We start from the raw sequence: 53386 nt of genomic DNA on the forward strand, positions 1-53386 counted from the left end.
TAGTCCGGCAGACTATAGGGCAAATAAGTTCACCCTGCCTTTTAATAACGTTCTCCACAAAGTTTTTAGTTCTTAACCCCCCTTGGAACCCCCATTTCAACAATAACAATAATCTTAAAAAACTATTGATAAGACCAAAGGCAGGGCAAAGGCCTGTGCGGCAAAGAAGCCTAAAAAGAAAAAAGCATTTTTGTTACTTTTGTTGCGACAAAAGTAAAAGGCCCCGCGGCCATAGCGGTATTGAACTGTTTTAAAGTATCCATATTTTGACACCCAGTCAATTCCCCATCCCTGCAAAATTCCTATCTTTGCGGCAACATAAATCACCATCTATGCTTAAAGGATTTTTTAATGTTCCGCCACCGCAAAACGAGCCGGTTTTAAACTATGGCCCGCGCAGTTTGGAACGTGTAGCGCTTAAGGCTGCTTTAGACGAAGCCCGCGCTCAACAACTGGATATACCTATGTACATCGGCGACAAAGAAGTACGTACCGGCAATAAGCTGGAGATCCGTCCGCCACATGATCATAAACATTTACTGGCCACTTTTTCTGAAGGTGATGCCAGTCATGTTACCGCTGCCATTGATGCAGCTTTAGCAGCCAAAGCCAACTGGGAAAATTTACCCTGGGAGCAACGTGCCGCCATATTTTTAAAAGCAGCCGATTTGCTTGCGGGTCCGTACCGTGCCAAAGTGAACGCGGCTACTATGCTTGGTCAATCAAAAAACGCGTACCAGGCCGAGATCGATTCGGCTTGTGAGCTGATTGACTTTTTGCGCTTCAACGTGCAATATATGACCGAAATTTACCAGCAACAACCCCCAATATCGGGCAAAGGTGTTTGGAACCGTGTGGAACAACGCCCGCTGGAAGGATTTATATTTGCCTTAACACCATTTAACTTTACCGCTATTGCGGGTAATCTGCCAACATCTGCTGCTATGATGGGCAATGTGGTTGTATGGAAACCAGCCTACACGCAAATATTTGCTGCCAATGTGCTAATGCAGGTATTTAAAGAAGCAGGCGTACCTGATGGAGTAATCAACCTGATATACGTTGATGGCCCCGTTGCCGGCGAGGTAATATTTAATCACCCTGATTTTGCAGGGATCCATTTTACCGGATCAACCAAAGTGTTCCAGAACATTTGGCAAACTATTGGTACCAACATCCATAAATTTAAAACCTATCCGCGCATTGTTGGCGAAACAGGGGGTAAGGATTTTGTACTGGCCCACCCAAGCGCTAATGCCGATGTGGTAAGTACCGCGCTTGTTCGCGGCGCTTTTGAATACCAGGGACAAAAATGCTCGGCTGCCTCAAGGGCTTATGTGCCGGCATCGTTATGGCCTGCGGTAAAGGCCAATATGCAGCGTGATATCACGTCGTTTAAAATTGGTCCGGTTGAGGATTTTGAGAATTTTATCAATGCCGTGATCAGTGAAATATCGTTTGATAAACTGGCTAAATATATTGATGCTGCCAAAGCCGACGAAGGTGTTGAAGTTGTTGCCGGTGGCAACTATGATAAAACCAAGGGCTGGTTTGTAGAGCCTACCGTGTTAAAAGTTGATGATCCATACTACGTAACCATGTGCGAAGAGCTTTTTGGCCCCGTATTAACCATTTACGTGTACGAGGATGCTCAATTTGATGAGGTGCTTAACATTGTAGATAAAACATCCATCTACGCGCTTACAGGCTCTATTATATCGCAGGACAGGTATGCTATTGCCGAGGCAACTTACCGTTTACGCAACGCGGCCGGAAATTTTTATATTAATGATAAGCCAACAGGTGCAGTAGTAGGTCAGCAGCCATTTGGCGGCGCCCGGGGATCAGGTACAAATGATAAGGCCGGTTCTATGATCAACCTGTTACGCTGGGTATCGCCCCGCACCATTAAAGAAACCTTTGATCCGCCGAAGGATTACAGGTACCCGTTTTTGGGTAAGGAAATTTAAAGCCCCCCGGCCCCCTAAAGGGGGAGGGTAAAACATGACCTTCTCAAACCCTTTCTTGAATGATGGGGGGTAAAATAAAAAAGCGATGAATATTATTTATTCATCGCTTTTTATTTAAAGTCTCCCCTTTCAGGGGGAGATTTAGAGGGGGCTGGGCTTCTACTTAAACCTAAACACGTTATCCATGTTTTCGTTGTTATAGGTACTTACGTTCATATCACCTATAATACCGGTACTGAGGCTGTAAACCCAGCCGTGTACACCTAATTCCTGTCCGTTTGCCCAGGCATTTTGCACGATAGATGTTTTGCAAAGGTTATAAACGTTTTCAACCACGTTTAACTCAACCAGGCGGTCGGTACGTTTTTGAGCATCCTCCATGGCGTCCAGTTCATCGGCGTGCAGGCGGTATACATCCTTTATATGGCGCAGCCAGTTATCTATCAGGCCATATTGTTGGTTGCTCATAGCTGCTATAACACCACCACAGCCATAATGTCCCGTTACAATTACATGTTTTACCTTTAACACGTTTACGGCATAATCCAGTACCGACAGCATGTTCATGTCAGAGTGGATAACCATGTTAGCAATATTGCGGTGAACAAATATTTCGCCCGGTGCCGTATTGGTGATCTGGTTGGCTGGCACCCGGCTATCGGCGCAGCCAATCCATAATACAGGTGGTTTTTGGCCGTTGGCCAGCTTTTCAAAATAATGAGGGTCTAATTTTAGGGTATCCTCAATAAATTGCTTGTTACCTTCCAGCAAACTTTCATAAGTTATATGGCTGGTATCGTGAATGTCTTTTTTAGCGCACATAGGTATATTTAATATTGTTAGATGTTTTAAACCGATCCGCTTTTGCCCGCCCAAAATATCCGGGATATTTTATGCAGCGCAACAGGCGAAAGATCATAATATAAAATGGTAAGCAAAATTAATGGTATAAAATAAAAAATGGCAAAATCATACAGGTTAAAAAAATAACCACCCATAATTCCGCCTAAAAAGTAAAAGGAAAGCACCGTAAGGCGCACATATATCTTATTCCTGATAGTATCTGTTTTTGCTACATTGGGGTGCAGCCATTCAGATACATCACCGCCAAGATCAGTAAACAAACCGGTTAAATGGGTTGATTTGATCAATCCGCCCGAAATGGTTGATACCAGGCTATTCTGTAATCCCATCGAAAAAATGATCACCCCAATAACTATTTCACGTTCCGTTTGGGTTTCCTTGTAAAAGTTATGCCCGTAAATGGCAACAAACAGCAGCAGCAATATTTCAATAATAATAGGGATAGAGTGCGCCCGGTAACGGCTTTTATGCTCCAGCGATTTAATAATAAAGTTTGATATAAAAGCCCCTGCAAAAAACATCAGCAGCCAAATAACAAATACTACTATCTCGCCAAAATTTTGCTCCACTATATGTTTAGCCAGGGTAGCCACATGGCCGGTAATGTTGGAGGTAAAGGCCAAAAAGGCAATCATGCCCGCCACGTTGGTTACGCCCGATACAAATGCGGTTGATGATGCCAGCAATAAGTTTTCTTTTAGGGTACGTGCTTCTTTTGATTGTCTCAGCATAAAATATCCTTGCTTATTTGCAGCAGGATAAAAATAGAATAAAATTTGTAGGATTAGGTATTAAGTGTATAATTTGATTAAATGATAAAATAAAGTCATCCCGAATTTATTTCGGGATCCCACATGCAAGGTATATCGTATACCGGTTTAACTGTCCTGTGGGATGCTGAAACAAGTTCAGCACGACTGCTTTTATTACAACAAAAAACCCCGGCCATTTTCACGAACCGGGGCAAACCAAACATAAACCTCTCTATACACAGGTATGGAGAGGGTCTGGGATTTTATATATACAACTTAATGTTGGGCTACAGATTCAATACTGTCCAGCGCATATACATAACCTAAATTATGCGGACTGCTGCTGCTTACTTTCAAATCCTTGATCAGGCCTGTGCCTAAGTCAATCACCCAGCCATGAACTTCCAGGTCATGACGCTCCATCCAGGCATTCTGAACTATGGAGGTTTTGCAAAGGTTATATACCTGCTCGCTCACATTAAGCTCAACCAAACGGTTTTGTTTCTGTGTTTCGTCGGTAATACGGTCAAGTTCGTGACTGTGCAGGCGGTAAACATCTTTAATATGCCTCAACCAGTTATCTATCAGTCCGAATTGTTTATTGCTCAGGGCCGCTGCAACACCGCCACAACCGTAGTGGCCTGCTACTATCACATGTTTTACTTTAAGCACATTAACAGCATAATCAAGCACGCTCAGCATGTTCATGTCTGAGTGTACAACTACGTTGGCAATGTTGCGGTGTACAAACACTTCGCCTGGCTTGGTGCCGGTTACTTCGTTGGCAGGCACACGGCTGTCTGAGCAGCCTATCCATAATATTTGTGGGCATTGGCCTTTTGCCAGGGTTTTAAAATATTCTGAGTCTTCTTTTAATTTGAGTTCAACCCATTGGCTATTACCACGTAACAACGCGTTGTAGCTATCGGTTTGGGCCAGTTTTAAATTACTGGTGTCAATGGCGGGTTTGCCATTCTTTTTTTCTTCTATAAGAGCCATGTTTTCTTTTAGTTAGGGTTATACATTAATTCTTTTAAAGGAGGTACATCGTACTGTTCCTTTATTTCATGTAATTGCACAATGATGCCTTTAGTGTAGGCATTGTGCTTGTAATTGTGGATGATCTCCAGTACATCCGGGTCAATATACCGCGAATTGGAACCATCAATGATCACGTCTGAGCCTTTGGGCAAACTGGTCAGCGTGACTTGTATAGCGGCTTTATTTAAAAATGAAACCTCTTCGGCAAGTCTTATCCTGATCACATTTTTATCGCCGTTTTTAACTATCTGGTAAAAATAAGGGTTACGCAAATTGGTACGCAGTATATAAAATACACCTACCAGCATACCTATACCTACACCTATCAGCAGATCGGTTAATACCACAGCCACAATAGTTACCACAAACGGAATAAACTGGCTGAGACCCATATGCCACATGTGTTTAAATAAGCTAATGCGGGTTAGTTTATACCCTGTCATGAGCAGTATAGCTGCCAGGCATGATAGCGGGATAAGGTTAATCAGCACAGGGATAAACAGCAATGATATCAATAATAGTCCGCCATGTGCCACGGTGCTCATTTTGGTACGTCCGCCGGCGTTAACATTGGCCGATGAACGTACAATTACAGCTGTCATGGGCAAGCCGCCTAATAAACCGCTGGTAATGTTGCCAATTCCCTGGGCTACCAGTTCGCGGTTGGTGGGTGATATACGCTTTATCGGGTCAATCTTATCAACAGCTTCCAAACTAAGCAAGGTTTCTAAACTGGCTACTATTGCTATGGTGAATGCGGTTATCCAAACCTGTTTATTACCTATAGCACTAAAATCGGCCGATTTGAACAGGGCAAAAAACTCGCTGCTGCTGTTTACTATGGGTATGCGCACAAATTGTTTATCAAGCAACTCAAAACCGGTGCCGGCAAATACCGTGCTTAAACCTATGCCCGCCAAAACAACCAATAACGGCGCTGGCACAACGGCCAGCTTTTTAAACTTCGGCCAGTAGATCATCAGCAGTAAAGAAACTGCGGCTATTATAACAGCGCCGTAATTGATCTTGGAAAATGCCTGCATTATACCCGAAAAAGTATTGTGCTCATCTATTTGGCTAAAGCGTTCGTCGCCTTCAAAATTGGCATCATAACCAACGGCATGAGGAAATTGCTTCATGATGAGGATGATACCGATAGCGGCAAGCATACCTTCAATAACCGATGAGGGGAAATAGTTGGCTATAGTCCCCGCTTTTAATATACCCAGTAACATTTGGAAAATACCGGCCAGTACAAGCGCAAGCAAAAATGTTTCGTATGTCCCAAGGCTTGTTATGGCGTTTAACACAATAACGGTTAAACCGGCTGCCGGCCCGGCTACACTAAGCTGCGAACCGCTTAACGCACCAACCACAATACCTCCAATAATACCTGTTAACACACCGGCAAACAACGGCGCGCCTGATGCCAGTGCAATGCCTAAACATAACGGCAATGCTACCAGGAATACAACAATACTTGATGGAAGGTCTCTTTTTAAGTTTTTGGGTAAAAAATATTTTTTTAGGTTGAGATTGCCCACGGCAAAGCCACCTTGCTTAATTTGCATAAGATCGATAATTTGAATGAAAATTTAAATGAATTGTAAAGCGTTACGATCCGGATAGGGAAGTATCCGGTTAATCATTTAAACGTTGGGCGGGGGCGTGGGCACTACCGGGTGATATGCCTGTTTGTATAAACAATGTTCCCGGTTATGGAGTACATTGGTTTCTACAACAAATGTAATAAAGGCTATACTGTGCAGATCATAGGCATCAAAACCTTTTTTTTCCTTAAAAGTATCCTTATCAGGTGTGTCTTTTTCGGTTTTGCTTTCCTGCTCAAGCTGCAGAATAACCGCGCTTACGGTTTTATTATCAAGATATAAAAATACAGGCGCAAGTGATATGGCCATCTTTAATATAAAGACACCCATGAACATTGCCACTATCAGTATTTTGAAATTCCTGATCTTCATTATTACAAATATATAAAAAAGCGTTCCAAAAATGTATCACAATGCAGTTTTAAAGTAATCTTACAATTTAATTACTATTTTTAACCTATTACAAACAACCTGAATTGTGAATAAAAAGCTCGGATTATTAAGAGAAAAACGCCAGAAGGCGTTTGAAGGTGGCGGCACGTTACGTATTGAAAGTCAGCATAAAAAAGGGAAACTTACCGCGCGGGAGCGCTTACATTTTTTGATGGATGATGGGTCGTTCCAGGAAATAGGGATGCTGGTTGCCCATCGCTCAACCGATTTTGGGATGGAGAAGGAAAAGTACCCCGGCGATGGTGTAATAACCGGTTACGGTACTATAAACGGGCGTTTGGTTTACGTTTTTTCGCAGGATTTTACCGTTTTTGGCGGATCGCTGTCAGAAACCCACGCCGAAAAGATCTGCAAGATCATGGATCTGGCTATCAAAAACGGTGCGCCGGTAGTAGGCCTCAATGATTCGGGTGGGGCGCGCATTCAGGAAGGTGTGGTATCTTTAGGGGGCTACGCGGATATTTTTTATCGCAATACCATGGCATCAGGTGTGGTGCCGCAAATATCAGCCATTATGGGGCCCTGCGCTGGTGGCGCGGTGTATTCGCCTGCCATAACCGATTTTATTTTGATGGTGGAGAATACTTCCTACATGTTTGTTACCGGACCAAATGTGGTAAAAACGGTTACCCACGAGGTTGTAACTTCCGAAGAACTGGGTGGTGCAACTACTCATGCCACTAAATCGGGCGTTACACATTTTGCCTGTGCCAATGAAATTACAGCCATCCAAAACATAAAAGCGCTGCTAAGCTATATGCCCCAGAACTGTGAAGACAGGGCGCCGGCTTTACCCTACGAGATACAAAATGAATTTAGACCCGAGCTTAATACGCTGCTGCCCGAAATAGCCTCAACACCTTATGACATCCGCGAGATCATTGACCATGTAATTGATACCGGATCATTCCTGGAGGTACATAAGGATTTTGCTGAAAATATTGTGGTAGGCTTTGCCAGGCTTGCCGGCCGGAGCATTGGTATTGTTGCCAACCAACCCTCATTTTTGGCGGGCGTGCTTGATATTCATTCATCAATTAAGGCAGCGCGCTTTGTGCGCTTTTGCGATAGCTTTAATATACCGCTGCTGGTATTTGAGGATGTGCCCGGATTTTTGCCCGGTACCGACCAGGAATGGAACGCTATTATAACCAATGGAGCCAAACTACTGTATGCTTTTTGCGAAGCTACGGTGCCCCGCATTACGGTGATCACCCGCAAGGCTTATGGGGGCGCTTATGACGTGATGAACTCTAAACACATAGGCGCTGATATGAATTTTGCCTGGCCGTCGGCAGAGATAGCCGTAATGGGCGCTAAAGGTGCTGCCGAAATTATTTTTAAGCGTGAGATAAGCACGGCCGAGGATAAAGAAGCCAAGTGGAGGGAAATGGAGCAACTGTATTCAGACACTTTTGCTAACCCATACCGTGCCGCGGAGCGCGGTTTTATTGACGAAGTGATAGAACCTGCGGAAACGCGTATAAAACTGATACAGGCTTTCAAAATGCTGGAAAATAAGGTTGTGAACAACCCCAGGAAAAAACACGGAAATATGCCTTTGTAGGAGAGAAAGATAAAGGATAGATAGACAAAAGATAAAGGACAGGCTGAAAGAATAAAGATTATGACCATAGAAATCATTCAAACCATTTGCATGCAGCTACCCGGCGTAACTGAGGATCTTAAGCTTGGCGATCATTTGTGTTTTAATGTGGGTGGCAAAACATTTTTGTTTACCGGCCCCGATAGCGTACCGGCGACGGCATCCGTAAAGGTTCCGGATGAGGATTTTGAAGAAACCTTGCAAAAGGAATGTTTTTCGCCCCAGGCTTATATAGGGCGTTATAAATGGGTGCATATTGCTGATATCGGCTGTTTAACCCATCACGAATGGGAGTTTTATATCAAACAATCATACCGCCTGATTGCAGAGAAGCTGCCGGGGAAAATAAAAAAGGAAATAGGGTTATAGATGTTATGCGGCAAGCTGTCTTGATTTACCCTTAATTTGTCGTTTTTACACCTCATCGCTTTTTGTTAATGGCAGTATGTTTGTATCAGACATTTAAATAATAAACATCTAATATTAAAACATCATGGCAACTCAAATTTTTGTAAACCTACCAGTTAAAGACCTTAACAAATCGATCGAATTTTTTACCAGTCTTGGTTATAGCTTCAATCCCCAGTTCACCAACGAGCAGGGTGCATCGTTGGTTATTAGCGATAACATATTTTTTATGCTGCTGACCGAACCTTTCTTTAAATCATTCATTAAAAAAGAGATCGCTGATGCTACCAAAGTAGCCGAAACCATCAATTGTATTTCGGCGGATAGCCGGGAAGAAGTTGATGAGATAGTGCGTAAGGCTGTGGCAGCAGGTGCCACTGTACCAAACGATAAACAGGATTATGGCTGGATGTACGGGCATGGTTTCCAGGATCTTGACGGTCACCTGTGGGAATTTGCATATATGGATATGAGCGCAGTACCTCAGCAAATGTAAGGCCCCCCAGCCCCCTAAAGGGGGAGTTTAGAATACCTGTTTTTTGTTATTCTGAGCGGAGTGAAGAATCTGTTAACCAATATGTTTGTATAAAACTGGTTTATTACTGCTGATATTAAAAAGTAACATTGACTCACTGGGCAATGTTACTTTTTATAGTTTATACTAAAAACGGAAAAAAGTATATTTACTAAAAAATCAGCATGAAAAAACTTTTTTTTCTTATCTGCGGCTTGCTGCCAATGGTGTTAATGGCACAGCAAACTTTTAACATTAATGGTACTGTAAAAGGTTTAAAGAATGGAGATAAAGTGTATCTGTTTTACCAGTTGGATGATCAAACAAAGAGTGACTCTGCCAATGTACAGAGTGGTAAATTCCATTTTACCGGCGTTTTAGCCCACCCTTCACAGGCATCCCTGTACCTTAACAAAAATCCTTTAGTGAGTAAAGCTGTTCGGGGCGAGAATCTGGACATATTTCGCTTTTATGTTGAAGCCGGTAAAATATACCTTAACGGTACAGATTCCCTTAAACACATTGTTGTTAGCGGGTCGCTCATAAATAAAGAATACACGGAATGGAAAGCTTTGCGTAAGCCCGTTGAAGATAGGCTGGATGCTTTAGACAAAGAATTTGCTGCGCTAACAGACTCGCAAAAAGGCGATGGCCACACCGTTCAAACGATGATAGGCAAAGAAAAGCAATACATGGAGGATTTAAATATGGTAGGAGCAGAATTTGCAAAAACTCATCCTAATTCATACCTGAGCCTCTTAACTATAAAACAGGCAGCAGCAGGGGCCAAAACAACGGAAGCAGCTGCCCAGGCGTATCAAAATCTTTCGGCCCAATTAAAAAATACGGAGATTGGGAAAAGTATCCCCGTTTTATTGGCTTCATCTTCAAGAACCAAGATTGGCAACCCTGCAATTGACTTTACGCAAACTACTCCCGAGGGAAAAGCTGTAAAGTTATCTGATTTTAAAGGTAAATATGTATTGGTTGATTTTTGGGCAAGCTGGTGCAGCCCGTGTCGTGAGGAAAACCCTAATTTAGTTGCCGCTTATAACAAGTATAAAGACAAAGGCTTTACGGTATTAGGCGTATCACTTGATAATCCCGGCAAAAAGGACGCCTGGATGAAGGCCATAGCAGACGACAAGCTTACATGGACACAGGTGTCGGATTTGAAGGGCTGGGATAACGTAGTAGCGCTGCAATATGGGGTTCGTAGCGTCCCTTTCAATTTCCTGATAGACCCTGCCGGAAAAATCGTTGCCAAGGACCTGAGGAGCGAAGGCCTGAACAGTAAACTGGCTGAGTTATTTGACGCACCAACAAAGTAAAACTTAGGTTTTGAGTGAGACTTACGAAGTTTTTAAAACTTCGTAAGTCTTTACCTCCACGCGTCCATTGCGAGGCACGAAGCAAGAAGCCTCACCCAACCCTCTCCAAAGGAGAGGGCTTTTAAATACTTTTTAAAGTCTCCCCCCTTGGGGGAGATTTAGAGAGAGGGGGCTTCTTGCTTCGTGCCTCGCAATGACGCGTGGAGAGAGGGAACTGATTCAAACAAAAAAAGACCATCCGTTATCGGATGGTCTTTTTTTTATGTTGTCCCACACCTTTCAGTGGGCCGGGCGTCTATCAAACTTTGATTTCCACTTCAACTCCACTTGGCAATTCAAGTTTCATCAGGGCATCTACAGTTTTTGAATTCGAGCTGTAAATGTCTAATAAACGCTTGTATGAGCATAATTGAAATTGCTCACGTGCCTTTTTGTTTACGTGTGGTGAACGTAATACAGTGAAAATTTTCTTTTCGGTTGGTAACGGAAGTGGTCCGCTAACTACAGCGCCTGTTGGCTTTACTGTTTTTACGATCTTCTCGGCAGATTTATCTACCAGGTTATAATCGTAAGATTTTAATTTGATCCTGATTCTTTGGCTCATGTTAATTTGTTTTTAAATCACCCTAAGAGCTATTTATTAGGGTAATTGATTTTTATTTATTGAATTAATGAATTAGCGAATTAGTGATTTTATTTATTCGATAAATCACTAACTCACTAATTCAAAATTATTTACGCGTTAGCAGCAGCTTTTTTGCCTTTTACTTTGGCAACTACTTCTTCCTGTACGTTACGTGGTGCTTCAGCATAGTGATCAAACTCCATGGTTGAAGTAGCACGACCTGAAGTGATGGTACGTAACTGAGTTACATAACCAAACATTTCTGAAAGTGGTACAGTTGCTTTAATAACCTGTGCACCTGCACGTGAATCCATACCTAAAAGCTGGCCACGACGACGGTTCATGTCACCGATTACATCACCCATGTTTTCTTCAGGGGTAAGGATCTCAATTTTCATGATCGGCTCAAGCAATACCGGTTTACATTTTGGCAATGCTTCACGGTAAGCCATTTTTGCAGCTAACTCGAAAGATAACGCATCTGAATCGACCGCGTGGAATGAACCATCAATTAACCTTACTTTTAAGCTGGTTAAAGGAAAGCCTGCTAATACACCATTATCCATAGAAGCTTTAAAGCCTTTTTCAACAGATGGAATAAACTCACGAGGGATTGAACCACCGCTAATTTCATTCACAAACTGTAAGCCTTCCTTACCTTCATCGTTTGGCGAAAGTATAACCTGGATATCGGCAAATTTACCACGACCACCGGTTTGTTTCTTGTAAGTTTCGCGGTGCTGAATGGTGCCTGTGATCGCTTCTTTGTAAGCAACTTGTGGCGCGCCCTGGTTAACTTCTACTTTAAACYCACGTTTCAAACGGTCCATGATGATATCAAGGTGAAGCTCGCCCATACCTGAAATTACAGTTTGGCCGGTTTCTTCGTCTGATTTTACGTGGAAGGTAGGATCCTCTTCAGATAATTTACCTAAAGCTATACCTAATTTATCTACGTCGGCCTGTGTTTTAGGCTCAATAKCTAAACCGATAACCGGCTCAGGGAAATTCATTGACTCAAGAATGATCGGGTGTTTCTCATCACAAAGAGTATCACCTGTTTTAATATCTTTAAAGCCTACTACCGCTGCAATATCACCTGCACCTACGTTAGGTATAGGGTTTTGCTTGTTAGCATGCATCTGGAATATACGTGAAATACGCTCTTTATTATCTGAACGCATGTTATGTACATATGAACCAGCTTCCAAATTACCTGAGTATACACGGATAAAGCACAAACGACCTACGAAAGGATCGGTTGCAATTTTAAACGCTAATGCTGCAAATGGTTCTTTTTCTGATGGCTTACGCAAAATTGCTTCGCCTGTATCAGGGTGGTGGCCTACAATACCTTCAACATCCATTGGCGAAGGCAATAATTCCATCACGTAATCAAGCATGGTTTGTACACCTTTGTTTTTGAAAGATGAACCGCAAACCATAGGAACAATTTTAGCATCTAAAACAGCTTTACGTAAAGCATCAAGTACTTCGCGCTCAGTGATTGTTTCAGGAGCATCAAAAAATTTCTCCATCAGGCTTTCGTCATAATCAGCTACTGATTCCAATAATTTCTCTCTCCACTCGGTAGCTTCCTCGATCATATCCTCAGGGATAGGCACTTCGGTAAAGGTCATACCTTTATCATGCTCATTCCAAACAATACCTTTCCAGTTAATTAAATCAACAACACCTTTAAAATGCTCTTCAGCACCAATAGGTAATTGAAGTGGTACAGCGTTGCTGCCTAACATGCTTTTTACCTGTTTTACAACATTTAAAAAGTCGGCACCTGAACGGTCCATTTTATTAACGAAACCTATACGGGCAACGTTATAATTATTTGCAAGTCTCCAGTTGGTTTCTGATTGTGGCTCAACACCATCAACTGCCGAAAATAAGAATACCAAACCATCTAATACACGCAGGGAGCGGTTTACCTCAACGGTAAAATCCACGTGTCCCGGAGTATCAATAATGTTGATATGGTAGTTATGACCTCTGTATTTCCAGTTTACTGTTGTAGCAGCAGATGTAATGGTGATACCACGTTCCTGCTCCTGCGCCATCCAGTCCATTGTTGCAGCACCTTCGTGCACTTCACCAATTTTGTGGCTCACGCCCGAGTAATAAAGGATACGCTCGGTAGTGGTAGTTTTACCGGCATCAATGTGAGCGGCAATACCTATGTTTCTTGTATATCTTAGATCTCTTGACATTCTTTGTTGGTTTTGATTCCTCTGATTATTTAATAATTGTACCGATGATGCAATCATAGCAAAATCGGTACAATCTTATATTAAATCGGTGTAATCCTTTTATTAGAATCTAAAGTGTGAGAACGCTTTGTTGGCTTCAGCCATTTTATGCGTATCTTCTTTTTTCTTCACTGCTGCACCTTCACCTTTAGCTGCTGATATGATCTCGCCGGCTAATTTCTCCATCATGGTTTTTTCACCACGACGACGGGCATAGCTGATCAGCCATTTCATACCCAAAGCAATTTTACGCTCCGGACGAACTTCTGTTGGCACCTGGAAGTTAGCACCACCTACACGGCGTGATTTAACTTCAACCGCAGGCATTACATTGTTTAAAGCCTTTTTCCAGGTTTCTAAACCGCTTTCGCTGGTTTTCTTTTCAACAATTTCAACTGCGTTGTAAAATATAGCGTATGCGGTTGATTTTTTACCATCATACATCATGTTATTTACGAACCTTGTTACCAAAGTATCATTGAACTTTGGATCAGGAAGGATAATTCTCTTTTTTGGTTTTGACTTTCTCATTGCTATCTATCCTCCTTTAATTATTTCTTTTTACCTTTTGCTGGCGCTGCTGCTACCTGACCTGGTTTAGGACGTTTAGTTCCGTATTTTGAACGGCGTTGGTTACGGCCTGCTACACCTGATGTATCTAATGCACCACGGATGATGTGGTAACGTACACCTGGTAAATCCTTAACACGACCACCGCGGATCAAAACGATAGAGTGCTCCTGTAAGTTGTGACCTTCACCTGGGATATAAGCATTCACTTCTTTTCCGTTGGTTAAGCGCACACGGGCAACTTTACGCATTGCTGAGTTTGGTTTTTTAGGGGTAGTGGTATACACGCGTGTGCATACTCCTCTTCGCTGTGGACAGCTGTCCAACGCTGGCGACTTACTCTTGTCAACCAGAGCTACTCTACCTTTTCTAACTAATTGTTGAATAGTAGGCATTTTTCCTTTTTTGTATTTACAGTTTTATCCTTATTTTAAGGACTGCAAAGGTAGGGACTATTTTTTGATTTTCAAGGGGTTGAGTGAAAAAGTTTTTTGTAATTGGTTGGTTAGGTGGGAGGAGAGGGGACTTTTGGCAGAAAATCGGTTAATCAACTATATGCCACAAAGATATATAATATAGCAGGATACGCTAAAAACAAAAAAGAGCGCCGATCGGTCGGCGCCCTTTTCATCATTTATCAAATCAACTCACTTATAAAAATTAGTAACCACGATCATGGTCATGATGGCCACGATCATAGCCATTATCATTATATCCGTTATGGTATCTGTCATGATGGTACCTGCGGTTTCCGTATCCTTCGCGTACCACGCAACCCGAGGTTACTGATACTATAGCTGCTAATAAAAATGCATATGCAAGAAATCTCTTTTTCATGGTGATAATTTTAATGGTACAGCCAACTAAAGGATGTACACATGTTTGACTTGGTTAAGATGAAAAGGATTAATTGGGGGGATTTATCAGGATTTAATTATCATGCTGAACTTGTTTCAGCATCTCACATGCTATTGCTGTACGACATGGTGATTACCTATCCTGTGGGATCCCGAAATAAATTCGGGATGACTTGTGGAGATGGCTACACCAACCCCATACTCACCCTATACTCCTGCTGAATAACCAGCAGGCAGTTGGCGCACAGGCATCCTTCGTAGAGCTCGCTTACGTATTGCACCTCGTTAAGGCTGAGCTGCACGGTACTGCACTGGCACTTGGTGAATGAATTGGCTTTACATTCAAAAGGGGCCTCACAGCGTTCGCAACGGATGATCTCGTGTTTGGTCATTTGTTAGTCCATGGACGATGGTCAATAGACCATCGTATTTGTTTATTTCGAAATTAGATAAAGTTGGATAGAATACTGAAATATGAGTGTCATTAATAAAAAAAGTCCATGAACTATAGTTTTTGAGGCTATGGTCCATGGACTATCGTCTATCGACTTATAAAACTTATGCCGAGCAGGTTACGCAACCTTCTTCCATTGAGCATGATGGGCCTTCAGGTAATCCGTCAACTACAGCATCAACTACTGCAGGTATTACAGGCTCCATGTTTGAACCGCCCTGGTTTTCAACGGTAAACTTAACAGCTTGCGATGCAGCTTGCGTACGCAGGTAGTACATGCCGGTTTTTAAACCTTTTTTCCATGCGTAGAAGTGCATTGAAGTTAGTTTGGATGCGTTTGGCGAATTGATGAACAGGTTTAATGATTGCGATTGGCAAACATAAGCGCCCCTGTCAGCAGCCATGTCAATAATGTTACGCATTTTTATTTCCCAAACTGTTTTGTATAGTTCTTTTATCTCTGCAGGTATTTCGGCAATATCCTGGATAGATCCGTTCGCAGTGATGATCTTATCTTTCATAGCAGGGGTCCACAAGCCAAGATTAACCAGATCGCGCAGTAAATATTTGTTTACTACAATGAACTCTCCGCTTAATACGCGGCGGGTGTAAATGTTGGAGGTATATGGCTCAAAACACTCGTTGTTACCCAATATTTGTGAGGTTGACGCAGTTGGCATTGGTGCAACTAACAGCGAGTTACGTACACCATGGTTCATTACATCCAGGCGCAGGTTTTCCCAATCCCAACGGGTACTGGCAGGCGATACATTCCAAAGATCAAACTGGAATTTACCTTTTGACAACGGCGAACCTTTAAATGTTTCATAAGGACCTTCGGCAATGGCCAGATCTTTTGAAGCCGTCATGGCAGCAAAGTAAATGGTTTCAAATATTTCTTTATTCAGTTGTTTTGCCTCATCGCTTTCAAATGGCAGGCGCAGTTGGATAAAAGCATCTGCCAAACCTTGTACACCTAAACCAATAGGGCGGTGCCTTAAGTTTGAGTATTCGGCTTCGGCAACCGGGTAGTAGTTACCATCAATAATACGGTTAAGGTTAATGGTAGCCTGGTAAGTTACATCATATAATTTCTGATGATCAAAAGCGCCATCAATAACGTAACGTGGCAATGCTAACGAAGCCAGGTTACAAACTGCTATCTCATTGGCATCGGTGTATTCCATAATTTCGGTACAAAGGTTTGAGCTTTTTATGGTACCTAAATTTTGCTGGTTCGATTTGCTGTTGGCCGCATCCTTATATAAAAGGTACGGTGTACCGGTTTCAACCTGGGCATCCAATACCGCAAACCAAAGATCCTGTGCTTTGATCACTTTACGTGCACGGCCTTCTTTTTCGTACCTGGTATATAAGGCAACAAATTCGGCACCGAAGCAATCGGCTAATCCCGGTGCTTCATGCGGACAGAACAAGCTCCAATCTTCGTTGGCTTCAACACGCTCCATGAACAAGTCTGACACCCAAAGAGCGTAGAACAAGTCGCGGGCACGCATTTCTTCTTTACCGTGATTTTTACGCAGATCTAAAAATTCAAATATATCTGCATGCCATGGCTCCAGGTAAATAGCGAAGGCGCCTTTACGTTTGCCACCACCCTGATCAACATAACGGGCGGTATCATTAAACACACGCAACATTGGGATAATACCATTGCTGGTACCGTTTGTGCCACTGATGTAGGAGCCTGTAGCCCTTACATTGTGTATGCTTAAACCAATGCCACCTGCACTTTGCGATATTTTGGCGGTTTGCTTTAAAGTATCATAAATACCGTCAATACTGTCATCCTTCATGGTTAACAAAAAGCACGACGACATTTGTGGTTTTGGTGTACCGGCGTTAAACAGGKTAGGCGTAGCATGTGTAAACCAGCGTTCGCTCATTAAATGGTATGTTTTAATGGCGCTTTCAATATCATGTTTGTGGATACCAACCGATACACGCATAAACAGGTGCTGCGGACGCTCGGCTATTTTACCGTTAATTTTTAGCAGGTATGATTTTTCAAGGGTTTTAAAACCAAAGTAATCAAAGCCAAAATCGCGGTCGTAAATAATGGTGCTGTCTAAAAGCTCGGCGTTTGTTTGAATAACTTCCCATACATCATCTGCAATAAGCGATGCATCCTTACCGGTTTTAGGGTCAATATATTCATGCAGTAAACGCATGGTTTCTGAAAACGATTTGATGGTGTTTTTGTGCAGGTTTGATACTGCTATGCGCGAAGCCAGCAAAGCATAGTCAGGGTGCTTTGTTGTTAACGAAGCCGCAGTTTCGGCAGCAAGATTATCCAGCTCAGAGGTGGTTACACCATCAAACAAGCCTTCAATTACCTTTTTGGCCACATCAATAGGGTCAACTAAATTAAACCCATAGCACAGTTTTTCAATACGTGCTGTGATCTTGTCGAATTTTACGGATTCTTTTCTACCGTCTCTTTTTACTACGAGCATATTATTATGTATTAAGTAGTTAGTATCAAATTGCCAGGCTCTTTACTAACTGGTGAGTGTCTGTTAAAGTATTTGGTTTTAGTATCAAGTAGTTAGTATCAAGTATCAAGACTTTTTACTAACTGTTATTATTTAGTATCCGGTAATTAGTAGTAGGTATCAAAATTGCTTTTTTGTCTTGATACTAGATACTAACTACTTGATACTCGCCTAAAAATCCTCATCCAATGAAAACGCTTTGCTTTCGGCGTTATTAAGCACACCGCTTTTCTGGTAGTCGCCTACACGTTTTTCAAAGAAATTGGTTTTACCCTGTAATGATATCATTTCCATAAAATCAAATGGGTTGCTGGCGCCATAGTGCTTTTCATAACCCAGCTCGCCAAGCCATCTGTCGGCCACAAATTCAATGTACTGGCTCATCATTTTGGCATTCATACCAATCAGGTTAACCGGCAAGGCATCGGTAACAAATTCTTTTTCAATCTCCACCGCGTCGGTAATGATCTTGGTAACTTGCTCGGCAGGTAACCTGGTTTGCAGCATTTTGTACAGCAAGCAGGCAAATTCACAGTGTGAGCCTTCATCGCGCGATATCAGCTCATTGCTAAAGGTAAGCCCCGGCATCAGACCGCGTTTTTTAAGCCAGAATATAGAGCAAAAACTGCCCGAAAAGAAAATGCCTTCAACAGCAGCAAAAGCCACCAGTCGCTCGGCAAAGTTACCTTCATTTATCCAGCGCATGGCCCATTCCGCTTTTTTACCAACACATGGTACGGTCTCAATGGCATGGAACAGGCGGTCTTTTTCGGCTGGATCTTTTATATAAGTATCTATTAACAAAGCATAAGTTTCAGAGTGGATGTTCTCCATCATGATCTGGAAACCGTAAAAACAGCGTGCCTCAGGTAACTGAACCTCGCTCATGAAGTTTACTGCCAGGTTTTCGTTCACAATACCATCACTTGCAGCAAAAAATGCAAGGATATGCGAAATAAAGTGCTTCTCGCCCGGATTCAGGTTTTCCCAGTGCTTCATATCGTCCGAGAGGTCGATTTCCTCGGCCGTCCAAAAGCTGGCCTCAGCTTTTTTATACATTTCCCAGATAGCGGGATACTTGATAGGCAGTATCACAAACCTGTCCTTGTTCTCTCTCAGTAATATTTCGTCTTCCTGTTTCATAGATACCTGTTTTTATATCGTTATTTCCTTTACTTAGCGCCACCAGACACGAAAGCCAGCCTTATTTAAAATAAAGCTTTGTTGTTTTTGCGATTAGCTTGACCAATCACAGTTTTTATTTTGTAACTTACTGACAGACAAGTTTTTGAATGTTGGATGATGAATACATCCCGCTGTCTTTCGAATACCTTGTACAACAAAGTTAATGTTTGAAACACTATAATTTTAATGATAGTTTTACACAAATGCCCAAGTTATTAACACTTTGTGAATTCAATTTGTATGCACCTTTACAACTTTTAAAATTTAATATACTTATAGCCAACTCATTAAAATAATGATAAAAGTTGCGTTTAAAAAGATATCAGGAAAAACTACCCATCATCAAAATTTAATACTTTACTTAACAACGACAAAAGACATGTCACTCGTACTTGCTCGTAATTTTACCCCGAAAGTTAAAAACGGAGCCATCAATACCTGAAAATAAAATATCCCCAAACAGCCTTTGCCGCCGGGGATACTTTTAAAATTTCAAAGTATTACTTTATATCACCGGCCGACACAAATTTCATCGATACCGAATTAACACAATGGCGGGTGTTTTTAGGGGTCAGATATTCCCCTTCGAACACATGGCCTAAATGCGCGCCGCAATTGGCGCATACAATTTCTACACGGCGTCCGTCGGCGTCAGGTACTCTTTTTACCGCACCAGGTATTTCGTCATCAAAACTGGGCCAACCGCAATGCGAGTTAAATTTCGATTCAGAAGTATATAAGGGAGTATCACAACGCTTACACACGTATAAACCCTCCGCCTTATTATCTAACAGAGCTCCGGTAAACGGTCTTTCGGTTCCTTTATATAATATTACCCGTTCTTCTTCGGGCGTTAATTGATTGTATTCCATTATTAATTATTGAGTTATTGAATTAGCGAATTATTGATTGAAGATCATCCTTCATTTACAATTATTGAGTTATTGAATTAACGAATTATTGATTGAAGATCATCCTTCATTTACTTAAATATACGACAATTAGCTGGTACGGATTGTTTTAAAAGGGGATGTTTACATTGGTTTGACGTAGGGTTTTTGGGATGTACAGATTACGATGTGCCGATTACTTTAAAGAGATTTGTCATCCTGAGCGGTAGCGAAGGATCTATTATTGAACTATGCATGCGGGTGAATAGATGCTTCACTATGTTCAGCATGACAATAGAAAGAAACAAAAAAATCCCGGTCAACAGACCAGGATTTTAATATATCATTTGCTTAAAAAGCTTTCAGCCTTGGGCTTTCAGCTTTAAGCTAACTTTGCTAATTCCTCTGCCATGGCAGCGCCAATTTCGGCAGGTGATTCAACCACGCGGATACCGCACTCGGCCATGATCTTCATTTTTGCAGCTGCAGTATCATCGGCACCGCCAACAATAGCACCTGCGTGGCCCATACGACGTCCCGGAGGCGCTGTTTGGCCGGCTATGAAACCAACTACCGGTTTAGTGCCGTTTTCTTTGATCCAGCGTGCAGCTTCAGCTTCCATGTTTCCACCAATTTCGCCTATCATAATGATGCCGTGTGTGTCAGGATCATTCATCAATAGTTCAACGGCTTCTTTGGTAGGTGTACCGATGATAGGGTCGCCACCAATGCCTATGGCAGTAGTGATGCCTAAACCGGCTTTAACCACCTGGTCAACAGCTTCGTAGGTTAAGGTGCCTGATTTTGAAACCACACCCACATTACCCTTTTTAAAGATAAAGCCCGGCATAATGCCAATCTTGCTTTCATCGGCAGTAATAATACCAGGGCAGTTAGGGCCAATAAGACGTGCATCCTTATCAGTTAAGTATTCTTTTACCAGTATCATATCCTTAGTAGGGATACCCTCAGTAATACAAACAATAACTTTTATACCAGCCTCGGCAGCTTCCATAATGGCATCAGCCGCGAAAGCAGGAGGTACAAATATGATAGATACATCGGCGCCTGTTTCGGTAACCGCGTCTTTAACGGTATTAAAAACTGGTTTGTTCAAATGCTTCTGACCGCCTTTACCTGGTGTAACACCACCAACCAACTGGGTTCCGTACTCAATCATTTGTGTAGCGTGGTAAGTACCTTCGTTACCTGTAAAACCCTGTACAATAACTTTAGAATCTTTATTTACGAGAACACTCATTGGCTTTTTTCGTTTAGTACGGCAAAGCTAAAGTTATTGCCAATAAAGTCAAATTAAATTTATACCTGTGGCATTCTTTTTACAAAATCCCCCAACCCCTGAAGGGGGGAGCTTTTTATTGGCAGCGTTTAGTTGACCGGGCTCTTAGATAACTGTCGAAGATTTCTCGTTATCGCTTGAAATTACATGCCTTTTTGTTTTAGCTATGAAAGAACGCTTTTTATATCCAAAAGATGTGTACATATGGGGGAGTAAAAGTCCTATTTTTAATATCATTTTAATTAATTTAGCATCACACTACATACCTGTTATATGAAAAACAAAAACCTTATTTTATGGCTCATAGCCTTGCTGTTTTGTACCCATGCACAAGCCCAGTTTGGCGGTTTAGGAAAAAAACTTTTGGATAAAGGCAGCGAAATGGCATCGGGCGGAGGCTTGAACAAGATCCTGAAACAACCCCAGGCCATTACCACCAATTTTAAAGATGTAGATAAAACCGGTTCGAAACCGCCATCGTTTATGGAAGGGCAGGTACCTGAACCACTATATCTTTTACCAAAAACTCCCGAAGGCAGCTATAAGCTTTGCGCCGGCTTTTACGAAATGACCAACAAAAGCTATTGTCTGCACGCCGGAACCCGCGGCCCCAGCACTGGCGACGGCTATATGCTTGCGCCTGTTTTAGGCCCCAAGCGCGATGTAGTGATACTGATATTAAAACATGCCGAAACACATCCCGAAGTAAACCAGCGCAGCATACAGGTATTATTATGGGCGATAATTGCCCGTACCAAATTTGCCGATTTTGGCACCGATATTAAACTAACAGCTACCAGGCTGCTGTCACCAAATGAACTGCTGATGCTGGAAGGCGGTGCCCTTGGCGTATTGCCGGCCAGTTTGATGGCCAAGGCCAAAGATCAATTACCGCCTGCGGCGCAAAGTGTTTTTGAAGCCGAAAATAACATCCGTCAGCTGGCCGCTTCGGGCAATGCATCATACGAGGAAATGGAAAAATATGCGATGATAGCCGGTCTTGCACCCCAACCTGATCCCGAGGTACCGTCGGGCATATGGTCGTTACATCCCGATGGTTATTATATCCGTTTTATTCCGCATGGCTATTCACAAACCACCACCCAAATTTATGTACCAAAAGAACTGGTAGATTCTAAACCGGGTTTAATTTATGATGGGCCCAATGGTATTGCCTGTCCTGCCAACGTAGGCGCTCAGCGTCTGGCCCAAACCAACGAACCGCTGAATCCGGATAGAACGAAGAAATTGAAAACGATTTGCCCCCCAGCCCCCTGAAGGGGGAGCTTTTGATTAGCGCGTTGGTAACAAAAAAATAAAAAGCGCAGTCGCTCGGCTGGCGGTTAAGCGGGTAATAGCTGCTTATACCTTAATAAATTGAAAGCGGTGACAGTATTTTGTCAGTAGTATTAAATATGTAAATATTTGATTATTAAGTGTTTGTTGCCGTTCACGAGCGTTCACGGTGCACATATGAACACTATACGGTTTCCGTTAGTTCTAAGATTTTTCCGTTTCAGCGCTATAAATGACAAATTTTTTATAAAAATTCAATCTTCCGAACACTTATGGGCTGGAGCTGGGCGACGACGGGGGAGCGTGGGTATGTGCGATTCCTTCCCTCGGGAAGGAGGAGGAAGGGGTTTCGTAAACATGGCAAATTTATACTGCTCGTATAAACCCCTCCCTGCCTCTGCGCAAGAAGCAACCGCACCCATCCCAAAGGAAGAAATTAAAAAAAGCAAAGTAAATCTCGCTAATTCAAAAGCTCCCCCTTCAGGGGGCCGGGGGGCTTAAACTCTTTCTCACTCTTGGCAATAACAATGGTTGCAACCCCATTACCAATCACGTTGGTGATGGCCCGGGCTTCGGACATAAACCTGTCTACCCCTAATAGTATCGCCACACCCTCCACCGGGATCACTTTAATGGCTGCCAGGGTGCTGGTCAATACAATAAAACCGCTGCCCGTTACACCTGCCGCGCCTTTGGAGGTGATCATCAAAATACCGATAATAGTAAGCTCCTGAAATAATGATAGCGGGATATGAAACACTTGTGCCAGAAATATAACCGACATGGACAAGTATATCGTGGTGCCATCCAAATTAAAAGAGTACCCGGTAGGGATCACCAAACCAACAACCGATTTGGAACAGCCGAACTTCTCCAGCTTATCCATCATCCCCGGTAGGGCCGATTCTGACGAGGAGGTTCCCAGCACAATCAGTATTTCTTCTTTAATATGTACAAGGTATTGCCACAAGCTAAACTTAAACAGGTAGCAAATGATATTCAGCACCACAAAAATAAACATGAACATGGTGAGGTAAACCGATCCCATGAGCATGGCTAAAGGCTGTAATGTTTTGATACCATACTTACTAATGGTAAAGGCCATCCCGCCGAATGCGCCAATAGGGGCCACTTTCATCACAATTTTCATGATGTTGAAGAACACTTTAGACAGCTTATCAAACAACTGGATCACGGGCTGGCCAGTTTCGCCCATTTTGCTCAGTCCAAAACCAAACAGTATGGCAAAAAACAGGATCTGCAAAATATCGCCTTTGGCAAAAGCTTCAAATGCATTACCCGGTATAATGTGCGCGAAAAAATCGCCCCAGTGCATTTCTTCGGCGGCTTTTTGGTAAACGGCAAGCTTGCTGGTATCAACAGCGGTATGGTTTACAAAACCTTCGCCGGGTTTTAGGAGGTTGGCAACGGTAACACCAATAACCAGCGCGAAGGTGGTAACTATTTCAAAGTAAAGCAGGGCCTTACCGCCTACGCGGCCTACCTTCTTCATATCGCTCATGCCGGCAATACCCAGCACTATGGTGAAAAATATGATTGGGGCTATCAGCATGGTGATCAGACTGATAAACATTTTGCTGATCATCTCGGCTGTTGGTCCAAATCCCTTAAAATTCAGCCCGACGATTACGCCCAAAGCAATGGCAACAAGAACCTGGAAGGTTAGGTTAGATAGAATTTTCTTCATTATCCAATAATACGATTTTAGGTTTAGGATACAAAGGGCCCGCACAAATCGCTCTCTTTTGGGCAAACATTTTATACTTTTTATAATAAATTGCCGTTATTTGCAGCAGTGAAAGTAACAGCGCTCTTTTTAGTTATCTGCATGGTCCTTGTTTCTGTTTTTACAGTAAGGGCTAATGGGGCGCATATGTCCGCTGTTAAAAGCTGCTGCCACAAAATGATGAAAAGCCAGCCATGCCAGCATCAGCCAAAAAATGATTGCGGGCAGGGGATGTGTGTAAACATGTTGTCCTGCAATAGCTGCGGCTTTTTAAAAGTCGACCCGGTAGGTGTTGCGTCAATTATCCCTACACTAAAGGAAACAGCTGTTCCTGCATACCAGTTGGGTAGCTTGTCTGCTTATTCACTTTCCTCCTGGCGTCCGCCAAAAGTTTAATAATAATATCATCTGCCTGCACCTTATCCGTTTAGGTCTTTTTATTATTAAACACATTTAAAAATTAAATCATGAAAAAGTTTCTTTTCATCACTATGGTGATGCTATTCTCTATATGCGCTATATCTTTTGCAAATACCCCATGCTGCAACAGCAAAATGAACCACTGTACAAAATGTTCAAAATCGTGCGATAAGTCAAGCTGTATGAATAATTGCAGTAAGGATTGCAAATCCTCGGGCGAATGCGCCAAGACTTGCAAATAATAAGAAAAAGCCGGGCATTGCCCGGCTTTCTTGTTGAATTATAAATTCGGTAAAAATGTTCACCCCTAATTTTCTACCATTCACCGAGTATTTCCTAAGCTTGGTCAAAAAGGTTTGTTAACTATGCAGCCTGCACAGCAATTTTGAAGAAAAACAACATTGCTATGAAAACTCTATTTACTCCAATCATATCATTAATAGTTTACTTACAAGAGCATTCGCCCTTATTTACACAGCTGATAGGTAACCTGGTTACTTAAATGGCGTGCTGCTGGATTTGTAAAACAACCAACTAAAAGCAGACTCATTTCATCGGTATTTTTCGGCTGTTTACCGGAAGTTTAGCTTGGTTCGCCTAAAAACATTACACAAAAACCCATTCTGTTAGCACATTTGAAGTATAAAATCACAAACACCATGAAAACTTTACTTGCAATACAAATTATCCACCTGCTGATGAAAGCTGCCGAACAAGCAGAATCAATATGGCATTCCATCGGTCACCTGATAAAATAACACTATTTAAAAACAAATTATCATGCGGTATCTCCTTTTAATATCTGTACATCAAACCTATTTTATCATAAAAAATGGAGATACCGTTAGCTGGAATCAGGAAAAGACAGCAGCCGAAGAAAAAATGGTTAAGGAGCATCAAAAGCATGTTACTAAAACATCAAAGGCTTAAGATGAAAAATCTTGGTCGCTTGTAAAAATTCTGCGATACCAAAAAAACTCATGGTTAATTCATTAATCTACCGCATTTTTACTGTATGACAAAACAACCCATTATCACTGTAACCGACCTGGTAAAAAACTATGGCGATTTTACAGCCGTAAAAGGCATTAGTTTTGAAGTGTATGAGGGAGAAATTTTCGGTTTGCTTGGTCCTAACGGAGCCGGTAAAACCACCACCCTCGAGATCATTGAAACCCTGCGTCAAAAAACATCCGGCCGCATCACTGTTGATGGTTTTGATATTGAAACCGATGCCGATGACATTAAAAAACGTATCGGGGTGCAACTACAGGCAGCAGGCTATTACCCAAACCTTAACCTGTCTGAATTGATCGTGCTGTTTTCGGGTTTGTATGGGATTGATAAAAGCCCAATGGAAATGCTGGAAAAAGTGGCATTAACAGATAAGGCTAAAGCCAAATACAAAGATCTTTCGGGCGGGCAAAAGCAACGTTTTTCAATTGCTACCACGCTCATTAATAACCCGAGGATCATTTTTTTGGATGAACCTACTACCGGCCTCGATCCGCAGGCCCGCCGTAACCTTTGGGACCTGATCCGTGAGATTCGCGACCAGGGGACTACGGTTGTAATTACCACCCATTATATGGACGAAGCCGAAGTGCTGTGCGACCGTGTGGCCTTTGTTGATGGCGGCCACATTATTGGTATTGACACCCCTGATCATTTTATCGATCAGCTGGTGGCAACAGGCTTTGAACGCAAAAAGCAGGTAAAACTGGCCAATCTGGAAGATGTATTTATTAACCTGACCGGTAAGGAATGGCGGGAAGGGTAGAGCCGAGCCCCCCGGCCCCCTGAAGGGGGAGCGAATATGCAGTTGGCAGTTTTGGTTTGCAGTAAAAGATAACTTAATAACGCCAAATGCGAATGACTCAATGGCACCAACGGTAAATGACCTAATGACTAAATTGAACTAATGAACCCAAAACCTTACAGCAATACAAGAGCAACACTGGCCATTGCCAAAGCCAGTTTCCGGTCTATACTACGCAGCCCTTCGGCGGTGGTATTTACATTGGCTTTCCCTTTAATATTCATTATTGTTTTTGCCAATATTGGCGGCGGCGGTGTTACCGTTGATGTGGGCGTAGCTAAAACCTGCGATACCATTAGTCCGGTTTACCAGGCTTTAAAAAATATTAAGGTGGTGCGCCTGATACAGGATCAAACCGCCGAAGAAATGAATGCCAACCTGTCAAAGGGTAGCATTGATGCTATTATCAATGTACAAAAAAATAGCAGCAAGCCACCATTCACTATTAATGTGCAATACACTAAAGCCTCTGTCGAAAAAGGGAACATCCTGCGGTCGGTACTGAGTAATATTTATTACAATATTAATAACAGCGCCCAGGTGGGAGCACCACCGGTTGCCGAAATCAGGGAAACCACCATACAGGGCCGCGAATATAAATACATTGATTTTATACTCCCTGGGCAGCTGGGTTTCTCCTTATTAAGTAGCGGGGTTTTTGGTACGGCTTTCGTGTTTTTGAGTTTGCGTTTAACCCTGGTTATTAAACGTTTTTTTGCCACACCGGTTAAGCGCTACAGCATAGTATTAGGCGAGGCTTTAGCGAGGCTCACGTTTTCGTTGTTGGGGTCGTTGTTTATTATCATGGTTGGGCATTATATGTTTGGCTTTACTTTGGTACATGGCGTAACCACGGTGCTTAATATGCTGGTGCTCTCGGCCATAGGGCTTATTATTTTTATGGGCTTTGGCTTTACCATATCGGGTATCGCCAAAAATGAGAGTACTGTTCCGCCGTTGTCCAACATCATTACCCTGCCCCAGTTTTTATTGTCAGGCACCTTCTTTTCAGTTACGGCGTTCCCCAAATGGCTGCAGGTGATCAGTAATGCATTGCCGCTAACTCATTTAAACAATGCTATGCGCAAGGTAGCCTTTGAAGGCGCCGGCCTGGGCGATGTTACCCACCAGTTGCTGATCCTGCTGATATGGTTTGTGATCATATATGCGATAGCGGTAAAAACCTTTAAGTGGGAGTAGGGACTTAGAATTAAGAAAATAGAATCAGGAGTAAAGAGGAGCATCGCTTGTTTAATTAAAATTCAGCCAAGCGGGTTTGAATTTATCGTATTTGTGAAGTAACATTGCCTGACCACTTCACCCTTATTGAAACAGGCATGAAAAAAATGAACAGGATTTTACCTGTAATAGTTATTTCTCAGTTTTTTTGTACCTCGTTATGGTTTGCAGGAAATGCTGTTATGGCTGATATAGCTAAACAACTGCACCTGGAACCAGCTTATTTAGCTTACCTCACAAGTGCAGTACAAGCTGGGTTTATTACGGGGACTTTAATTTTTGCCATATTAAGTATATCCGATAGATTTTCTCCCTCCCTCGTTTTCTTTACCTGCGCCATTGTGGCCGCTGTTATTAATTTTGCCGTTAGTATACATAGTATAAATTCATCCGCATTAATGTTACTCCGGTTTATGACTGGTTTTTTTCTCGCGGGAATTTACCCGGTGGGGATGAAAATAGCAGCTGACCATTACCAACAGGGGCTCGGGAAGTCATTGGGCTTTTTGGTGGGCGCCCTGGTTATCGGAACGGCCTTCCCTCATTTTTTGAAAAGCATGATGGCAGCCTTACCCTGGAGGTATGTTATTTTTTCAACTTCATCCCTTTCTGCATTGGGCGGGTTGGCTATGTTTTTTTGGGTACCCGATGGGCCTTACCGCAAGCCCGGCCAAAAATTAAACTTAAACGAGTTTTTACAAAGCTTCCGTGACAGCAAGTTCAGGGCTGCTTCATTCGGGTACTTCGGGCACATGTGGGAATTATATGCCTTTTGGGTATTTGTGCCGGTAATGCTGGCCGCTTATAAAGGTCATCATCCCGCTCAAAGTCTTAATATCCCGCTCTTAGCATTCCTGATCATTGTGGCAGGCAGTATTTCCTGCGTTTTTAGCGGATTGATCTCTCAGCGTTTGGGCGCCAAGAAAACGGCTGTTATAGCATTGTGTTTATCGGGTATATGCTGTTTGATATCTCCGTTATTCTTATTTAATAATTCGGTAGCTGCATTTATAGTGTTCCTGTTTATCTGGAGCCTGGCGGTTATTGCCGATTCGCCCATGTTTTCTACATTGGTTGCTCAAAATGCACCTGAAACATCAAAAGGTACTGCGCTTACAATAGTGAATTGTATTGGGTTTTCTATTACCATCATCAGCATCCAGTTAATTAACGCCCTCCGGAATAATGCCAATACGCAGTATATCTATATGGTGCTGGCTATAGGGCCTGTATTGGGACTGGTGGCACTACTCAAAAATAGGGATACCCGCTCGCTATAAGTGGCCTCTAAGCATGGCCGGGTAGTTAAATGAGCATTAGTAATAAATCCATCGTTAGGATTTGTTAACATTAACATAACATTAAACGTGTTGAAATTAACATTTAGATAATATTGAGGAAATATCTTTGCCCAAATAAATCCCGATAGTATGTCAAAAGGCTTTAAAAGCGCTGTTTTATTGTTGTTTCTGTTAATTGGATATTCATTTAATGTTAAGGCTCAGGACTCCAAAGTGGGTACGTGGGGCATAGTCACCGTAGTATTACCCGGCGATAGCAGCCATAAATGGGGTGGATATTCTGAACTGCAAACCCGTACTAACGGTGCGTTCAGTCAATTTCAGTATTACGAGGCTAAGGCTGGTGTAAGCTATGATATTGATAAAAATTTTATCGCTTTACTTGGTACAGGCACCTATCATACTTATGATTATACCGACCTGGGCAAAGGACCTACAACCAACGAATATCGCTTATGGGAACAAATGACGGTTAACCAGTTCCTGTACCGCATTAAATTTGAACATCGTTATCGTGTAGAACAACGATGGGTTAACGGTGATTACCGCAATCGTTTCAGGTACAGATTAAACATGTTCATACCTTTAAATAATACCAAAATTGTAGCTAAAACCTGGTTCCTGTCTGTTTTTGATGAAGTGTTCTTTAACAACAAGGCGCCTAACTTTGAGCGTAACCGGGTATCGGCGGCATTAGGTTATCAGTTTGATAAAAAATGGATAGTACAGGCTGGTTGGCTAAATCAGCGTAATTACACGGCTACGCAAAGCAGTGCTAAAAATAATATCATGCTGATGCTCATGTACCGTATTAATCGTAAAAATGGAGTTGCAGGTGAGCGCGTTCCTACAACAACTGATTAATAATCATTACAAATGAAAAATTCTAATTGCGATTTCCTGATTTTGCTGTTAACTTAGCCCGCGGTTTACAAATTACAAATATCTGACAATAAATTATGAGCTTAATAATTGACGTACACGCCCGCCAAATTTTAGATTCGCGCGGTAACCCCACTGTGGAGGTTGAAGTTTTAACTGAGAACGGCGCTTTTGGCCGTGCCGCTGTACCATCAGGTGCATCAACCGGCGCACACGAAGCTGTTGAACTTCGCGATGATGACAAATCAAAATATATGGGTAAAGGCGTTTTAAAAGCCGTTGCCAACGTAAACGATGTCATTGCACCAGAATTAAAAGGTATTGATGTTTTTGACCAAAATACCATTGATGCATTAATGATTGAAATTGACGGTACAGAAAACAAAGGTAAATTAGGTGCTAACGCTATTTTGGGCGTTTCTTTAGCAGTTGCAAAAGCTGCAGCGCAAGAAAGCCGCCAGCCTTTGTACCGCTACATTGGTGGTGTAAATGCAAATACATTACCAATCCCCATGATGAATATCATTAATGGCGGCTCGCACTCTGATGCTCCTATTGCTTTCCAGGAATTTATGATCATGCCTGTTGGCGCTCCATCTTTTTCTGAAGCATTACGTTGGGGTACCGAAGTATTCCATAACCTGAAAAAAATTCTGCATGATCGTGGTTTATCAACCGCTGTTGGTGACGAAGGTGGTTTTGCACCAACTTTTGAAGGTACAGAAGACGGTGTTGAAACCATTTTAAAAGCTATTGAAAAAGCCGGTTACAAACCAGGTGAAGACATCTTTATTGCGTTTGACTGTGCCGCATCTGAGTTTTACAAAGACGGTAAATACGATTATACTAAGTTTGAAGGCGAAAAAGGTGCTATCCGCACAAGCGCAGAGCAGGTTGAATATCTTGCAGAACTTGTTGCCAAATACCCTGTTATTTCGATTGAAGATGGTATGGCCGAAGACGATTGGGCTGGCTGGAAATTATTAACTGAAAAATTGGGCAAAACCGTACAACTGGTAGGTGACGATTTATTTGTAACCAACACCAAACGTTTGCAACGTGGTATTGACGAAGATACTGCTAACTCTATCCTGGTAAAAGTAAACCAGATTGGTTCCTTAACCGAAACCATTAACGCGGTTACTTTGGCTCAAACCAATGGTTATACTTCGGTAATGAGCCACCGCTCAGGCGAAACTGAAGATGCAACCATTGCCGATTTAGCTGTAGCATTAAACTGCGGTCAAATCAAAACCGGTTCGGCTTCACGTTCAGACAGGATCGCGAAATACAACCAATTATTGCGTATTGAAGAAGAATTAGGCGAAAACGCAAAATTCATCGGTAAGAATTTTAAATTCTACAAAAAATAATCAAACTCATAAAAGAGCCATCTGTGTAAAAACAGGTGGCTCTTTTTTAATTTATATAAATGGCAAAAGGTAAACAGCCGGAATGGTTAAAGCGTGAGATACAATACTTTAATAAGGCCGACGAATCCTTAGCCGGCGCAGCTGAGCTTGCACCTATTGAGCTGTCCATACTGCAAAATTACTTTGAAACAGATCAGGACGATCCCATATTTGATATGTACCAGATTGAACCTGTTGATGCCACCTTTTTAAAACCATACACCAGTTTGGAGTTTGATTTTGAAAAATACGATTACTGGCTGGCCGCCTTTACCAACAATTGGGAACAAACCAAACGCGATAAGGGGTTTATGGGGCAATACCCTCCACCTAAAGAATAGCCATTCATAAAACCAATAATTAAACCATACCAGCCACGTTATTGTACAATTACTAATAAAATTATATTGATGAACAGAAAAGGGGTTTTGAGGGGACTGTGGATAATGCTGATCTTGATTATTGATATCGCGCTTGACCGCATATCAAAAAATTATATACGCCACAATTTTGAATATCACGAAGAAATACTGCCCTTTAAATACAATTATCATTTCCTGATAACCCGTACCGAAAACACAGGCGCTTTTTTAAGTCTGGGCGATTCGCTTGAAAATCCGTGGAGGTTTATGCTGCTTACGCTGTTGCCTGCAGCGGTGCTCCTGTTTGGGCTGGTTTACGTTTTAATGAAAACGAACCTTCATAAACTTACCGTACTCGGAATAATCCTGGTGCTTGCCGGTGGTATGGGCAACCTTTATGACAGATGGGTGTACGGCGGGGTAACCGATTTTATGCTCATTAAGTTTAAATGGTTTCAAACAGGTGTGTTCAACGTAGCCGATATGTCTATCATGGCCGGTGTAGGTATCCTTCTGGTCCATTCGTTTTTAAACGACCGTAAGATTAAAAATAAAGCGCCTGAGGGTAACGAAGAAAAGATAGAGGTATAACGTAAACTTCTTTATGCCTTTCCAAATTAATCCTGATTTGTCATCCTGAGGAACGAAGGATCTATTCGCCATCTTGCTTATCGCATAATAGATGCTTCACTATGTTCAGCATGACAAGGTGGTGATTTTTAAATGCTTTATTTTGCGCTCGTTTAAGCTGAATATAAGCTTAAAGCATTGTTAATAATAAAAACAGTATCTTTGCAGAAAAAATACAAGTTCGCCTACGGTTTTGATCACCGAAACTCTTCAGATCCGCTTATGCTTTGGCGATAGCACAATACACATTACAATCATTACATGTCATTCGAAAATTTAAAATTAATTGAGCCCTTACTCAAGGCCTTAAAAACTGAGGGATATACAACACCTACACCAATACAGGCGCAAGCCATCCCTATCATATTACAACACCAGGATCTGCTGGGTTGCGCACAAACTGGTACCGGTAAAACCGCTGCCTTCGCGCTGCCTATTTTACAATTATTGTATCAGGACAGGATGGCTCATAAAGAGCAAAAAACCATCAAAGCGTTAATATTAACACCAACACGTGAACTGGCCATACAAATTGCCGAAAGCTTTACCAATTATGGTAAACATACCGGTTTAAAAAATCTGGTTATTTTTGGTGGTGTATCACAAAATCCGCAGGTTGACGCTTTAAGGCGTGGGGTGGATATTTTGATAGCAACACCAGGTCGTTTGCTTGATTTGATGAACCAGCGCTTTGTACACCTGGAGCACGTTAAAATGCTGGTACTGGACGAGGCCGACCGTATGCTGGATATGGGCTTTGTACACGATGTTAAAAAAGTAATTGCAAAAGTACCTGTAAAAAGGCAAACACTTTTCTTTTCGGCCACTATGCCTAAAGAGATCCAGTCGCTGGCAGATAGCATATTAACCAATCCCGAAAAGATTGAGGTTACCCCGGTATCATCAACTGCCGATACTATACAGCAATCGTTGTTTTACGTTGATAAAAACGATAAAAAATCATTACTGATCCATATATTAAAAGATAAGAACATTAAAACCGCGCTGGTATTTACACGTACCAAGCATGGCGCCGATAAAGTGGTGAAAGACCTGGTACGCGTAGGCATAACTGCCGAAGCTATCCACGGTAACAAATCGCAAAACGCACGCCAGCGGGCTTTAACCAATTTTAAAAATCGTACCACACGTGTGCTGATAGCTACCGATATTGCCGCCCGTGGTATTGATATTGATGAGCTTACCCACGTTATTAATTACGAAATACCTAACATTCCTGAAACCTACGTACACCGTATCGGTCGTACAGGCCGTGCAGGCGCAAGCGGTATAGCGCTTTCTTTTTGCGACGAGGAAGAGATAGAATTTTTAAAGGATATCCACAAACTGATAGCCAAAGAGATCCCTATTGAAGAAGCGCATCCATATCCACTTAGTCCGGTTGCTATAGCAGCCGGTATGGGAGCCAAAAAAGGCAGTGCTAATGCAAGTCTGCGCAATGGTTCATCATCAGGCAGGAGCGGCGGTAACAGGCGTCAGGGTGGCAGTGGCAACCGTTCAGGCGGTGGTAACAGCCGTGCAGGTGGTAACAGAACAGGTGGCAACAGCGGCCTAAGCGGAGCCAGCCGTTCATCAGGCGGAAACAGACATTAATTGTAGGTTTTACTTATTACATAAACACAAAAACAGCCTCATTTGAGGCTGTTTTTGTGTTTACAGGTTTTTCTTTGTTTACTTAAACGCGCTGCCCCCGGTTCCATTGACAGTAGCGTATACAACAGTTATCCCCCATATCTGGGGGCAGGTTCCACACTTTAGGGGATAGTATGCCAGGTGTAGTACCTGCACCTTTGTATCATAGGCGCTTTTAACAAAACAGCTGCACATAAAATACTTTTACAATGGAAAAACAAATTGAGCAACAACTAACAGGAAAGAAAATTTTATTTGCCACAGTCGCCGCCGATGGGCATTTTAACCCGCTTACCGGCTTAGCTAAACACTTACAGCAATTGGGTTGCGATGTGCGATGGTTTACCTCAGATATTTTTGCCGGTAAACTGGAGAAATTAGGTATACCACATTATGGCTATGAAAAAACACTGGACCTGAACGGAGATAATGTAGGTGATTACAAGGGCAGACAACTCATTACCGATCCGATTGAGAAGCTGAACTTTGATTTTATTCATTTTTTTATTGAGCGCTCGCCTGAGTATTATGCCGATATATTAAAAATTCATGAAACGTTCGCGTTTGATATGATGATAGCGGATAGCACATTTACCGCGATCCCTTTTGTTAGGGCCAAAATGAATAAACCGGTAATAGCAATAGGTATTATTCCATTGGTAGAGGACTCGGTTGATCTTGCTCCATTTGGCATGGCATTACCTCCGGCCAAAGACGAGGCAACACGTATAGAATATGCCAAGCTGCATGATCAGGCTTTAAACCTATTGTTCAAGAAATCTGTTGATATCCATGAGGCCATTTTGAATGATTATGGTATTGAGTTTGAAAGATCGATGTTCACCAATATGTTGGTAAAGCAATCAAGTTTATACCTGCAAATAGGTTCGCCGGGTTTTGATTATCAACGCGAAATGGGCGATAATGTGCGTTTTATAGGCGCCTTGTTACCTTATCAGCCCGAAGTTAAAGAGCACAATTGCTGGTTTGATGAGCGCCTTAATCATTACAAAAAAATTATACTGGTAACACAGGGTACAGTTGAAAAGAATACTACCAAATTAACCGAACCAACGCTGGAAGCTTTTAAAGATACTGATGTATTAGTTATTGCTACCACCGCCGGCAGCAATACACAGCAGCTTAAAGAAAAATATAACGCAAACAATATTATCATAGAAGACTACATTCCTTTTAATGATGTAATGCCTTATGTTAATGTGTACGTTACAAATGGTGGCTACGGCGGCTCATTACTAAGTGTAAGCAATCAATTGCCAATGGTAGCTGCCGGAGTACACGAGGGAAAAAGCGAAATATGTGCACGCATTGGCTATCTTAACTATGGTATAAACCTTAATACTGAAACCCCAACTCCAGAGGCTATTCGTAATGCAGTAGAAGAAGTTATGACCAACGGGTTGTATAAAAACAACATTATAAAACTGTATAACGAAATGAATAGCTATAACTCAAAAGAATTATGTACCCAGTACATAAATAAGTTGTTAGCTAATTCAACAGTATCAACATCAGCCCAGGCAGATCTGGCAGTTAACCGATAGGTTGTTTATACCCCAGTAGCGTACCCGGTAGCTTTCATAGTTACCGGGGAGCGTTATTTTACCCCAAATCATTATTCCTGACAATAAACTACGTTGTTAATAAGTTAATAAGCATATTTGTGCCTCTCAAATTTTTTAAATAGTTTTAAATGAAATTCACAGAGCCCATATCAATGAAACGCCTCATTAACCTCTTAAAGAACAAATTCTTTCTGGTTACCATGGCTTTTTTAGTGTGGATGATTTTTTTTGATAAGAACGATCTGTTCTCTCAATACGAATATCGCAAGCAGGTAAATAAGCTAAAGCAGGAGCGTGATTTTTATAAAAAAGAAACCGACCAGGTTACCAAGGAGCTTGACGAACTAACCTCGAATCCCCAAAAACTCGAAAAGTTTGCCCGCGAAAAGTATCTCATGAAAAAAGATAATGAAGATGTTTTTGTAATAGTACCTGCTAAAAAGGATAAATAGGGAATAGAGACAAGACTTTTAGAATCAGGAAACAAGATATTTGTAAAAGCGATAGGTTTAAAACTTGTCGCTTTTTTTGTGATACCAGATTTTTAAGAAAAAGCCTGGCCCAAGTGCGATTCCCTCCCAACGGGAGGGTGCAGGGAGGGGTTTAGCCAACTGTTCTAATAAGCTATTTAAGCAAATCTTTATCAAACCCCTCGGGTAGTTTAATAGCCGGGTCACCTTTTATAAGTTCAATAATCGTAGTCTCAATAGTCCTCATCACATTAAACATATCTGTTTTCATTTCTGATTCTGAAAAACGCAAAAACTGTATTCCAAAGCTTTCTAATTTCTGCTGTCTCAACTCATCCTTATTAAAAGCTTCTTGATAATTATGCGACATCCCATCAATTTCAATGGCTAACATTAAATCTTTGCAATAAAAATCGACTATATAATTATCAATAAAACGCTGGCGGTCAAAATCAAAACCAAGTAGTTTGTCGTTTTTCAATTCATCCCATAACAATAGTTCTCCATCGGTCATGTTTTTACGGAGCTTTCGGGCTAAAGCTTTTAGAGCCGGGTTGTATGGGATGATCTTTTTGGCCATTTTAATTTTGCTTTATCAAACCCCTCCCTACACCCTCCCGTTGGGAGGGAATCGCACATACCTAGGCTTTTCCTTAAATATTATCCTCCTGATTCTTGTCTCTTATTTCTTGATTCTTACCCTTCCTAAACTTCCCCTTCACGCTTCCTTAAAAACCACTCGCCACTCAGCAACAATAATATCAACACGAACAGCCATTTTACATCGATGATATCGCTGTAATGTTTGTCTTCATAAACCACGGTTTTAATATTGTCGTTCTTGCGGATCATATCAGCAAGCTGGCTGATCTGCGCGGGGTATAACATTTTACCGTCGCTTTGTTTGGCAATAGTATTTAGCAATTGATGATTGGCCGCACTTTGGCTGGTTTCCAGGTTAAGGGGTTTTACGGTAAGTTGTCCGCTGGCTTTAAATTGCTGCGGGCCGTTTTGGGTGGTTGCAGTGTAGTTGTATTCGCCAACAGGTAGGGTACCTGCATCCAACTGATAACTTTGACCGATGCGGGTAAACAGGAAGCTGTAGTTTTTTCCTGCCTGGTTTTTCAGGTTGATCTTTACATCGGGCGTGTTGATCAGCTCAAGGGCATCATTATAAAGTTCGGCGTTGAGTATTACATTTTCGCCTTCGTCAAAAATATTACGGGCAGGGTACACCCTAAAACGCTGGCGATTGGCATTGGCGGTTAAATACTGTACAGTTTGGCTCAGCAGTTCGTCGGTGGCATTACGGTTGCCATAGTTCTGGTACTCGGCCAGTTGCCAGCGCCACAGGCCCTCGCCGGTTAATACGGCCGTACGCCTACCGGCCTCATCACTAAAAGCCAGTAAAGGGTAAGTAGTAGCAACAGCGCCTATTTTTTGTTTTAATAAAACCGAGGTATTGGCTGATGTTCCGTAGTTGCCAAACGGAGCCAGCAAGGGGGGCAGCATCGCGATTTTTTTGCGGGATGAATCAGACAAAGTAAAAGCCGAAAAGCCAGCCTCGGGCAATGCAAATACTTCCTGCGATTCTGTACGCCCGGCGCTGATCTTTACATTATTCTGCTCGGCATTAAAAGCCTGCAGATCGGTTTGCGAACCCAGTATATACCAAACAGGTGTTTTGCCTTTGGTGATGAAGCTTTTTACCGCGGCAGAACTTGCCGCAGGAGTTTGATATAATATGATCAGACTATAATCGGCAAGTTTAATGCTGGTCATATCAGATAGCAGACTGGTTTTTACCTCAAAGTTCTTATTGGTTTCAATAGCCTGCTTAATGACGGTAATATCAGGGTGCGCGCTCTGGTACAACACTAAAACTTTTTGCCTCGCATCCAGCACATCCACATAAATAGTTTCGGTATTGTTTTGAGTTGACAACTCATTTTTTATAGGAACAATACTGATGTTATATTTCCTTAACCCTTTTTTATCGGCAGTTAGCTTAATGGGGACAAGTCTTCTTAAATCACCGGTAGCTACCGATATGGTTTGGGTATAAACCTGTTTGCCATCTTCAGTAACAGTCAGGCGCATGTTTTCGCCTTTGCTTTGATAAGCCGCGGCCAAAACCTCTATCTCAAAATCATTACCTAAAAAGGCGGTTTTGTTATAGTTTACGTTACCTATCAGCAAGTCGCGTTTGGCAATGGTATCGCCCAGGGCAATGGTATAAATGCTGGTTTTGATGTTTTTTGCCTCATATTGCGGGTCGTTACCCTGGTTGTATAAACCATCGGTAGCTAATATCAAAGCGCCAATATTCTGGTTTACAAAGCGGTTGTTAAGCTGATGCAAAGCGTTTGCAATATCGGTTTGCTTGCCGTTGAACTGATCAGAAAGGCCATTGCTTAGGTCTTTACTAAAATTAAATTCCTGCACATCATACTTATCTCCAAGTTCCTGTTTTAGTTTGGATAGGTTGTTTACCAGCTGGGCTGCATTAAAACCGGTAGGTTTAAAAGTATTGATGGATGATGAATTATCCTGAGCAATTAGTACCAGTGGCTTTTGCGGAGAATACTTCGCCGTTTTTACCAATGGCGAAACCAATAACATAGCAATAATAAACACCGCAACAGCGCGGATAGCAGCCAGCCCCAACCTGAAGTTTTTACCCAGACTAACCGGTTGCCGGTACAGCAGCCAGGCATACAGTATCCCCAGTATAATACAAACAGGCACCCACCACCCCGAAACTGAACCCCATGTTAGTGAAAACATTCTTGTTATAAGTTTTTACGCAGTACGTTTTACGTTCACCTGCAAAATGCGAAATTATTGTGAAATGAGGGGAATAAAAAAAACGTCATTGAGAGGACAGGAGCAATGACGCGGTGTGGTTTGAGACTTACGAAGTTTTTAAAACTTCGTAAGTCTTCTTATAGTAGGTAAGTCGTGCCTACTTGTTTCGGCATCCCACATGCAAAGTCTGCAGCAGGTTGATGACTTGTCCTGAGAGATCCTGAAACAAGTTCAGGATGACAATGGTGGATTTTACAACATCCCGCCATCAACAGGGATAACCTGCCCGGTAATGTAGGTAGCCATGTCTGATGCCAGGAAAACGCAGGCGTTGGCCACATCTTCAGGCTGACCGGCGCGTTTAAGCGGGATACCAGCCTCCCAGCCTTCAACCACTTTGGGGTCAAGCACCTCGGTCATTTCGGTTTTGATAAAGCCCGGGGCAACTACGTTGGTACGTATGTTACGAGAACCAAGCTCTTTCGCTATTGATTTGGAGAAACCGATAATACCAGCCTTTGAAGCCGCGTAATTAGCCTGACCGGCATTACCCTGTACACCCACAACCGAGCTCATGTTGATGAACACGCCGTTGCGGTTCTTCATCATGATCTTGGAGGCTGCCTTGGTAACATTAAAGATTGATTTCAGGTTCACCTCTAAAACAGAATCCCATTGTTCTTCGGTCATACGCATCAGCAAACCATCTTTGGTGATACCGGCGTTGTTAACCACTATATGTAAGGTGCCAAAATCGGCTACAATGTCATTGATCAATTTTTCGGCTTCATCAAATTTGGAAGCATCAGAGCGGTAGCCTTTTACTTTGGTGCCAAAGCTTTGCAGTTCCTGCTCCAGGGCCTGGCCTTTTTCTACAGATGATAAATAGGTGAAAGCCACATTGGCGCCATGCTCGGCAAACTTTTCTGCTATTTTACGGCCTATCCCTTTTGATGCACCGGTGATAAGCGCTGTTTTTCCTTCTAATAATTTCATAAATTGAGTATATGATTTCGGGCGGTGAAGTTAGTTAATTAGTCGGAAAGTCCATAGTCGATGGTCCATAGTCCATAGATCATACTTTATGGTGAAAATAGAAAACGAATAATCTTAAGCCATGTACTATGGGCTATCGACCATCGACTATTTTCCTTCAGAAAAAATTAATCAATTAACTAAATATCACTACCTTTGCGGCTCAAAAAATCACTGTACATGAGCCAGTCTGTTCAAATAAAAAACGCTTTAATTTCTGTTTACTATAAAGATAATTTAGAGCCTATCATTCTTGAGTTAAACCGCCTTGGTATTAATATCTATTCAACCGGTGGCACCGAAACTTTTATCCGCAATTTAGGCGTTGATGTAATAGCTGTGGAAGACCTTACTTCATATCCATCTATCCTGGGCGGACGTGTTAAAACGCTGCACCCCAAAGTGTTTGGTGGTATATTGGCCCGCAGGAGCTATGATGGCGATGAACAGCAACTGGCACAATATGAGATCCCTGAAATTGACCTGGTGATTGTAGATCTTTACCCTTTTGAAGAAACAGTAAAGTCAGGAGCGGCCGAAGAAGATGTGATCGAGAAGATCGATATTGGTGGCATTTCCCTGATCCGCGCGGCAGCTAAGAATTTTAAAGATGTAGTGATCGTTGCTTCAAAAAATGATTACGGAACACTTGAAAATATCCTGAAAACGCAGGATGGCGCTACTACTATTAACCAACGCCGCTCATTTGCGCACAAAGCGTTCAATATATCATCACATTACGATAGCGCCATATTTCAGTATTTTAACCAGGAAGACCCGCTGCCTGTTTTTAAACAAAGCATACAAAGCAGCCAAACCTTACGTTACGGCGAAAACCCGCACCAAAAAGGTGTTTTCTACGGCGATCTGGATGCTATGTTCACCAAGTTGCATGGAAAAGAACTTTCTTACAACAATCTGGTTGATGTGGATGCCGCCGTTGCCCTTATTGATGAGTTTACCGAACCAACCATCGCCATATTAAAACATACTAACGCCTGTGGTATAGCCTCACGCTCTTTTATTAAAGAAGCCTGGATAGATGCCCTGGCCTGCGACCCGGTTTCGGCCTTTGGTGGGGTGATCATCGCTAACGACGAGATTGATGCGGAAACTGCAACCGAGATCAGTAAAATATTTTATGAGGTGCTGATAGCGCCTGCTTATACCGATGAGGCTGTAAGTATACTACAGGAAAAAAAGAACCGTATTATTTTGGTTCGTCAGCCTGTTGCCTTGCCAACAAAACAGTTCAAAACATTATTGAACGGCGTTATTGAGCAGGATAAGGATGATGTTATTGAAGGTCCGTCGCAAATGACCCCGGTTACCAACAGGCAACCAACTGAGCACGAATTGCATGACCTGTTTTTTGCTAACAAAGTAGTAAAGCACACCAAATCAAATACCATTGTATTTGCCAAAAATGGTCAGTTAATGGCCAGCGGTGTTGGCCAAACATCAAGGGTTGACTCTTTAAGGCAGGCTGTTATAAAAGCCCATAGCTTTGGTTTTGATCTTAAAGGCGCGGTAATGGCATCTGATGCTTTTTTCCCGTTTCCTGATTGTGCCGAACTTGCTGCCGAGGCTGGCATAACGGCCATACTGCAACCCGGCGGATCAATAAATGATAAACTGTCTGTAGCCATGTGCAACGAAAAAAACATTTCGATGGTTACTACAGGTGTTCGTCATTTTAAACATTAATTTTTTTAGGTTGATTGGGCTGATGGAGTGAATTGTTGATGGTGTTAAATTAGTAAGCGAGGGATAAAGTGAGTTTTGGTAATAATGTTTTTTAACTCCATCGGCCTGATATTACTTAATCACCCAAATCAATTCAAAAACTACAGCCCAGTACAATAAATGTGATATTTTAACGCTTTTAATTGCAACTATCTGGTTTTATTAAGCGTATTTTTATAAACTTTGCAGATTATTTCGAAATAAACATTAAATGGGTCTATTTAACTTTTTTACACAAGAAATTGCTATCGATTTAGGTACCGCAAATACCCTCATCATACATAATGATAAAGTTGTTGTCGATGAACCGTCTATCGTGGCGTTCGACAGAACTACCAATAAAGTTATCGCCATTGGTAGGCAGGCCATGCAAATGGAAGGTAAAACACATGATAATATCCGTACTGTTCGCCCGCTTAAAGATGGTGTAATTGCCGACTTTAATGCTGCTGAGCATATGATACGTGGTATGATCAAAATGATTAACCAGGGTAAAGGCTGGTTCTTCCCTTCGCTACGCATGGTGATCTGTATCCCATCGGGTATTACCGAGGTGGAGAAACGTGCCGTGCGCGACTCGGCCGAGATCGCGGGCGCTAAAGAAGTTTACCTGATACATGAGCCAATGGCTGCCGCAGTAGGTATTGGTATTGATGTAGAAGAGCCTATGGGTAACATGATCATTGATATTGGTGGTGGTACAACCGAAATTGCGGTTATCGCCTTATCAGGTATTGTTTGCGACCAGTCTATCCGCGTGGCGGGTGATAACTTCGACTCTGATATTGTACAATATATCCGCCGTCAGCACAACATCATGATTGGTGACCGTACTGCCGAAAAAATTAAAATAGAAGTAGGTGCCGCATTGCCTGAATTGGCAGATCCACCGGCTGATTTTGCCGTTCAGGGTCGTGACCTGATGACCGGTGTGCCAAAACAGATCATGGTATCTTATACCGAAATTGCGCATTGCCTTGATAAATCGATTTCGAAGATTGAAGAAGCTATTTTAAAAGCATTGGAAATTACTCCCCCCGAGCTATCGGCAGATATTTATCAAACAGGTATTTATTTAACAGGTGGTGGTGCTTTACTGCGTGGTTTAGATAAACGTGTGGCAGCCAAAACAAAACTGCCGGTTCACGTAGCCGAAGACCCGCTTCGCGCCGTAGTACGCGGAACAGGAACCGCCCTTAAAAACATAGGTAATTTTAAATTTTTAATGCAATAGTGACAATTATTGAATTACTGAATTATTGAGTTAGTGATTTTAATATCATCTTCATTCAATAATTCAGTAATGCAATAATTCAATAAATAAGCCGATGCGTAACCTCTTGATATTTATCACTAAGTATAACGCGTTTTTTTTATTCCTGATTTTTGAGGTGAGCTCCCTGTTTATTTATGTAAAATACAATTCTTTTCAAAAAGCCACTTTTATCATCTCCACCAACAAGGTTACCGGTACTTTGTACGCACAGGTTAGTCAGCTTTACGGGTATTTGTCGTTAAAAGAAGTAAATGACAGCCTGGCCCGCGAAAATGCCAACCTGCGGGGCCAGCTCAAATCAGCTTACTATGTTGATACGGTTGAAAAACATAAAGTGGTAGATACAATTTACAAACAACAATACAGCTATATTGTAGCCAAAGTGATCAATAATTCTATTAACAAGCGCAGTAATTACATTACCATAAACAGGGGAAGTAAAGAAGGTATTGCTAAAGATATGGGGGTTATTTGCGGAGCAGGCGTAGTGGGGCAGGTAATAGACGTGTCTGACCATTTGGCCATTATTCAATCCGTACTGCATAAAAACACCAGGTTTAGTGCTATGCTGGTTAATAATAAAGAAATTGGCTCATTTGTTTGGGGTAACGATCTTGATGCTACAAAAGGGTTATTGATCGATATACAAAATAACGCCCAGCCAAAATTGGGTGAGCAGGTGGTTACTTCGGGATATTCGCTTTTCCCCACCGGTATACCATTTGGTAAAATAACAAACCTGCATGCCAAGGGTGGTGGGTTATTGCTTAATGTGGAAGTAGCACTTGCTGTTGATTTTAGTAAGCTGCAATATGTTTACGTGGTAAACAATAAGTTTGCCCAGGAACAAACGGGACTGGAGGCCGTACAAAACAAAAATGAGTAGGGCCATCTTAGTTAACGCCATCAGGTTTTTGGTTTTGGTTTTTATGCAGGTTTTTTTATTGAAAAATATAACCTTTTATAACCTGGCCACTCCATACCTGTATATATTGTTTATTTTACTGTTGCCTTTTGAGGTGCCCAATATATTATTGTTTATATTATCATTTATATTAGGCTTAACTATTGATGCATTTTATGATACTCCGGGCTTACATGCCGCGGCCTGTGTAGTGCTGGCGCTGGTACGGATACTATTTATAAGCATAACCGTACAAAAAGATGGGTTTGATAATGAACCCGAACCTACATTGAGTATTATGGGGTTCAGATGGTTTTTTACTTATGCCCTGATACTTACCTTTTTTCATCACTTTTTCCTGCTTAATTTAGAAGTTTTTAGTTTTTCTGAATTACAATACACACTAAGCCGTGTTGTTTTGAGTTCATTATTTACAGTATTTTTGATGCTGATTTCGGGACTGCTATTTTTCAGAAGGAAAGAACGTAAATGAATAAGTTTTTTGAACGACGCTACGTTGTAACCGGTATTTTCATTATTATTACCCTTACGCTTCTGGCAAGGCTTTACTATATCCAGATAGTTGATGACCGTTATTCGCTGTATGCCAGCAGGAATGTTATCCGCAATTTTATATTATACCCGGCCCGCGGCCCTATACTTGACCGTAATGGCAAAATACTGGTACAAAACGAGCCCATATATGATATTACGGTTAACCCTAAAGAGGTAAAACCTTTTGATACGCTGGCTTTTTGTAAATTAATAGGTATTGATAAGGCAGGCTTTGATAAACGCTTTGCCAAGGCTGTAAAGTACTCACCCAACCGTGAATCGATATTTGAAAAACAACTGTCGGTGCAGTTATATGCATCGTTCCAGGAAAGGTTGTTTGAGTTTCCCGGGTTTTATGTGCAGCCCCGTACGGTACGCACTTATCCCGATTCGGTAGCGGCGCAATTTTTAGGTTTTATTGGTGAAGCGCAGGACCGCGATATTAAACGATCAGGAGGTTATTACCGCCCGGGTGATTATATAGGCGTTACCGGTGTTGAAAAGGCCTACGAAGATGTTTTACGCGGACAGCGCGGGGTAAAGAATATGATGGTTGATTCGCGCGGCATACCCAAAGGATCTTATGCCAATGGCGCCTTTGATACCGTAGCCCGCTCGGGCGAGCGGCTTACCTCATCACTTGATATCCGTTTACAAAAGCTTGGCGAAAAGCTGATGCAGAATAAATTAGGCAGTATAGTGGCCATTGAACCATCAACCGGCGAAATATTATGCTATGTAAGCAGCCCCACGTATGATCCAAACCTGATGGTGGGCCGCGAGCGCGGTAACAATGCCGCCAAAATGTATCAGAACCCATACAAGCCATTTTTTATAAGGCCTATTCAGGCTTATTATCCACCTGGATCGTCATTTAAGCCGCTTAGCGCGCTGATTGCTTTGCAGGAGGGTATCATCACCCCTCAAACAACTTACTTTTGTCCCGGTAGTTATCAGCCTGGTCATGGTAAACCAAAATGTACCCACCCGCACGGACTGGTAAATTTGAGCAGTGCTATAGCCGGCTCATGTAATGGTTATTTTGCCATGGTGTTTGAAAAACTAATGAACTACCATGGCCCCAAAAATACCTCCGCTACATTTACCGATTGGCGTACCAATGTAACTAAGTTTGGTTTTGGTGTCAGGCTTGATGTTGATATCCCCAATGAGGGCAGGGGTAACGTGCCTACCGCGTTACATTATGATAATGTGTATAAGCCCGGCTATTGGCGTTCAAGCACTATACTTTCATTGGCCATTGGCCAGGGCGAGCTGGAGGCCACACCATTGCAACTTGCAAATATTGAATGTACAATTGCCAATCATGGCTTTTATTACAAACCCCATTTAATAAAAGGCATAGGCGATAAAAATATTATTAAGTCGGAGTATACCGTTAAAAACAATGTAGGGATCGATCCGCAATATTTTGAACCGGTGATTGAAGGTATGCAAAATGTGGTTGAAGGTGGTGGCGGATATGCCACAGCCCGGAGATCAAAAATACCGGGTATCATTATGTGCGGTAAAACAGGTACAGCACAAAATCCACACGGAAAAAATCACTCGTTGTTTGTAGCTTTTGCTCCCCGCGAAAATCCAAAGATCGCGATTGCGGTAGTGGTTGAAAACTCGGGTGATGGAGGTGATTTTGCTGCCCCTATAGCCAGCTTTATTATAGAAGAATATTTGAGAGGCGAAATAACTAAACGAGAATCGGGCATTAGCCCCGAGGGGTTTACGAACATGAACCTGCTGCCCGATCTGAGCATTTATCAGCATGACTTGCAAAAACAGCAAAGAAGGGACAGCGTAAGAAAAGCGAAGGCCGATTCTATAAAAAAAGCATCAGGTATAAAAACGGTATTAAACCAGGGTAAGCCAATTAGCATTGTTAAACTTTTAGCCAGCAGGGAGGCACGCAAATAAGATGAATAACCAGCGCAGTTTCTTTTTTAATGTAGATTGGCTAACGGTGCTCCTTTACCTGGCCTTGTGCGTTATAGGCTGGTTTAATATTCATGCGGCTGTGTTTGATGATAAGCATCCCAGTATTGTTGACACTGCTACCAATTATGGTAAACAGTTCATCTACATTAATGTATCAATTGTTGTAGCCATTATTATACTCTTACTGGAGAGCCGGTTTCTTACGGCGCTAGCCCCTGCATTTTATGGAATAACCGTGCTGCTGCTGATTGTGGTGTTGGTTGTGGGCCGTAACGTAGGCGGTAACCAGGCCTGGATAAATATGGGTGGGGGTTTTAGGCTGCAGCCGTCGGAGTTTGCCAAGTTTGCCACCTGTTTGCTGCTGGCACGGTACTTAAGTTCTGTTAATATAAAGGTTACGGAATTAAAGTCGTTTTTAATCGCGGCAGCTATTATTGGTTTCCCAATGCTGCTTATTATGCTGCAGCCTGATACCGGATCAACACTGGTTTTTTGCTCCCTTATCTTTGTGCTTTATCGTGAAGGGTTATCGCCATATTTCCTGATAGTGACCGGTTTGCTGATAATACTTTTTATAGTGACCCTGTTGTTTAATCCGCTTTATATTATTTTGATAATGGCGGCGTTAACTGCTTTTATCATATTTTTATTTAAGCGTAACAGGAAATTTATTTTTACCATGCTGGTTGGCCTGGCTATTTCCATTACGTTTATTTTTTGCGTTAAATTTATTTACACCAGTGTTTTAAAACCTCACCAAACCGAGCGTATAAATATACTATTAGGTATCACTACCGATTTAAGGGGTAAGGGGTACAACGTAAACCAATCAAAAATAGCCATTGGCTCTGGTAAGCTATGGGGCAAGGGTTATTTGCACGGCACACAAACCAAATACGCCTTTGTGCCTGAGCAAAGTACCGATTTTATTTTTTGCACCATAGGCGAGGAGTGGGGCTTTGCAGGTTCAGTAGTGGTAATAGGTTTATTCCTGTTTTTGATATTGAGGGTGGTTTATCTGGCCGAAAGGCAACGGTCCCCATTTTCGCGTATATATGGCTACGGGGTGGCATCTGTGCTGTTTTTTCACGTGGTTATTAATATAGGCATGACCATAGGTTTGGTACCTGTAATAGGGATCCCACTGCCCTTTATAAGCTATGGCGGATCGTCTTTACTTAGCTTTACTATACTATTATTCATACTCATCAAGCTCGACTCCAACCGCATGGGGATTGTTTAGTTTATGAACATTGCTATTGCTTAAAGGGCATAGTTCATGAAATGACCATAAGTGTTCGGAAGAAATAAAAAGGTTGTCATTTCGACGAGGAACGAGGAGAAATCTTATACGATTTGCAATTGAAGCTTTGCATTATGTATAAGATTTCTCTTCGCCCTTATCGCACAACCCACCCCTGCTCATCGAAATGACAACTTTTTTATAGAAATTTATTTCTTCTGAACACTAAGACGAAATGACCGACAACCGTCTTTGGTATAAGGTAATTTATTACCAGTATAACTTCCGTGCTTATAGGCATTCTTACTTATTTGCAATTATTTCAATATATGTATAAGATTATATTATTAAAATTGAGTTAGATTAATATTATTATTAAATATTGTTGGAAATTATAATTGCCAATTGGTTAATTTTAACGTGGTTTTTAATTAATTTATTGTGTTTTTAGTTAATATATTGATTTTGTAACAATTGTGTTAATTATAAATTATGTTTAGTGAAGGTCATTTTAAAATGTATATTACATGTATTTTTTCATTTAAATACTCACTCAGATTGCCTGTAAAATTGCAAGATATTAAAATGAATAAATTGAATAAGATTGATTAAAAGTGCTTTTTTAGTCTAAAAAGGCACTTTTATACAGAAGAGGTCTTTGTTTTTAATCTCCCAACCCTCGTAAAGCCAACCCTCACCATTACCTGATATTTAAGTATATATTGTTATATATTATATTTGTTTTAAGTGTTTGGCCGAACCGAGGCGAATCCTGAAAAGCCTTTAAAAGAGTAAGGGAATTAACGAACAAAAAATCACTATTATGAAAAATTTAGAATTGAAAGAACTTGGTGTTCAGGAAATGAACACTACCGAAATGACCAAAGTTGAAGGTGGTGGTATATTAAACGACCTGCTTTTTAATACTGTATCTACAGTTGGAGCTACTGTTAACATTTTAGCAACTAACACTGTAAATTTCCTTGGTTATACTTTAAATAAGCTTGTAGGCGTAATTTTAAGCTAATTTATTTAATTAGTCCCAAGGCAGTTCCCACGATCATGTTTCTTGCAGATACGCTAAATCAACATAACTGATTTAACCGGTTGCGGTTGTACTTAACTTATGGTGTTGCTATTAATAAATGGCTGGCCAACAGGCGAATCCTGAAAAGCCTTAACAGAGTAAGGACTTAATGAACAAAAATACTATTATGAAAAATTTAGAATTAAAAGAACTTGGTGTTCAGGAAATGAACACTACCGAAATGACTAATGTTAATGGCGGTTTATTGGGTTTAAGCTTAGATCTTAGCCCGCTTCTTTCTCAAGTTAATAAAACACTGAGCGAAACTTTTGCTTTCATTGGCGCACAATTAGGCGTTATTGTTAAAGCTGTTCAAAACTTATAATAAAATCATGCTAAATAGCCGTTAACCCAACAGGGAGAACGGCTATTTAATTTACAAGTTTTATCAATACTTACCCAGATTATCCGGCTAATTAAGGCGTATCCTGAAGGGCCTTAACAGCGTACGGGAATTAACAAATAAAAAAATCACTACCATGAAAAAGTTAGAATTAGAAGGCCTTGGTGTTCAGGAAATGAATACTACCGAAATGACCAATGTTGAAGGCGGCGGTTTCGGCGATATCCTTATCAATATAAATCTTGATCCAGTTTTTAAATTGGTTGCAGACCTATTAACCGGGCTTGTAAATTTACTTCAAGGCTTATAGGAAAAATTATGAGATAGCCGTTATCCTGAATTTCAGGATAACGGCTATTTTAATATTTAAAACATATGGCTCTATATAATTACTCTGCCGAAACAATTTCCTCAACCGCTATTGTTTACCGCTCGCGCATCAGCAGGCGAACGCAATTGATATACCTGGTTACTGTGGTGTTTATATTGTTAACTTTTGTGGCGCTGCCATTTGTTAAAACCCCTATTAGTGTGAAAGGATCGGGCCTTTTACAGTCGTCTATTGAAAAAACTGAGCTAACCATTCCTGTTAGCGGCAGGCTGATAAGCCTTAAACTTACCGACAATCAAAAAATTAAGCAAGGCGATACCATTTTAGTTATAGATGCGGCTTTGCCAAAACAACAAAGTGCTTTGGCCGAAAATCGCCAAAGCCAGATAAGGCAGTTTTTGCAGGACATAAACGAACTGTTAGCTGGGATTAGCCAGCGCGGGTCGGCTGCTCCTAATTTGCAAACCGGCCAGTATAATGCCTCATGGCAGCAATTTGCACAGGAGCTGCAAAATGCCGCGATTGCAAAAAAGCAGGCTGCAAGTACCTTTAACCGCTATAATGAACTATATAAAAATAAAGTGCTTACTGTATCTGAGTACGAAAAATATAAGTTTGAATATGACCAGGCCCAATCGGCTTACTTAATGGTGCTGGCAAAATATAAAACACAATGGCAAACCGAGGCTAACGGGTTTAGGAACGAGTTTCGGCAGCTAACCGGACAGGAAGCAGAACTAAACGAACAGAAAAGACAATACATATTGAAAGCGCCAATAAGTGGCTCAGTTCAAAATATTTCGGGTATCCAGAATGGGGCCTATGTTTTTGCCAATCAAAAAATTGGAGAAATATCACCCGATGCTAATTTAACCGCCTTTTGTTATATCAGACCTGAAGATATCGGGTTGATAAAAAAAGGACAGGAAGTACGGTTTCAAATAGATGCTTTTAATTACAATCAGTGGGGCCTGGTATTAGGCAAAGTACTCGACATTTCTGACGATATCATTATTGTAAATAATAACCAACCGGTATTTAAAGTAAAATGTACCCTTGATCAAAATTACCTGAAGCTAAAAAACGGTTATAAAGGCTACTTAAAAAAAGGTATGAATTTTACCGCCCGTTTTAAGGTAACCAACCGTAGTTTATATCAATTATTGTATGATAAGGTAGATGATTGGGTAAATCCCAATATAAGCGGACAGTAAAGCTATGAGTATCAAAATAAAACAACGGGATATAACGGATTGCGGCGCGGCTTGTTTAGCTTCTATATCATCGCATTATAAATTAGACCTCGCGGTTGCCCGCATCAGGCAGCTTGCAGGTACTGATAAAAAGGGAACCAACGTTTTGGGCATGGTAGAGGCTGCCCAAAAATTAGGTTATGAAGCCAAAGGGGTAAAAGGGCCCTTTGATAGTTTATTTAAAATACCCTTACCCGCGGTTGCTCATTTAGTTGTTAAAGATATTTTGCAGCACTATGTAGTGATTTACAAAGTCACAAACAAATTCATTGAGGTTATGGACCCCTTTGACGGGCAAATACACCATAAAACACATGATGAATTTAAGAAAGAATGGAGCGGCACGTTGGTATTATTGCTGCCCTCAGAGGATTTTCAAACCGGTAACGAAAAAAAATCCATACAGGGACGTTTCTGGAGCTTAGTAAAGCCGCATAAAAGTATTTTGATCCAGGCGCTGTTTGGCGCGGTTATATATACCATTTTAGGTTTGTCGACCTCTGTATTTGTACAAAAACTGGTCGACTTTATATTGGTTGATGGCAATCACAACCTGCTTAACCTGATGGGGGTGGCCATGATCATTATTCTTGGGGTGCAGCTTTTTATAGGCACAGCAAAAAACATATTTACTTTAAAAACCGGGCAAATGATTGATTCCCAGCTTATATTGGGATATTACAAACATTTGTTAAGATTGCCGCAGCAGTTTTTTGATACAATGCGCGTTGGCGAGATCATTTCAAGAATAAATGATGCCGTAAAAATCAGAACGTTTTTGAATGATGTAAGTATTAACTTTTTGGTAAACATATTCATCGTGGTTTTCTCTTTTATCATGATGTTTACCTATTACTGGAAACTGGCCCTCATCATGTTAACAGTTATCCCGCTGTACTTAGCTATTTATTTTATAACGGATAAACTCAATAAAAAGGCGCAACGGAAGCTAATGGAAGACTCTGCCGAATTGGAAACGCAATTGGTGGAGAGTTTAAACGCGGTAGGTACTATAAAACGCTTTGGTCTGGAAGATCATACTAATGAGAAAACCGAAGTCAGGTTTGTAAAACTATTGAAAACCGGATTTCAGTCAAATATGAATTCGGTTTTTTCGGGAACTTCGTCAGAGTTGATCTCCCGGTTATTAACTATTGTTTTGCTTTGGGTGGGGGCGGGTTTTGTTATGGATAATACCATTACCCCCGGCGAGTTATTATCATTTTATACCCTGATAGGTTATTTTACAGGTCCGGTTTCTTCATTGATCGGGATGAATAGAACGGTACAGGACGCGGTAATTGCGGCCGACAGGCTATTTGAAATTATGGATCTGGAGCGTGAAAATGATGAAAACCAAATTGAACTTAGTCCGGATAAAATAGGCGATATCCATTTTGAAAACGTTTCGTTCAGGTATGGAACAAGGGTTGTTGTTTTTGAGGATCTGAACTTAATTATACCGAAAGGCAAATTTACGGCGATAGTAGGCGAAAGCGGTTCTGGCAAATCAACCCTAATGTCAATACTCCAGAATATTTATCCGATACAAAAAGGAAATGTCCGTATTGGGGAGTATGATTTAAAATATATCAGGAACTCGTCGTTGCGACAGGTAATATCGGTTGTACCACAACAAATTGATCTGTTTGCAGGCAATGTTATTGATAATATAGCGGTTGGTGATGATGAGCCAGATATGCAAAAGATTATTGACATAGCCTCGCAACTGGGAATAATGGGTTTTATAGAGGCGTTACCAAAAGGGTTTCAAACTTACCTGGGCGAGAATGGAACCTCATTATCGGGTGGGCAAAGGCAACGTATAGCAATAGCCAGAGCCCTGTACCGCAATCCTGAGATACTTATTCTTGATGAAGCAACCTCATCACTTGATTCGGTATCTGAGAAATACGTACAAAGGATGATCGAAATGTTAAAAGCAGATCGCAAAACCGTGATCGTGATTACACACCGCTCAAGCACCCTGAACCATGCAGACAAGATCATTGTGCTTGATAAAGGCGTGGTTGTGGAGCAAGGCAGCCACAAAATGTTGAAATACAGTTTGAGCTAATTTAAGAAATACAGCATAATAAATAACCGCGTCATTGCGAGGAACGAAGCAATCCCCGATTTGCAGAGGGGCTCTGTATAGCATAGAGATTGCTTCGTTCCTCGCAATGACGCATTTTTATTAAAACAACAAAAGCGGGCATGAAGCCCGCTTTTGTTGTTTTAGMCTTTAGCCTTTAGCTACTCGGATATCTCCGCTTCAGCAAAGCATAAAATTTTTCCACTGTTGCGGGTTTACTTTCCCAATTGTTTTTTACTAAGTAATTAGTTTTCAAAAAACGTTCGGCCTCTTCAAATGAGTTAAAGCGGTTCACAATTTCAATGGCCTCACTATAGGCCAGGCTGTAGCCATTAAAAAGATCTTTTATATACAATAATTTGTCGTTCAGGTTTATAGCCGATTTAAGGTCGGTAATAGGTAGTATATTTGCTTGCAGTGATGCGCTTTTTTCTTTTTCGGCCTTTAGTGCCGAGATCTTTTGGTTAATTGTAAGCACTCTATCCTCGTTATCAGCTTTAGCATTATTGCCATCAGTTTGACCTGCAACCGGCTCTGGCGTGTCATGGTTAACTGAATGATTTTCAGCAGGCTCTGTTTCAGTTGCTGCAGGCTGCACCTGTTCAATTAATTCTTCCTGCTCAAAATGATCTACTTCGTCCTCCCAATCCTGCACTTCATCAATTTCCAGTTCCTCTTTTACCGGTTCGGGTTCACGCCGTTCAAACGAATATGAATCGCCATTGCTTTCAGC

At 41.6% G+C, this 53386-nt stretch carries 49 protein-coding genes and 1 pseudogene; 29 read left to right on the plus strand and 21 right to left on the minus strand.

The window, feature by feature from the left end; all coding sequences use genetic code 11:
• Positions 1-332: 332 nt before the first annotated feature.
• Entirely contained in the window at positions 333-1970 is a 1638-nt protein-coding gene (pruA, locus tag AC1DRQ_RS14305) for an L-glutamate gamma-semialdehyde dehydrogenase (RefSeq protein WP_477425397.1), read from the plus strand.
• Positions 1971-2129: 159 nt separating this feature from the next.
• Here pruA and can read toward each other — a convergent pair whose 3' ends face one another.
• From can to AC1DRQ_RS14330, 5 genes are all read right to left on the minus strand, one after another.
• The gene (gene can / locus AC1DRQ_RS14310; protein WP_477425398.1) at positions 2130-2792 is read right to left on the minus strand and encodes a carbonate dehydratase; all 663 of its coding nucleotides are present in this window, start codon (positions 2790-2792) and stop codon (positions 2130-2132) included.
• Positions 2793-2818: 26 nt separating this feature from the next.
• A complete protein-coding gene (locus AC1DRQ_RS14315) occupies positions 2819-3565 on the minus strand; it encodes a YoaK family protein (protein WP_429400427.1) in 747 nt (248 codons plus the stop codon).
• A 297-nt stretch (positions 3566-3862) separates the two neighbouring features.
• On the minus strand, positions 3863-4585 hold the full coding sequence (locus tag AC1DRQ_RS14320; RefSeq protein ID WP_477425399.1) for a carbonic anhydrase: 723 nt from the start codon (positions 4583-4585) through the stop codon (positions 3863-3865).
• Between the two features lie 8 nt (positions 4586-4593).
• Positions 4594-6198, minus strand: a complete 1605-nt coding sequence (locus AC1DRQ_RS14325) for a SulP family inorganic anion transporter (RefSeq protein WP_477425400.1) — start codon at positions 6196-6198, stop codon at positions 4594-4596.
• Positions 6199-6276: 78 nt separating this feature from the next.
• The gene (locus AC1DRQ_RS14330; RefSeq protein WP_477425401.1) at positions 6277-6609 is read right to left on the minus strand and encodes a hypothetical protein; all 333 of its coding nucleotides are present in this window, start codon (positions 6607-6609) and stop codon (positions 6277-6279) included.
• Positions 6610-6715: 106 nt separating this feature from the next.
• On the opposite strand from AC1DRQ_RS14330, the gene AC1DRQ_RS14335 reads away from it, so the two are divergent.
• The 4 genes from AC1DRQ_RS14335 to AC1DRQ_RS14350 all read left to right on the plus strand — a co-directional run bounded on the left by AC1DRQ_RS14335 (position 6716) and on the right by AC1DRQ_RS14350 (position 10549).
• Positions 6716-8257, plus strand: a complete 1542-nt coding sequence (locus AC1DRQ_RS14335) for an acyl-CoA carboxylase subunit beta (RefSeq protein ID WP_429400431.1) — start codon at positions 6716-6718, stop codon at positions 8255-8257.
• A gap of 60 nt (positions 8258-8317) precedes the next feature.
• Positions 8318-8665 (plus strand): MmcQ/YjbR family DNA-binding protein, encoded by a 348-nt coding sequence (locus tag AC1DRQ_RS14340; protein ID WP_477425402.1) that lies wholly within the window; start codon positions 8318-8320, stop codon positions 8663-8665.
• Between the two features lie 124 nt (positions 8666-8789).
• The gene (locus tag AC1DRQ_RS14345; protein WP_429400433.1) at positions 8790-9200 is read left to right on the plus strand and encodes a VOC family protein; all 411 of its coding nucleotides are present in this window, start codon (positions 8790-8792) and stop codon (positions 9198-9200) included.
• A 203-nt stretch (positions 9201-9403) separates the two neighbouring features.
• Positions 9404-10549 (plus strand): redoxin domain-containing protein, encoded by a 1146-nt coding sequence (locus tag AC1DRQ_RS14350; RefSeq protein WP_477425403.1) that lies wholly within the window; start codon positions 9404-9406, stop codon positions 10547-10549.
• A 298-nt stretch (positions 10550-10847) separates the two neighbouring features.
• On the opposite strand, the gene rpsJ is transcribed toward AC1DRQ_RS14350, so the two are convergent.
• The 10 genes from rpsJ to sucD all read right to left on the minus strand — a co-directional run bounded on the left by rpsJ (position 10848) and on the right by sucD (position 21168).
• Positions 10848-11153: a 30S ribosomal protein S10 gene (gene rpsJ, locus AC1DRQ_RS14355; RefSeq protein WP_022830652.1), complete on the minus strand. Its 306-nt coding sequence runs from the start codon at positions 11151-11153 to the stop codon at positions 10848-10850.
• A gap of 131 nt (positions 11154-11284) precedes the next feature.
• Positions 11285-13396 carry an elongation factor G gene (gene fusA, locus AC1DRQ_RS14360; protein WP_477425404.1) on the minus strand — a complete coding sequence of 704 codons (2112 nt, stop codon included), beginning with the start codon at positions 13394-13396 and terminating at the stop codon, positions 11285-11287.
• A gap of 102 nt (positions 13397-13498) precedes the next feature.
• Positions 13499-13966 (minus strand): 30S ribosomal protein S7, encoded by a 468-nt coding sequence (rpsG, locus tag AC1DRQ_RS14365; RefSeq protein ID WP_477425405.1) that lies wholly within the window; start codon positions 13964-13966, stop codon positions 13499-13501.
• 20 nt (positions 13967-13986) lie between these two features.
• Complete coding sequence (gene rpsL, locus AC1DRQ_RS14370) at positions 13987-14400, minus strand: 30S ribosomal protein S12 (protein WP_079641421.1); 414 nt, start codon at positions 14398-14400, stop codon at positions 13987-13989.
• A gap of 265 nt (positions 14401-14665) precedes the next feature.
• A complete protein-coding gene (locus AC1DRQ_RS14375; protein WP_477425406.1) occupies positions 14666-14842 on the minus strand; it encodes a hypothetical protein in 177 nt (58 codons plus the stop codon).
• Between the two features lie 205 nt (positions 14843-15047).
• Complete coding sequence (locus AC1DRQ_RS14380) at positions 15048-15254, minus strand: cysteine-rich CWC family protein (protein WP_477425407.1); 207 nt, start codon at positions 15252-15254, stop codon at positions 15048-15050.
• Positions 15255-15420: 166 nt separating this feature from the next.
• The gene (locus AC1DRQ_RS14385; protein WP_477425408.1) at positions 15421-17793 is read right to left on the minus strand and encodes a ribonucleoside-diphosphate reductase subunit alpha; all 2373 of its coding nucleotides are present in this window, start codon (positions 17791-17793) and stop codon (positions 15421-15423) included.
• Positions 17794-18003: 210 nt separating this feature from the next.
• Positions 18004-18975, minus strand: a complete 972-nt coding sequence (locus AC1DRQ_RS14390; protein ID WP_429400441.1) for a ribonucleoside-diphosphate reductase small subunit — start codon at positions 18973-18975, stop codon at positions 18004-18006.
• Positions 18976-19517: 542 nt separating this feature from the next.
• On the minus strand, positions 19518-19889 hold the full coding sequence (locus tag AC1DRQ_RS14395; protein WP_477425409.1) for a methionine-R-sulfoxide reductase: 372 nt from the start codon (positions 19887-19889) through the stop codon (positions 19518-19520).
• A 400-nt stretch (positions 19890-20289) separates the two neighbouring features.
• Positions 20290-21168: a succinate--CoA ligase subunit alpha gene (gene sucD, locus AC1DRQ_RS14400; protein ID WP_477425410.1), complete on the minus strand. Its 879-nt coding sequence runs from the start codon at positions 21166-21168 to the stop codon at positions 20290-20292.
• A 312-nt stretch (positions 21169-21480) separates the two neighbouring features.
• Between sucD and AC1DRQ_RS14405 the strand changes: the two genes are divergently transcribed.
• The gene (locus tag AC1DRQ_RS14405) at positions 21481-22485 is read left to right on the plus strand and encodes a hypothetical protein (protein WP_477425411.1); all 1005 of its coding nucleotides are present in this window, start codon (positions 21481-21483) and stop codon (positions 22483-22485) included.
• 478 nt (positions 22486-22963) lie between these two features.
• Here the strand turns inward: AC1DRQ_RS14405 and dctA are convergent, their stop codons facing one another.
• Positions 22964-24211: a C4-dicarboxylate transporter DctA gene (dctA, locus tag AC1DRQ_RS14410; protein WP_477425412.1), complete on the minus strand. Its 1248-nt coding sequence runs from the start codon at positions 24209-24211 to the stop codon at positions 22964-22966.
• A 216-nt stretch (positions 24212-24427) separates the two neighbouring features.
• On the opposite strand from dctA, the gene AC1DRQ_RS14415 reads away from it, so the two are divergent.
• Entirely contained in the window at positions 24428-24646 is a 219-nt protein-coding gene (locus tag AC1DRQ_RS14415) for a hypothetical protein (protein ID WP_477425413.1), read from the plus strand.
• Between the two features lie 64 nt (positions 24647-24710).
• On the opposite strand, the gene AC1DRQ_RS14420 is transcribed toward AC1DRQ_RS14415, so the two are convergent.
• Positions 24711-24899 (minus strand): hypothetical protein, encoded by a 189-nt coding sequence (locus AC1DRQ_RS14420; protein ID WP_477425414.1) that lies wholly within the window; start codon positions 24897-24899, stop codon positions 24711-24713.
• A gap of 551 nt (positions 24900-25450) precedes the next feature.
• Between AC1DRQ_RS14420 and AC1DRQ_RS14425 the strand changes: the two genes are divergently transcribed.
• The 11 genes from AC1DRQ_RS14425 (at position 25451) to AC1DRQ_RS14475 (ending at position 36006) form a co-directional block, all read left to right on the plus strand.
• On the plus strand, positions 25451-25600 hold the full coding sequence (locus AC1DRQ_RS14425) for a hypothetical protein (RefSeq protein WP_477425415.1): 150 nt from the start codon (positions 25451-25453) through the stop codon (positions 25598-25600).
• Positions 25601-25685: 85 nt separating this feature from the next.
• Entirely contained in the window at positions 25686-26450 is a 765-nt protein-coding gene (locus AC1DRQ_RS14430) for an ABC transporter ATP-binding protein (RefSeq protein WP_477425416.1), read from the plus strand.
• Between the two features lie 141 nt (positions 26451-26591).
• A complete protein-coding gene (locus AC1DRQ_RS14435; RefSeq protein WP_477425417.1) occupies positions 26592-27689 on the plus strand; it encodes an ABC transporter permease in 1098 nt (365 codons plus the stop codon).
• A 137-nt stretch (positions 27690-27826) separates the two neighbouring features.
• Complete coding sequence (locus AC1DRQ_RS14440; RefSeq protein WP_477425418.1) at positions 27827-29008, plus strand: MFS transporter; 1182 nt, start codon at positions 27827-27829, stop codon at positions 29006-29008.
• Between the two features lie 150 nt (positions 29009-29158).
• On the plus strand, positions 29159-29893 hold the full coding sequence (locus tag AC1DRQ_RS14445; protein ID WP_477425419.1) for a DUF2490 domain-containing protein: 735 nt from the start codon (positions 29159-29161) through the stop codon (positions 29891-29893).
• A gap of 95 nt (positions 29894-29988) precedes the next feature.
• Positions 29989-31284: a phosphopyruvate hydratase gene (gene eno, locus AC1DRQ_RS14450; RefSeq protein WP_429400453.1), complete on the plus strand. Its 1296-nt coding sequence runs from the start codon at positions 29989-29991 to the stop codon at positions 31282-31284.
• A gap of 59 nt (positions 31285-31343) precedes the next feature.
• Positions 31344-31664, plus strand: a complete 321-nt coding sequence (locus tag AC1DRQ_RS14455) for a DUF7683 domain-containing protein (protein WP_429400454.1) — start codon at positions 31344-31346, stop codon at positions 31662-31664.
• A gap of 69 nt (positions 31665-31733) precedes the next feature.
• Positions 31734-32276 carry a signal peptidase II gene (lspA, locus tag AC1DRQ_RS14460; protein ID WP_477425420.1) on the plus strand — a complete coding sequence of 181 codons (543 nt, stop codon included), beginning with the start codon at positions 31734-31736 and terminating at the stop codon, positions 32274-32276.
• A gap of 300 nt (positions 32277-32576) precedes the next feature.
• The gene (locus AC1DRQ_RS14465; RefSeq protein WP_429400456.1) at positions 32577-33929 is read left to right on the plus strand and encodes a DEAD/DEAH box helicase; all 1353 of its coding nucleotides are present in this window, start codon (positions 32577-32579) and stop codon (positions 33927-33929) included.
• Between the two features lie 248 nt (positions 33930-34177).
• Complete coding sequence (locus AC1DRQ_RS14470) at positions 34178-35533, plus strand: glycosyltransferase (RefSeq protein WP_477425421.1); 1356 nt, start codon at positions 34178-34180, stop codon at positions 35531-35533.
• A 173-nt stretch (positions 35534-35706) separates the two neighbouring features.
• Positions 35707-36006, plus strand: coding sequence for an FtsB family cell division protein (locus AC1DRQ_RS14475; RefSeq protein ID WP_429400550.1), 300 nt, complete (start codon positions 35707-35709; stop codon positions 36004-36006).
• Positions 36007-36178: 172 nt separating this feature from the next.
• Here AC1DRQ_RS14475 and AC1DRQ_RS14480 read toward each other — a convergent pair whose 3' ends face one another.
• The 3 genes from AC1DRQ_RS14480 to fabG all read right to left on the minus strand — a co-directional run bounded on the left by AC1DRQ_RS14480 (position 36179) and on the right by fabG (position 39828).
• Positions 36179-36604, minus strand: coding sequence for an endonuclease domain-containing protein (locus AC1DRQ_RS14480; protein WP_477425422.1), 426 nt, complete (start codon positions 36602-36604; stop codon positions 36179-36181).
• A gap of 125 nt (positions 36605-36729) precedes the next feature.
• Positions 36730-38811 carry a hypothetical protein gene (locus AC1DRQ_RS14485; protein WP_477425423.1) on the minus strand — a complete coding sequence of 694 codons (2082 nt, stop codon included), beginning with the start codon at positions 38809-38811 and terminating at the stop codon, positions 36730-36732.
• Positions 38812-39084: 273 nt separating this feature from the next.
• Positions 39085-39828, minus strand: a complete 744-nt coding sequence (fabG, locus tag AC1DRQ_RS14490) for a 3-oxoacyl-[acyl-carrier-protein] reductase (protein WP_477425424.1) — start codon at positions 39826-39828, stop codon at positions 39085-39087.
• A gap of 219 nt (positions 39829-40047) precedes the next feature.
• On the opposite strand from fabG, the gene purH reads away from it, so the two are divergent.
• The 11 genes from purH to AC1DRQ_RS14545 all read left to right on the plus strand — a co-directional run bounded on the left by purH (position 40048) and on the right by AC1DRQ_RS14545 (position 52635).
• Positions 40048-41574 (plus strand): bifunctional phosphoribosylaminoimidazolecarboxamide formyltransferase/IMP cyclohydrolase, encoded by a 1527-nt coding sequence (purH, locus tag AC1DRQ_RS14495; RefSeq protein WP_477425425.1) that lies wholly within the window; start codon positions 40048-40050, stop codon positions 41572-41574.
• Between the two features lie 250 nt (positions 41575-41824).
• A complete protein-coding gene (locus tag AC1DRQ_RS14500) occupies positions 41825-42847 on the plus strand; it encodes a rod shape-determining protein (RefSeq protein WP_090651245.1) in 1023 nt (340 codons plus the stop codon).
• Positions 42848-42941: 94 nt separating this feature from the next.
• On the plus strand, positions 42942-43775 hold the full coding sequence (gene mreC, locus AC1DRQ_RS14505) for a rod shape-determining protein MreC (protein ID WP_477425426.1): 834 nt from the start codon (positions 42942-42944) through the stop codon (positions 43773-43775).
• Complete coding sequence (locus AC1DRQ_RS14510) at positions 43768-44286, plus strand: rod shape-determining protein MreD (protein WP_429400463.1); 519 nt, start codon at positions 43768-43770, stop codon at positions 44284-44286. Before mreC ends, AC1DRQ_RS14510 begins: the two co-directional genes overlap by 8 nt.
• Positions 44283-46280: a penicillin-binding protein 2 gene (gene mrdA / locus AC1DRQ_RS14515; protein ID WP_477425427.1), complete on the plus strand. Its 1998-nt coding sequence runs from the start codon at positions 44283-44285 to the stop codon at positions 46278-46280. The genes AC1DRQ_RS14510 and mrdA overlap by 4 nt, the downstream gene beginning before the upstream one ends.
• A 1-nt stretch (position 46281) precedes the next feature.
• Complete coding sequence (rodA, locus tag AC1DRQ_RS14520) at positions 46282-47544, plus strand: rod shape-determining protein RodA (protein WP_477425428.1); 1263 nt, start codon at positions 46282-46284, stop codon at positions 47542-47544.
• Between the two features lie 823 nt (positions 47545-48367).
• Entirely contained in the window at positions 48368-48571 is a 204-nt protein-coding gene (locus AC1DRQ_RS14525) for a hypothetical protein (protein WP_429400466.1), read from the plus strand.
• Positions 48572-48758: 187 nt separating this feature from the next.
• Positions 48759-48956 (plus strand): hypothetical protein, encoded by a 198-nt coding sequence (locus tag AC1DRQ_RS14530; protein WP_429400467.1) that lies wholly within the window; start codon positions 48759-48761, stop codon positions 48954-48956.
• Positions 48957-49110: 154 nt separating this feature from the next.
• The gene (locus AC1DRQ_RS14535) at positions 49111-49284 is read left to right on the plus strand and encodes a hypothetical protein (protein WP_429400468.1); all 174 of its coding nucleotides are present in this window, start codon (positions 49111-49113) and stop codon (positions 49282-49284) included.
• Between the two features lie 65 nt (positions 49285-49349).
• Positions 49350-50519: an HlyD family secretion protein gene (locus AC1DRQ_RS14540; RefSeq protein ID WP_477425429.1), complete on the plus strand. Its 1170-nt coding sequence runs from the start codon at positions 49350-49352 to the stop codon at positions 50517-50519.
• 4 nt (positions 50520-50523) lie between these two features.
• A complete protein-coding gene (locus tag AC1DRQ_RS14545; protein ID WP_477425430.1) occupies positions 50524-52635 on the plus strand; it encodes a peptidase domain-containing ABC transporter in 2112 nt (703 codons plus the stop codon).
• 175 nt (positions 52636-52810) lie between these two features.
• Here AC1DRQ_RS14545 and AC1DRQ_RS14550 read toward each other — a convergent pair.
• Positions 52811-53386: pseudogene (locus tag AC1DRQ_RS14550) on the minus strand (hypothetical protein); the annotation flags it as partial.

The organism is Mucilaginibacter sp. P4_E8, assembly GCF_056401495.1.

Bases quoted from the DNA above. Each gene is read 5' to 3' on its own strand.
- AC1DRQ_RS14405 (WP_477425411.1), top strand. From the start codon at position 21,481: ATGAAAAACAAAAACCTTATTTTATGGCTCATAGCCTTGCTGTTTTGT.
- AC1DRQ_RS14375 (WP_477425406.1), bottom strand. From the start codon at position 14,842: ATGAAAAAGAGATTTCTTGCATATGCATTTTTATTAGCAGCTATAGTA.
- rpsL (WP_079641421.1), bottom strand. From the start codon at position 14,400: ATGCCTACTATTCAACAATTAGTTAGAAAAGGTAGAGTAGCTCTGGTT.
- sucD (WP_477425410.1), bottom strand. From the start codon at position 21,168: ATGAGTGTTCTCGTAAATAAAGATTCTAAAGTTATTGTACAGGGTTTT.
- can (WP_477425398.1), bottom strand. From the start codon at position 2,792: ATGTGCGCTAAAAAAGACATTCACGATACCAGCCATATAACTTATGAA.
- AC1DRQ_RS14475 (WP_429400550.1), top strand. From the start codon at position 35,707: ATGAAACGCCTCATTAACCTCTTAAAGAACAAATTCTTTCTGGTTACC.
- AC1DRQ_RS14455 (WP_429400454.1), top strand. From the start codon at position 31,344: ATGGCAAAAGGTAAACAGCCGGAATGGTTAAAGCGTGAGATACAATAC.
- AC1DRQ_RS14530 (WP_429400467.1), top strand. From the start codon at position 48,759: ATGAAAAATTTAGAATTAAAAGAACTTGGTGTTCAGGAAATGAACACT.
- fabG (WP_477425424.1), bottom strand. From the start codon at position 39,828: ATGAAATTATTAGAAGGAAAAACAGCGCTTATCACCGGTGCATCAAAA.
- AC1DRQ_RS14485 (WP_477425423.1), bottom strand. From the start codon at position 38,811: ATGTTTTCACTAACATGGGGTTCAGTTTCGGGGTGGTGGGTGCCTGTT.
- AC1DRQ_RS14540 (WP_477425429.1), top strand. From the start codon at position 49,350: ATGGCTCTATATAATTACTCTGCCGAAACAATTTCCTCAACCGCTATT.
- AC1DRQ_RS14525 (WP_429400466.1), top strand. From the start codon at position 48,368: ATGAAAAATTTAGAATTGAAAGAACTTGGTGTTCAGGAAATGAACACT.
- AC1DRQ_RS14535 (WP_429400468.1), top strand. From the start codon at position 49,111: ATGAAAAAGTTAGAATTAGAAGGCCTTGGTGTTCAGGAAATGAATACT.
- AC1DRQ_RS14425 (WP_477425415.1), top strand. From the start codon at position 25,451: ATGCGGTATCTCCTTTTAATATCTGTACATCAAACCTATTTTATCATA.
- AC1DRQ_RS14465 (WP_429400456.1), top strand. From the start codon at position 32,577: ATGTCATTCGAAAATTTAAAATTAATTGAGCCCTTACTCAAGGCCTTA.
- AC1DRQ_RS14345 (WP_429400433.1), top strand. From the start codon at position 8,790: ATGGCAACTCAAATTTTTGTAAACCTACCAGTTAAAGACCTTAACAAA.
- AC1DRQ_RS14315 (WP_429400427.1), bottom strand. From the start codon at position 3,565: ATGCTGAGACAATCAAAAGAAGCACGTACCCTAAAAGAAAACTTATTG.
- AC1DRQ_RS14445 (WP_477425419.1), top strand. From the start codon at position 29,159: ATGTCAAAAGGCTTTAAAAGCGCTGTTTTATTGTTGTTTCTGTTAATT.
- lspA (WP_477425420.1), top strand. From the start codon at position 31,734: ATGAACAGAAAAGGGGTTTTGAGGGGACTGTGGATAATGCTGATCTTG.
- eno (WP_429400453.1), top strand. From the start codon at position 29,989: ATGAGCTTAATAATTGACGTACACGCCCGCCAAATTTTAGATTCGCGC.
- rpsG (WP_477425405.1), bottom strand. From the start codon at position 13,966: ATGAGAAAGTCAAAACCAAAAAAGAGAATTATCCTTCCTGATCCAAAG.
- AC1DRQ_RS14430 (WP_477425416.1), top strand. From the start codon at position 25,686: ATGACAAAACAACCCATTATCACTGTAACCGACCTGGTAAAAAACTAT.
- AC1DRQ_RS14510 (WP_429400463.1), top strand. From the start codon at position 43,768: ATGAGTAGGGCCATCTTAGTTAACGCCATCAGGTTTTTGGTTTTGGTT.
- mreC (WP_477425426.1), top strand. From the start codon at position 42,942: ATGCGTAACCTCTTGATATTTATCACTAAGTATAACGCGTTTTTTTTA.
- AC1DRQ_RS14340 (WP_477425402.1), top strand. From the start codon at position 8,318: ATGACCATAGAAATCATTCAAACCATTTGCATGCAGCTACCCGGCGTA.
- AC1DRQ_RS14435 (WP_477425417.1), top strand. From the start codon at position 26,592: ATGAACCCAAAACCTTACAGCAATACAAGAGCAACACTGGCCATTGCC.
- AC1DRQ_RS14380 (WP_477425407.1), bottom strand. From the start codon at position 15,254: ATGACCAAACACGAGATCATCCGTTGCGAACGCTGTGAGGCCCCTTTT.
- AC1DRQ_RS14545 (WP_477425430.1), top strand. From the start codon at position 50,524: ATGAGTATCAAAATAAAACAACGGGATATAACGGATTGCGGCGCGGCT.
- AC1DRQ_RS14390 (WP_429400441.1), bottom strand. From the start codon at position 18,975: ATGAAACAGGAAGACGAAATATTACTGAGAGAGAACAAGGACAGGTTT.
- dctA (WP_477425412.1), bottom strand. From the start codon at position 24,211: ATGAAGAAAATTCTATCTAACCTAACCTTCCAGGTTCTTGTTGCCATT.
- AC1DRQ_RS14330 (WP_477425401.1), bottom strand. From the start codon at position 6,609: ATGAAGATCAGGAATTTCAAAATACTGATAGTGGCAATGTTCATGGGT.
- mrdA (WP_477425427.1), top strand. From the start codon at position 44,283: ATGAATAAGTTTTTTGAACGACGCTACGTTGTAACCGGTATTTTCATT.
- AC1DRQ_RS14500 (WP_090651245.1), top strand. From the start codon at position 41,825: ATGGGTCTATTTAACTTTTTTACACAAGAAATTGCTATCGATTTAGGT.
- rpsJ (WP_022830652.1), bottom strand. From the start codon at position 11,153: ATGAGCCAAAGAATCAGGATCAAATTAAAATCTTACGATTATAACCTG.
- AC1DRQ_RS14320 (WP_477425399.1), bottom strand. From the start codon at position 4,585: ATGGCTCTTATAGAAGAAAAAAAGAATGGCAAACCCGCCATTGACACC.
- pruA (WP_477425397.1), top strand. From the start codon at position 333: ATGCTTAAAGGATTTTTTAATGTTCCGCCACCGCAAAACGAGCCGGTT.
- AC1DRQ_RS14470 (WP_477425421.1), top strand. From the start codon at position 34,178: ATGGAAAAACAAATTGAGCAACAACTAACAGGAAAGAAAATTTTATTT.
- AC1DRQ_RS14480 (WP_477425422.1), bottom strand. From the start codon at position 36,604: ATGGCCAAAAAGATCATCCCATACAACCCGGCTCTAAAAGCTTTAGCC.
- AC1DRQ_RS14350 (WP_477425403.1), top strand. From the start codon at position 9,404: ATGAAAAAACTTTTTTTTCTTATCTGCGGCTTGCTGCCAATGGTGTTA.
- AC1DRQ_RS14325 (WP_477425400.1), bottom strand. From the start codon at position 6,198: ATGCAAATTAAGCAAGGTGGCTTTGCCGTGGGCAATCTCAACCTAAAA.
- AC1DRQ_RS14395 (WP_477425409.1), bottom strand. From the start codon at position 19,889: ATGGAATACAATCAATTAACGCCCGAAGAAGAACGGGTAATATTATAT.
- purH (WP_477425425.1), top strand. From the start codon at position 40,048: ATGAGCCAGTCTGTTCAAATAAAAAACGCTTTAATTTCTGTTTACTAT.
- AC1DRQ_RS14440 (WP_477425418.1), top strand. From the start codon at position 27,827: ATGAAAAAAATGAACAGGATTTTACCTGTAATAGTTATTTCTCAGTTT.
- AC1DRQ_RS14415 (WP_477425413.1), top strand. From the start codon at position 24,428: ATGATGAAAAGCCAGCCATGCCAGCATCAGCCAAAAAATGATTGCGGG.
- rodA (WP_477425428.1), top strand. From the start codon at position 46,282: ATGAATAACCAGCGCAGTTTCTTTTTTAATGTAGATTGGCTAACGGTG.